The sequence below is a fragment of the uncultured Bradyrhizobium sp. genome, assembly GCF_936928535.1.
Lineage (GTDB): Bacteria > Pseudomonadota > Alphaproteobacteria > Rhizobiales > Xanthobacteraceae > Bradyrhizobium.
Window position 1 is genome coordinate 1 of sequence record NZ_CAKZHY010000022.1, and the last position, 57,671, is coordinate 57,671.

At 64.8% G+C, this 57,671-nt stretch carries 46 protein-coding genes; 24 read left to right on the forward strand and 22 right to left on the reverse strand.

Annotated elements, in window-relative coordinates; genetic code table 11:
* Positions 1 to 180: 180 nt before the first annotated feature.
* Both Q0687_RS02605 and Q0687_RS02610 read right to left on the reverse strand, forming a co-directional pair.
* A complete protein-coding gene (locus Q0687_RS02605) occupies positions 181 to 1,902 on the reverse strand; it encodes a caspase family protein (protein ID WP_298871858.1) in 1,722 nt (573 codons plus the stop codon).
* 343 nt (positions 1,903 to 2,245) lie between these two features.
* Positions 2,246 to 3,604 carry a hypothetical protein gene (locus Q0687_RS02610; RefSeq protein ID WP_298871861.1) on the reverse strand — a complete coding sequence of 453 codons (1,359 nt, stop codon included), beginning with the start codon at positions 3,602 to 3,604 and terminating at the stop codon, positions 2,246 to 2,248.
* Positions 3,605 to 3,679: 75 nt separating this feature from the next.
* Here Q0687_RS02610 and Q0687_RS02615 point away from each other — a divergent pair, with 75 nt between their 5' ends.
* Positions 3,680 to 4,876, forward strand: a complete 1,197-nt coding sequence (locus Q0687_RS02615; RefSeq protein ID WP_298871865.1) for an MFS transporter — start codon at positions 3,680 to 3,682, stop codon at positions 4,874 to 4,876.
* On the opposite strand, the gene dgcA is transcribed toward Q0687_RS02615, so the two are convergent.
* On the reverse strand, positions 4,846 to 5,841 hold the full coding sequence (gene dgcA, locus Q0687_RS02620; RefSeq protein WP_298871867.1) for an N-acetyl-D-Glu racemase DgcA: 996 nt from the start codon (positions 5,839 to 5,841) through the stop codon (positions 4,846 to 4,848). The two genes, Q0687_RS02615 and dgcA, sit on opposite strands and share 31 nt — an antisense overlap.
* Before the next feature lie 134 nt (positions 5,842 to 5,975).
* Here dgcA and Q0687_RS02625 point away from each other — a divergent pair, with 134 nt between their 5' ends.
* Genes Q0687_RS02625 through Q0687_RS02635 form a run of 3 tightly spaced genes read left to right on the forward strand, consistent with a single transcriptional unit; the run spans position 5,976 to position 8,792 of the window.
* Positions 5,976 to 7,109 carry an ABC transporter permease gene (locus Q0687_RS02625; protein WP_298871869.1) on the forward strand — a complete coding sequence of 378 codons (1,134 nt, stop codon included), beginning with the start codon at positions 5,976 to 5,978 and terminating at the stop codon, positions 7,107 to 7,109.
* Positions 7,110 to 7,111: 2 nt separating this feature from the next.
* Positions 7,112 to 7,894, forward strand: a complete 783-nt coding sequence (locus tag Q0687_RS02630; RefSeq protein WP_298871870.1) for an ABC transporter ATP-binding protein — start codon at positions 7,112 to 7,114, stop codon at positions 7,892 to 7,894.
* A gap of 16 nt (positions 7,895 to 7,910) precedes the next feature.
* On the forward strand, positions 7,911 to 8,792 hold the full coding sequence (locus Q0687_RS02635; RefSeq protein WP_298871873.1) for an MlaD family protein: 882 nt from the start codon (positions 7,911 to 7,913) through the stop codon (positions 8,790 to 8,792).
* Between the two features lie 11 nt (positions 8,793 to 8,803).
* On the opposite strand, the gene Q0687_RS02640 is transcribed toward Q0687_RS02635, so the two are convergent.
* Entirely contained in the window at positions 8,804 to 9,232 is a 429-nt protein-coding gene (locus Q0687_RS02640; protein ID WP_298871877.1) for a DUF4279 domain-containing protein, read from the reverse strand.
* A gap of 81 nt (positions 9,233 to 9,313) precedes the next feature.
* Positions 9,314 to 15,226: an apolipoprotein A1/A4/E family protein gene (locus tag Q0687_RS02645; RefSeq protein ID WP_298871879.1), complete on the reverse strand. Its 5,913-nt coding sequence runs from the start codon at positions 15,224 to 15,226 to the stop codon at positions 9,314 to 9,316.
* 393 nt (positions 15,227 to 15,619) lie between these two features.
* Here Q0687_RS02645 and Q0687_RS02650 point away from each other — a divergent pair, with 393 nt between their 5' ends.
* The gene (locus tag Q0687_RS02650; RefSeq protein WP_298871881.1) at positions 15,620 to 15,994 is read left to right on the forward strand and encodes an Hpt domain-containing protein; all 375 of its coding nucleotides are present in this window, start codon (positions 15,620 to 15,622) and stop codon (positions 15,992 to 15,994) included.
* Between the two features lie 174 nt (positions 15,995 to 16,168).
* Positions 16,169 to 16,489 (forward strand): 2Fe-2S iron-sulfur cluster-binding protein, encoded by a 321-nt coding sequence (locus Q0687_RS02655; protein ID WP_212333274.1) that lies wholly within the window; start codon positions 16,169 to 16,171, stop codon positions 16,487 to 16,489.
* A 9-nt stretch (positions 16,490 to 16,498) separates the two neighbouring features.
* Here Q0687_RS02655 and Q0687_RS02660 read toward each other — a convergent pair whose 3' ends face one another.
* Positions 16,499 to 16,969 carry a thioesterase family protein gene (locus Q0687_RS02660; protein WP_298871889.1) on the reverse strand — a complete coding sequence of 157 codons (471 nt, stop codon included), beginning with the start codon at positions 16,967 to 16,969 and terminating at the stop codon, positions 16,499 to 16,501.
* Positions 16,970 to 17,150: 181 nt separating this feature from the next.
* Here Q0687_RS02660 and Q0687_RS02665 point away from each other — a divergent pair, with 181 nt between their 5' ends.
* The 3 genes from Q0687_RS02665 (at position 17,151) to Q0687_RS02675 (ending at position 19,533) form a co-directional block, all read left to right on the forward strand.
* Positions 17,151 to 18,179 carry an NAD(P)/FAD-dependent oxidoreductase gene (locus Q0687_RS02665; protein WP_298871892.1) on the forward strand — a complete coding sequence of 343 codons (1,029 nt, stop codon included), beginning with the start codon at positions 17,151 to 17,153 and terminating at the stop codon, positions 18,177 to 18,179.
* 139 nt (positions 18,180 to 18,318) lie between these two features.
* Positions 18,319 to 18,930 (forward strand): DUF2147 domain-containing protein, encoded by a 612-nt coding sequence (locus tag Q0687_RS02670; protein ID WP_298871894.1) that lies wholly within the window; start codon positions 18,319 to 18,321, stop codon positions 18,928 to 18,930.
* A 246-nt stretch (positions 18,931 to 19,176) separates the two neighbouring features.
* The gene (locus Q0687_RS02675; protein WP_298871897.1) at positions 19,177 to 19,533 is read left to right on the forward strand and encodes a hypothetical protein; all 357 of its coding nucleotides are present in this window, start codon (positions 19,177 to 19,179) and stop codon (positions 19,531 to 19,533) included.
* A 52-nt stretch (positions 19,534 to 19,585) separates the two neighbouring features.
* On the opposite strand, the gene Q0687_RS02680 is transcribed toward Q0687_RS02675, so the two are convergent.
* The 9 genes from Q0687_RS02680 to Q0687_RS02720 form a co-directional block, all read right to left on the reverse strand.
* Positions 19,586 to 19,855, reverse strand: coding sequence for a hypothetical protein (locus Q0687_RS02680; RefSeq protein WP_298871899.1), 270 nt, complete (start codon positions 19,853 to 19,855; stop codon positions 19,586 to 19,588).
* 184 nt (positions 19,856 to 20,039) lie between these two features.
* Complete coding sequence (gene garD, locus Q0687_RS02685; RefSeq protein ID WP_298871901.1) at positions 20,040 to 21,581, reverse strand: galactarate dehydratase; 1,542 nt, start codon at positions 21,579 to 21,581, stop codon at positions 20,040 to 20,042.
* A gap of 116 nt (positions 21,582 to 21,697) precedes the next feature.
* Positions 21,698 to 23,146 carry an aldehyde dehydrogenase family protein gene (locus tag Q0687_RS02690; protein WP_298871903.1) on the reverse strand — a complete coding sequence of 483 codons (1,449 nt, stop codon included), beginning with the start codon at positions 23,144 to 23,146 and terminating at the stop codon, positions 21,698 to 21,700.
* Between the two features lie 18 nt (positions 23,147 to 23,164).
* Complete coding sequence (gene gudD, locus Q0687_RS02695) at positions 23,165 to 24,508, reverse strand: glucarate dehydratase (protein WP_298871905.1); 1,344 nt, start codon at positions 24,506 to 24,508, stop codon at positions 23,165 to 23,167.
* 26 nt (positions 24,509 to 24,534) lie between these two features.
* On the reverse strand, positions 24,535 to 25,479 hold the full coding sequence (gene kdgD / locus Q0687_RS02700) for a 5-dehydro-4-deoxyglucarate dehydratase (RefSeq protein WP_298871908.1): 945 nt from the start codon (positions 25,477 to 25,479) through the stop codon (positions 24,535 to 24,537).
* A 127-nt stretch (positions 25,480 to 25,606) separates the two neighbouring features.
* Positions 25,607 to 26,512 (reverse strand): LysR substrate-binding domain-containing protein, encoded by a 906-nt coding sequence (locus tag Q0687_RS02705; RefSeq protein ID WP_298871909.1) that lies wholly within the window; start codon positions 26,510 to 26,512, stop codon positions 25,607 to 25,609.
* Between the two features lie 124 nt (positions 26,513 to 26,636).
* The gene (locus Q0687_RS02710) at positions 26,637 to 27,977 is read right to left on the reverse strand and encodes an MFS transporter (RefSeq protein WP_298871913.1); all 1,341 of its coding nucleotides are present in this window, start codon (positions 27,975 to 27,977) and stop codon (positions 26,637 to 26,639) included.
* Positions 27,978 to 28,203: 226 nt separating this feature from the next.
* Positions 28,204 to 30,156 carry a hypothetical protein gene (locus tag Q0687_RS02715; protein ID WP_298871915.1) on the reverse strand — a complete coding sequence of 651 codons (1,953 nt, stop codon included), beginning with the start codon at positions 30,154 to 30,156 and terminating at the stop codon, positions 28,204 to 28,206.
* 117 nt (positions 30,157 to 30,273) lie between these two features.
* Positions 30,274 to 31,356, reverse strand: coding sequence for a YbhN family protein (locus Q0687_RS02720; protein ID WP_298871917.1), 1,083 nt, complete (start codon positions 31,354 to 31,356; stop codon positions 30,274 to 30,276).
* A gap of 420 nt (positions 31,357 to 31,776) precedes the next feature.
* Here Q0687_RS02720 and Q0687_RS02725 point away from each other — a divergent pair, with 420 nt between their 5' ends.
* Positions 31,777 to 32,283 carry a ferritin-like domain-containing protein gene (locus tag Q0687_RS02725; RefSeq protein ID WP_128950815.1) on the forward strand — a complete coding sequence of 169 codons (507 nt, stop codon included), beginning with the start codon at positions 31,777 to 31,779 and terminating at the stop codon, positions 32,281 to 32,283.
* A 17-nt stretch (positions 32,284 to 32,300) separates the two neighbouring features.
* Here the strand turns inward: Q0687_RS02725 and Q0687_RS02730 are convergent, their stop codons facing one another.
* Positions 32,301 to 33,572, reverse strand: a complete 1,272-nt coding sequence (locus Q0687_RS02730) for an MFS transporter (protein WP_298871926.1) — start codon at positions 33,570 to 33,572, stop codon at positions 32,301 to 32,303.
* 246 nt (positions 33,573 to 33,818) lie between these two features.
* Between Q0687_RS02730 and Q0687_RS02735 the strand changes: the two genes are divergently transcribed.
* Positions 33,819 to 35,210: an MFS transporter gene (locus tag Q0687_RS02735; protein WP_298871929.1), complete on the forward strand. Its 1,392-nt coding sequence runs from the start codon at positions 33,819 to 33,821 to the stop codon at positions 35,208 to 35,210.
* A 105-nt stretch (positions 35,211 to 35,315) separates the two neighbouring features.
* On the forward strand, positions 35,316 to 37,715 hold the full coding sequence (locus Q0687_RS02740) for an EAL domain-containing protein (protein WP_298871932.1): 2,400 nt from the start codon (positions 35,316 to 35,318) through the stop codon (positions 37,713 to 37,715).
* On the opposite strand, the gene Q0687_RS02745 is transcribed toward Q0687_RS02740, so the two are convergent.
* Positions 37,712 to 38,155, reverse strand: a complete 444-nt coding sequence (locus Q0687_RS02745) for a hypothetical protein (RefSeq protein WP_298871935.1) — start codon at positions 38,153 to 38,155, stop codon at positions 37,712 to 37,714. The two genes, Q0687_RS02740 and Q0687_RS02745, sit on opposite strands and share 4 nt — an antisense overlap.
* 61 nt (positions 38,156 to 38,216) lie before the next feature.
* On the opposite strand from Q0687_RS02745, the gene Q0687_RS02750 reads away from it, so the two are divergent.
* Positions 38,217 to 38,804, forward strand: coding sequence for a hypothetical protein (locus Q0687_RS02750; RefSeq protein ID WP_298871938.1), 588 nt, complete (start codon positions 38,217 to 38,219; stop codon positions 38,802 to 38,804).
* Positions 38,805 to 38,869: 65 nt separating this feature from the next.
* Complete coding sequence (locus Q0687_RS02755) at positions 38,870 to 39,469, forward strand: YdcF family protein (RefSeq protein ID WP_298871940.1); 600 nt, start codon at positions 38,870 to 38,872, stop codon at positions 39,467 to 39,469.
* A 4-nt stretch (positions 39,470 to 39,473) separates the two neighbouring features.
* Here the strand turns inward: Q0687_RS02755 and Q0687_RS02760 are convergent, their stop codons facing one another.
* Entirely contained in the window at positions 39,474 to 40,817 is a 1,344-nt protein-coding gene (locus Q0687_RS02760; protein ID WP_298871942.1) for a PLP-dependent aminotransferase family protein, read from the reverse strand.
* 185 nt (positions 40,818 to 41,002) lie between these two features.
* On the opposite strand from Q0687_RS02760, the gene Q0687_RS02765 reads away from it, so the two are divergent.
* On the forward strand, positions 41,003 to 41,239 hold the full coding sequence (locus Q0687_RS02765) for a DUF1127 domain-containing protein (RefSeq protein ID WP_298871945.1): 237 nt from the start codon (positions 41,003 to 41,005) through the stop codon (positions 41,237 to 41,239).
* 100 nt (positions 41,240 to 41,339) lie between these two features.
* Here Q0687_RS02765 and Q0687_RS02770 read toward each other — a convergent pair whose 3' ends face one another.
* The 3 genes from Q0687_RS02770 to Q0687_RS02780 are packed head-to-tail and all read right to left on the reverse strand — an operon-like array spanning position 41,340 to position 42,829.
* Positions 41,340 to 41,801: a hypothetical protein gene (locus Q0687_RS02770; RefSeq protein WP_298871947.1), complete on the reverse strand. Its 462-nt coding sequence runs from the start codon at positions 41,799 to 41,801 to the stop codon at positions 41,340 to 41,342.
* 15 nt (positions 41,802 to 41,816) lie between these two features.
* Positions 41,817 to 42,242: a universal stress protein gene (locus tag Q0687_RS02775; protein ID WP_298871949.1), complete on the reverse strand. Its 426-nt coding sequence runs from the start codon at positions 42,240 to 42,242 to the stop codon at positions 41,817 to 41,819.
* Between the two features lie 50 nt (positions 42,243 to 42,292).
* Positions 42,293 to 42,829 carry a histidine phosphatase family protein gene (locus Q0687_RS02780; RefSeq protein WP_298871951.1) on the reverse strand — a complete coding sequence of 179 codons (537 nt, stop codon included), beginning with the start codon at positions 42,827 to 42,829 and terminating at the stop codon, positions 42,293 to 42,295.
* A gap of 105 nt (positions 42,830 to 42,934) precedes the next feature.
* Between Q0687_RS02780 and Q0687_RS02785 the strand changes: the two genes are divergently transcribed.
* The 9 genes from Q0687_RS02785 (at position 42,935) to Q0687_RS02825 (ending at position 57,024) form a co-directional block, all read left to right on the forward strand.
* Complete coding sequence (locus Q0687_RS02785) at positions 42,935 to 44,431, forward strand: FAD-binding oxidoreductase (RefSeq protein ID WP_298871953.1); 1,497 nt, start codon at positions 42,935 to 42,937, stop codon at positions 44,429 to 44,431.
* 85 nt (positions 44,432 to 44,516) lie between these two features.
* On the forward strand, positions 44,517 to 45,029 hold the full coding sequence (gene msrB, locus Q0687_RS02790; RefSeq protein ID WP_298871957.1) for a peptide-methionine (R)-S-oxide reductase MsrB: 513 nt from the start codon (positions 44,517 to 44,519) through the stop codon (positions 45,027 to 45,029).
* A gap of 190 nt (positions 45,030 to 45,219) precedes the next feature.
* Complete coding sequence (locus Q0687_RS02795; protein WP_298871960.1) at positions 45,220 to 47,472, forward strand: flagellar hook-basal body complex protein; 2,253 nt, start codon at positions 45,220 to 45,222, stop codon at positions 47,470 to 47,472.
* Positions 47,473 to 47,505: 33 nt separating this feature from the next.
* Entirely contained in the window at positions 47,506 to 49,386 is a 1,881-nt protein-coding gene (gene flgK, locus Q0687_RS02800) for a flagellar hook-associated protein FlgK (protein WP_298871963.1), read from the forward strand.
* Between the two features lie 18 nt (positions 49,387 to 49,404).
* The gene (locus Q0687_RS02805) at positions 49,405 to 51,798 is read left to right on the forward strand and encodes a flagellar hook associated protein (protein WP_298871966.1); all 2,394 of its coding nucleotides are present in this window, start codon (positions 49,405 to 49,407) and stop codon (positions 51,796 to 51,798) included.
* A gap of 71 nt (positions 51,799 to 51,869) precedes the next feature.
* Complete coding sequence (locus Q0687_RS02810; protein ID WP_298871968.1) at positions 51,870 to 52,649, forward strand: hypothetical protein; 780 nt, start codon at positions 51,870 to 51,872, stop codon at positions 52,647 to 52,649.
* A 10-nt stretch (positions 52,650 to 52,659) separates the two neighbouring features.
* Positions 52,660 to 54,264 (forward strand): hypothetical protein, encoded by a 1,605-nt coding sequence (locus Q0687_RS02815; protein ID WP_298871972.1) that lies wholly within the window; start codon positions 52,660 to 52,662, stop codon positions 54,262 to 54,264.
* A 19-nt stretch (positions 54,265 to 54,283) separates the two neighbouring features.
* The gene (locus Q0687_RS02820) at positions 54,284 to 55,531 is read left to right on the forward strand and encodes a hypothetical protein (RefSeq protein WP_298871974.1); all 1,248 of its coding nucleotides are present in this window, start codon (positions 54,284 to 54,286) and stop codon (positions 55,529 to 55,531) included.
* Positions 55,528 to 57,024, forward strand: coding sequence for an aspartate aminotransferase family protein (locus Q0687_RS02825; RefSeq protein ID WP_298871976.1), 1,497 nt, complete (start codon positions 55,528 to 55,530; stop codon positions 57,022 to 57,024). Before Q0687_RS02820 ends, Q0687_RS02825 begins: the two co-directional genes overlap by 4 nt.
* Positions 57,025 to 57,098: 74 nt before the next feature.
* Here the strand turns inward: Q0687_RS02825 and flbT are convergent, their stop codons facing one another.
* On the reverse strand, positions 57,099 to 57,521 hold the full coding sequence (flbT, locus tag Q0687_RS02830; RefSeq protein ID WP_298871979.1) for a flagellar biosynthesis repressor FlbT: 423 nt from the start codon (positions 57,519 to 57,521) through the stop codon (positions 57,099 to 57,101).
* Between the last annotated feature and the right edge of the window lie 150 nt (positions 57,522 to 57,671).

Below are 57,671 nucleotides of genomic sequence, written 5' to 3' on the forward strand. Positions count from 1 at the left end.
ACTAGAATCAACGCCATGCGCCTTGTCCAGAAAATCTAAACCGGACAGCCGTGGGACAAGCCCGGGCATGACGACATTCTCTGAGCCTGCAATTGAGGCAAGCTATACTCTGGTTTCCTGACGCAAAGAAAGGGGCAGAGCGTTTCCGCTCTGCCCCTTTGTCGTGTGTGCTTGCCGTGATCAGTGCATGAAGCTGCGGTGGTTGTTGCCGCCGTTCATCGCCGGCGACTGGTTCATCGACTGGCGGAAGTTGTTGCTGCCGCCATTTCCCGTCGCATTGAACTGGGGACGGGTGTTCTGCTGGACGTTCTGCACTTGCACCTTGTTCACCGGATTATTGTTGAGCTTCACGACGCCGGTGTTGACGCGGATCGGCTGGTTCTGGGGCTGAACATTCGTGGTCTTCACGTCGGTGGTCTTGACGTCGACGGTCGAACCGGTCTTGCCTGAAATCACCGGCATGCTCACGATCTTGCCCGCCGGACCGGCATTGTTGTTGCCGTTATTCTGCGTGGTGGTGGTCACCGGCAGCGTCGTGATCTTGCCAATACCGCCATTGTTGGGGGTCGTGTTGGTCGGCGCGGGCAGGGTGACGATCTTGCTGACGGTGCCATCGACCGGCTTCTGCACCACCGGCAGGTTTGCGTTCATCGGCGAGCCATTGCCCTGCTGGATCAGCGGCAGGTATTTGGGTTGGCCGAGATTGCCGATCTTCAGCGTCGGGGCAATGGTCTGCGGCGCCAGGAACTTGGTGGGCTGCATCAGCGGGATGATCTTGGGCTGCGCCTCGAGCTTCAGGGCTACTTGCGCATAGGGGCTGCTGCCGTAGTGGTTGTAGAAGGCCTGGTAGCCGACCGAAGAGTTCGCGAGCACCGCTTCGTGCCAGGCTTGCGAGATCAGCAGGTTCGCCAGCAGCCAGCGGATGTGGTCGCACAGCGGGTCGTGCGGATACATCGCGACGAACTCCTGATAATATTCGGGCCTGCCCTCGGACAGCACGTAATCATAGGCCTGGCGCGCCGAGCGGCTCGGCAGGTTCGAGGCCATCTGCACGACCGGCGCATGGACCGGGGCGCGGTTGGCGGCAACGGCGGTGTCGCCGAAGAAGGTGAAGTCGGAGGTGAGCGAGGAGCTCTCCCAGGGGACTTGCGCGCCGCCGGTGGTCTGGTTCACCGCGAGCCGCACGCGCTTGAACAGCTGCTCGATCGGCACGTTGGGTTCGCGCGCGACGTTCAGAAAGGCCTGCGTATAGGGGCTGTGGCCGCCGCTGCCGTCGAGCGCCTCGGCGCCCGGCGCGGTCGAATAGCCGACGATCGAGCCGTTCGGCGCATCGACGATGGCGAGGCCACGGCCGGCATCATTCACATTGGGGAACGGGTTGTTGCGGCAGGCGTCGAGAACGACGATGCGCATCCGGCTCGGGATCGTCTCCAACGTCGACATCACGTCGACCAGGCGGACCGAGTCGTTGACGAGCTCGGTCTGGTTCGAGACCTTCGCATCGACCGGGACGAGGTAGTTCTCGCCGGCAAGCTGCACGCCGTGGCCGGCGTAATAAACCATCGCCACCGTGTTGGGTCCGCGTGCCGACACTTTGGCCGAGAAATCCTGCACCACGCGCAGCATGTCGTTCTGGCCGAGGTCGGTCGCGGAGATCACTTCGAACCCGGCCGAGTTGAGGAACTGCGCCATCGACTGGGCGTCATTGTCGGGATTGGCGAGCTGCGGCGCGTTCTGGTAGTTCGAATTGCCGATCACCAGCGCCACCCGCTGTTCCGGCCCTTGCAGCGCAGTCGGGGCGGGCGCGACGGGCGCAACTTGCGCGGAAACGGGGCCGCAGGCGAAGCCGAACAGGCTTCCCAGCAGGCCGGCGGTCATCAAGGCGGATTTCATGCGGAACATATGAGGTGCTCCCTCGGGGCTGATCTCGATGCGAGATTGGTTGCGAGGAAGCTAGATCGCGTTCGAAGCCTGGTCCGTGATCGCGATCACCATGGCGAAATGCGTGATCTGAATCACGCTGGGGAGATCCCGCGACGCAGCGGGGCGCCTTTAACGCCGTCATCCTGAGGTGCTGAAGCCCTGCGGCGCAATTGCGCCGCGGGCGGAGGCCTCGAAGGATGAGCGGCCCGGCTGCACCTCGGCCGTACATCCTTCGAGGCTCCCGGCGCGATACTAACCGCATCGCCCCGCTCGCACCTCAGGATGACGGAGCCGCCATTTTCGCCGTTTAGGGCTCCCTCTTTTACGAGAAGAACGCGATCTTCTCGGCCTGGGTCATGCGGCGGATGGGCGCCAGCGCGTCGTTGGCCGCGGCGCGGGGCCTTTGCACGATGCCGCTGGCGAGGATGGTGGCGCCGAGCGAGGCCTCGGGCAAACGCTCGGGCAAGGGGGACGGCATCGGAAGCGCGGCACTCGGCCGTACGTCGAATGATGCCGCGGCCGCCATGCTGGGCGCCGGCTGCTCCATCACTTCAGCCGCGGCTTCCGCAATGGCATCGGTGAGGCGCGCGAGCGATTCCATCGCGATCGGCGCCTCGACGATGGGCTCCTCGACTTCAGGCGCCTCGACCTCAGGCTCCGCCACATGGAGCGTCATCGGCGCCTCCATCGCGACAGGTTCCGCGGAGATCGGCTCCGGCATCGGCTCGGGAAGCGCTGCTGCCATCTCGACGGGCTCGACGATCTCGTCGAACTCCGGATCGGGCGCGGCCATCTCCATCGCGATGGCCTCGAGTATCGCTTCGTCCTCGGCCGCCGCTGCAGCATCGAGTGAGAACTCATCCGTGATCTCGGCGACGGCTACGGGATCGGCGAGGCTGTCCTCGACCGCGGCAAAGCTTTCCTCGGGCGCGATCGCGACTTCCATCGTCGCGTCCTCGGCGATGCCGCTGATGTCGGCGGTTGCCTCGGGCTCGAGCTCGGGAGCGGCCTCCTGCGGCGTCTCCGTAAAAGCCACAGGGGCTTCACTCGCCATCGCGCCGAGCGCTTCGGCGTCAGGTACCTCAGCCATCGGCGGCGCTGGCTGCTCGGGCGCGGGTGGCGCGGCCGCCTGCGGAGCAGCAGCACCGCCATCCGTCTGCTCGACCCGATCTTTGAGCAGATCGAAGGCGGCCTTGAGGTCGCCGCGCGGGTCGATGGCCGACACCTGGGCGCAGGCCACTTCGATCGAGGCGAGCTGCGAATCAATCAGGTCGCAGATTCGCCCGTCGGCGCCGATTTCGCGCCAGCGCCAGGAGATCTCCTTGATGATGCGCACGCCGCGCGGGATCGGCGCGAGGCTGGCTTCGATCGCAGCGGAATCGAACGCCTTGGCGGCGGCACTTTCGGCGTCCGCGACGGCGCGGCGGATCGCGATGAGCGCTTCGGGCAGGCGATCCTCGACGACGGGTTGTCGCTGTGCTGCAAGGGTTTCTTCGATTTTCGCAACGGCGTCGAGTACCATGGCCGTGTCGGCATTGCGGTTGCGCTTGGCGTATTCGCCGAGGAACCAGCGGCCGCGTGCGGTCTCCATGAAGGCTTCGCGGATCGCATCGTAATCCTGCTCGTTCGGCTCGGCCGCGCGGGCAGACATGGGCGAGAGGGCGAATGCTTCGTTGGCCATGACAATCTCGTCGCGCAAATCAGTGCGCGTTACTGTAACGATCACCACGATATCGACCGAATCGCAATTGGTTTGATGGCAGGCGAATCACAAATCCCCACGCAAGCGTCCTTGGTCCGCCGATTCGCGGTCCGGCTTGCGCTGTTCTACGGCACGACATACGGGGTCTTGGGCACCCATCTGCCTTTCTTCACGGTGTGGTTGAAGGCCATCGGCATCGAGCCGGGCTGGATCGGAATCATCAGCGCCGTGCCCGCCGTCACGCGCTTCACGACGCTGCCGCTCGTGACCAGCCTTGCCGAACGCCGCCACGCAGTGCGCAGCGCGATGCTGCTGACGGCGTCGGCCACCGCGCTCTGCTTCGCGCTCGTCGGCGCCCAGCAACAGCCTTTGCCGGTGCTTGTGCTCTACATCGTCACCTGTTGCTGCTGGACCCCGCTCGCACCGCTCACCGATGCCTATGCGCTGCGCGGCGTCGCCCGGTACAAATTCGATTACGGGCCCGTGCGGCTATGGGGATCGGTCGCGTTCATTCTCGGCGCGCTCGCTTGCGGGCTGTTGATCGACGTGATTGCCGCGCGCCAGCTGATCTGGATCATCGTGGCGATGGCGACGATCTCGGCCTTGACCGGGCTTTCGCTGCAGCCGCTGGAGGAGGTGCCGCGAACGTCAAGAGTGGCGGAGGGCGGCAAGCCTCTGCTGCGCGACGCGGGCTTCCTCGCCATCATGTTCTCGGCAGCGTTGATCCAGTCCAGCCACGTCGCCTATTACACCTTCGCCTCGATCAACTGGCAGAGCTATGGTCTTGGCGGATTGACGATCGCGGGGCTGTGGACGCTCGGCGTGATCGCCGAGATCGTCGTCTTCGCCCTGTCGCCGCGCTTTTCGTTGCACGCATCGACGCTGGTCGTAATCGGAGGCTTGAGTGCCGTGATGCGCTGGTCGATCACCGCGCATGATCCGCCGATCGCCCTGCTGGCGATCACCCAGCTCGGACATGGCCTGAGCTTCGGCCTGACCCAGGTTGGCGTGATGAATCTGATGGTGCATCACGTGCCGCCCCGTCTCATGGCGCGGGGACAGGGATATTATGCAGCGACCGGCGGGCTGCTCAGTTCGGCCACGTCGATCATCTCAGGCGCGATTTACGCGCGCTATGGCGAGGGGCTCTATTACGTGATGGCATCGATGGCTGCGGCCGGTGCGCTTCTGATCTGGTCGGCACGGCATCGGCTGAAGGATCAGCCCCACAGCGAAGCATCCGGCGGATAGACCAGGCTCTCGTCATAGCGCAGCCCATGATCGCGGTCGCGCGCCAGCAATAGCGGGCCGTCGAGATCGACGAAGCGCGCCTGCGGCGTCACCAGCATGGCAGGCGCCATCGACAGCGAGGTCGCGACCATGCAGCCGATCATGATCTCGAAGCCGAGCGCCTGCGCCGCATCGGCCATGGCGAGCGCCTCGGTGAGGCCGCCGGTCTTGTCGAGCTTGATGTTGACCGCGTCGTAGCGCGCGCGGAGCGGTGCCAGCGAGTTGCGGTCATGCACGCTCTCGTCCGCGCAAACCACCAGCGGCCGCTTTATCCGCGCCAGCGCATCGTCCTTGCCCGCCGGCAGCGGCTGCTCCACCAGGGTGACGCCGACGGCGTCACAGGCGGCGAGATTGTGCGCGAGGTTAGCCTCGGTCCAGGACTCGTTGGCGTCCACGATCAGCTCGGATTCGGGAGCGACCTTGCGCACGGCCGCGATGCGGGCGTCGTCGCCGTCGCCGCCGAGCTTGATCTTGAGCAGCGGCCGGTGTGCGGCCTTGGCAGTCGCCGCCGCCATGGCCTCGGGCGTGCCCAGCGAGATCGTATAGGCCGTAGTGCGTTCGCCCGGGATCGGGCGGTCCAACAGGTTCCAGGCCCGCAAGCCCGCCGCCTTGGCCTCCAGGTCGATCAGGGCGCAATCCAGCGCATTGCGGGCGGCCCCCGAAGGCATGGCGGCCTGCAGGGCTTGCCGCGTCAGCCCGCCGGCCACGGCCGCCTGCATGGCCTCGATGGCCGCAAGGGTCGCCTCGGGCGTCTCGCCATAGCGGGGATAGGGCACACATTCGCCGCGGCCGACGAGGCCGTTCTGGCTCAATTCGGCCACAACGGTCACCGCTTCCGTCTTGGCGCCCCGGCTGATGGTGAAACTGCCGGCGATCGGAAACCGCTCGATTCGGGCGGCAAGGGCAGGGGCTTGGCTGGAAGTCATTTTGAACTCTGGCGAAATCTGAACCCGCTGGTTACCTCTAGCAACTAATATTAACCAAATGGGGTTACCTTTTCTGGGTAAGGGCGCGTGCGCAACTATCTGATTTTCCCCGCCCTGGCATGGGAGCGGGCACCTTGAGCGGCGATCCGAAACTGGAACGGATTGCCAAAGGCAATGCGCTGGCCCTCTGCGCCACCGGAACCTGGACCGCCAGCTTCGCACCGGTCCTGGAGCGGATGGTCGCCGACGCCGAGAAGCTCGCCGGCAGCCCCCAAAACGTTTTCATCGACGTCTCCGAGGTCGCCAAGCTCGACACCTTTGGCGCCTGGCTGATCGAGCGGCTGCGCCGCAGCCTGACCCAGGGCACCGTCGAGGCGCAGATCGCGGGGTTGTCGGCCAATTATTCGAGCCTCGTCGACGAGGTGCGCCGGGTCCGCGCGACCCCGGTTGTCGAGACCTCCGCGGTCACCATCACGGGCATGCTGGAGCAGATCGGTCGCGCCGTGGCCGGCGTCGGCGGCACCTTTGCCGGCTTGATCGACATGTTAGGCGCGGTCCTTGCGGCGGGCGCGCATGTGCTGATCCATCCCCGCTCGTTCCGCCTGACCTCGACCGTGCATCACATGGAGCAGGTCTGCTGGCGCGCGGTGCCGATCATCGTGCTGATCACCTTCCTGATCGGCTGCATCATCGCCCAGCAAGGCATCTTCCATTTCCGCCGCTTCGGTGCCGACATCTTCGTCGTCGACATGCTCGGCGTGCTGGTGTTGCGCGAGATCGGCGTGCTGCTGGTCGCCATCATGGTCGCGGGCCGCTCGGGCAGTGCCTACACCGCCGAGCTCGGCTCGATGAAGATGCGGGAAGAAATCGACGCGCTGCGCACCATGGGCTTCGACCCGATCGAGGTGCTGGTGCTGCCGCGCATGCTGGCGCTGGTGCTGGCGCTGCCGATCCTCGCTTTCCTCGGCGCCATGGCTGCCCTCTATGGCGGCGGCCTCGTCGCCTGGCTCTATGGCGGCGTCGATCCCGAAGCTTTCCTGCTGCGTTTGCGCGATGCCATCTCGATCGATCATTTCATCGTCGGCATCGTCAAGGCGCCTGTGATGGCTGCCGTGATCGGCATTGTCGCCTGCGTCGAGGGCCTCGCGGTGCAGGGCAGCGCGGAATCGCTCGGGCAGCACACCACGGCATCCGTGGTGAAGGGCATCTTCTTCGTCATCGTCATGGACGGCGTGTTCGCCATCTTCTTCGCCTCGATCGGGATGTGACGATGGCGCAAGAAACTCCAAACGCGATTCAATATCCCATCATTCGCGTCCGCGACATCACCGTGCAGTTCGGCGCGACGCGCGTGCTCGACGGTCTCAATCTCGACGTCAAGCGCGGCGAGATCCTGGGATTTGTCGGTCCTTCGGGCGCGGGCAAATCGGTGTTGACGCGCACCATTATCGGTCTCGTGCCGAAGGTTGCGGGCTCCATCGAAGTGTTCGGCGTCGACCTCGATGCCTCCAACAATTCGCAGCGCCGCAATGTCGAGCGGCGCTGGGGCGTGCTGTTCCAACAGGGAGCGCTATTCTCCTCGCTCACCGTGCGGCAGAACATCCAGTTTCCGATGCGCGAATATCTTCGCGTCTCGCAGCGGCTGATGGACGAGATCACCATGGCCAAGCTCGCCATGGTCGGACTCAAGCCCGAGGTCGCCGAGCGTTTCCCTTCCGAACTCTCCGGCGGCATGATCAAGCGCGTGGCGCTCGCCCGCGCGCTGTCGCTCGATCCGGATCTCGTTTTCCTCGACGAACCGACCTCCGGTCTCGATCCGATCGGCGCCGGCGACTTCGACGAGCTGGTCAGGACGCTCCAGCGCACTTTGGGGCTCACCGTTTTCATGGTAACCCATGACCTCGACAGCCTTTACACCGCTTGCGACCGCATCGCCGTTTTAGGGAACGGTAAGATCATTGCGGCAGGGTCGATCGCCGACATGCAGGCCTCGCAGCATCCCTGGCTGAGGCAATATTTCCATGGCAAGCGCGCCCGCGCGGTGATGAGTTGAGTAGCCGGAGCACCTGATGGAAACGCGGGCGAATTACGTATTGATCGGATCCTTCACGCTGGCGGTGATCGCGGCTGCGATCGGCTTCGTGCTCTGGTTCCAGTCGCTGCACACCACCAAGCAGCGCAGCCCCTTCCGCGTCGTGTTCGAGGGCCCGGCAGCGGGCCTGCGCAACGGCGGCAGCGTCAACTTCAACGGTATCCGGGTCGGCGAGGTGGTCTCGGTGAAGCTCGACAATCCGCGGCGGGTTGTCGCACTCGCCATGATCGAGAACAACACGCCGCTGCGGAAGGACACCCTGGTCGGCCTCGAATTCCAGGGCCTGACCGGTGTCGCCGCGATCTCCCTCAAGGGCGGCGAGGAGGCCGCGCCGCCGCCGCCGCTCGACGAGGACGGCATTCCGACGCTGACGGCCGATCCGAACAAGCTCCAGGACGTCACCGAGGCGATCCGCGGCACGCTGCAGAACATCAACAAGATCGTCGCCGACAATCAGGAGTCGGTGAAGAACTCGCTGAAGAACCTCGAGACCTTCACCAACTCGCTCGCGCGCAACTCCGAGAAGATCGACGGCGTGATGGCCAAGGTCGACGGAGTGATGCTGAAGGCCGACAACCTCATGCTCGGTCTCAACTCGCTCGCCGGCGGCAAGGACGGCGGCGAGCTGTTCCTGACGGTGAAGTCGATCCGCGAACTCGCCGAGGACTTCGACAAGCGCTCGGGCGCGTTGATGACCGACGGTCGCCGCACGCTGGGCGACATCAGCCGCGCCGTGAACAATTTCGACCGCAATCCGACCCGCGTGCTGTTCGGCGCCAGCAACAGCGCGCCGGCAGCTGCGCCGCCGCCGGCCGAACCGCCGAAACCGGCGCCGGCGAACGAGCGCAAGCGGCAGTAGGCGTGTAGCTGTCAGCCCGACTTGTCCGACCCGTCCGGAACATAAACGTTGAAATCGATTGCGATCCTCAAGTCGGCTGCTTGACCCAGGACGTGGTGCTCAAGTGCATCGCCAGTGTGCTTGTCGCAGAACCACCCGAGAAACAGGCTGATACGACCGCCTGTCGAGACCAGCTTCCGCAATATTCGACGGTGCGGCCGCAGCAGCGCGAGTGCGGACTCTATTCGTTTCGCAGGCGGCGAGCGTGTACTTGGTCCGAGTTCAATCGAACAGTATGAGTCGGACCGAACTCCATCGAGGCGCCTTCCCTTGGGCGTGCGGCGCTCGTCGCCTGCTCTCCAGATCACCGAAGGTGTGAGCTCCAACCTTCTGCATACTTCAGCCAAGTCGATTTCGGGATGCTTGATGTGCAAGCTCAGCTTGGTCAGTTGGTCCTTCATCTTCGCTTCCACATCCAGTGTAAAACAAAACGGAGCCCGTGAGGGCTCCGTTTGTTATTCGCAATTCGCAAGCTCTGCAGCTTACCCCAGCCGGCCCGCCGCGTGCGCCAGCAGCGTGTAGACCAGACCCGTCTCCGAGGTGAGGTGGCTGCGCAGCTCCTGCGGGCCGCGGCCCTCGCGGGCGACTTCGTCGAGCAGGCGTTCGAACTCGCTGATGTAGCGGTCGACCGTGCCCTTGAAGTTGCGGTCGGCGCGATATTTGCGGGCGACCTCGTCAAAAGCCTTCTGACCGGCGGGCGTGTACAGGCGCTTGGTGAAGGCCTTGTTCTCGCCGCGCTGGTAGCGGTCCCACATCTCGGAGGCGAGGTTGCGGTCCATCAGCCGGCCGATGTCGAGCGACAGCGATTCCAGCGGATTGCTGCTCGCCTGCGGGGCCTGCGGCTGCGGCGCGGGTGCAGCCTGGCGGCCACGCGGGGCCTCACGCCCGGTCGGAGCAGCCGGAGCGGCGTCCGTGCGGTTCAAGAGATCCGACAGCCAGCCGTCGCGGCCCTGGTCATTGCCGCCGCCGGGCGCGACCGGCGGAGCCTCGGTGCGCCGCGAGGCGGCGGGCATGCCGAGGTCCGGCGGCGGCAGCGTCGAGGCGCTGCCGGTGTCGCGCATGCGGGTCTCGGTGGCACGACCGGCAGTTGCCATCATCGGCTCTTCTTGGCGCTGCACGGCGACGGAGGCGCGGCCCGCAGTGGTGACGTCGAGGCCGCGGCCGTGCTGGGCGACGATGCGGTTGAGCTCGGCGAGTGCCTCGATCTGGTCGACGATCACCTTGCGCATCTGCGCAGTGCTCTCGGCGGCCTCTTGCGGCATCTCGAGCACGCCGCGGCGCAGCTCGTTGCGGGTGGCTTCGAGCTCGTTGTGCATCTCGAACGCCATCTGCTTCATGCTGGCGACGAGGTTGCCGAACTTCTCGGTCGACTGCTTGAACATCGCATCCGCCTCGTCGGTGGTCTGGCGGTAGATGTCGTGCATGGCCTCGATGGTCTGGCGGTGCTCCTCTTCGGACGCCGACCGCACCGCCTCGAACTGGCGGGTGATCGCGGCCGAGCCGGCGCCGGCGGTCTCGGCGACCACGCGAGCGATGTCGCGAGCACGCTCTTCGGCCGCAGCGAGCGACTCATCGAGCAGCCCGGTGAAGCGCGACAGGCGCTGGTCGAGATCGGCGGTGCGCAGGTCGATGGTGGTGACGAGCGATTCCAGCGCCGCCTTGCGTTCGGCAAGCGAGGCGGTGGTGTTCTTGTTGCTCTGCTCGACGACCTGTGCGGCCTCGACCAGCGCCTTGCCGTGCGCGTCGAACTGGGCCGACAGCTCGCCGAGGTCCTGCAGGGCCCGCGTCGTCTTCGAGTTGAAGACGTTGAGCTGGTCTTCCAGGTTCTGCGTCGCCGCGCCGTTGCGCGAGGTGACGTCGTTCATCGCCGAGACGAAATCGGCAACGCGCGTCACCAGCGCCCGCTCCAGCGAGTTGAGGTTGTCGTGCGCACCGGTCAGCACCTCCTGGAGGAGGATGTTGCCTTCGCGCAGACGCTCGAACAGGGCGACCGTGTCGGTGCGCAGGATCTTGCTGGTCTCCTGCATCTCGGTGACGGCCGCGATCGAGACCTGGCGCGACTGGTCGATCGCCGCGCGCGAGGCCGATTCGAGGTCCTTGAGCGACTTGCCGACCGCACTGGTCGCAATCTCGCTCGCCGCGTTGATGGTCCGGGCGACCTCGTTGCCGTTGCCCATCATGGTCTGCGAGAAGGCCTGGCCGCGCGTCTCGATCGACTTCAGCGCATCGGTGGTGACGCGGTCGATGTCGAGCGTGAGCTGGCTGGTCTTCGAGCCGATCGCGTCCACGAGCGAGCCGCGCTTGGCATCGATCATGTTCGAGAGGCGGTCGGCCTGCTGCTGTACATAGGTGACGATCTCGTCGGTCTTGCCGGTCATGGCCTGGCCGAAGCTCGAGCTGGCGGCGAGCACCGAGCGCTCGACGTCGGCCGAGCTCGACTTGACTCGCGAGCTCGCCTCGTTGGAGGCGGAGATCAGCGCGTTCTGGGCGTTGAGCGCGCTGGTCTGGATGTCGTTGGTCGCGTTCGACGTGGCCATGCTCAGCGCGCGCTCGATCTCGGTCGAGATCGTGCGGATCTGGCTTGCGGCGTCCGCCGAGGTCGAGGTCAGCGAGGTCTGGGCCTCACGCGCGCTGTTGAGGATGGTCGAGGCGGTGTCGGCGCCGACCGCGGTCAGCGTGCGCTCGATATCCGTGGTCAGCGACTTGATCTGGCTCGCCGCATCGGTCGAGGCCGAGATCAACGTGCCCTGGGCTTCGCGCACGCCGCTGGTGAGCGCCTCGATGGTGGCGCCGCCGGCGGTCGCCAGCGCGCGCTGCATCTCGGCGGCGAGCGAACGGACCTGGCCGGTCTGTTCGGCCGAGACCGAGAGCAGGGTGCTCTGGGCATCGCGGGCGCTGGCCGTGATCGTTTCGGCCGTGCTCTGGCCGACCTGCGACAGCGAACGGTGCACTTCGGCCGCGAGCGACTTGACCTGGCTCGCCGCCTCCGAGGAGGCGTTGACCAGTGTGCTCTGGGCCTCGCGGGCGCCGGCCAGGATGCTCTCTGCCGTCGAAGTGCCAGCCATCGAGAGCGAGCGCTGCACATCGGCCGTAAGAGCCTTGACCTGGTTTGCCGCATCCGAAGATCCGGCGACGAGCGTGCTCTGGGCCTCGCGCGCGCCGGTCATGATGGTCTCGGCCGTCGCGGTGCCGGCCATCGAGAGCGAGCGCTGCACGTCGGAAGACAGTGCCTTGATCTGGTTGGCGGTCTCCGACGAGGCCGCGATCAACGTGCTCTGCGCATCGCGGGCGCCGGCGGTGATCGATTCCACCGTCGAGGTACCCGCCAGCGACAGCGAGCGCTGCACGTCGGCGGTGAGCGTCTTGACGTGGTTGGCCGCATCCGAGGACGCGGTGACGAGCGTGGTCTGCACTTCGCGGGCGCCGGCTAGGATCGAGGCCGCGGTGGCCGAGCCGGCCGCGGACAGCGTGCGCTCGACGTCGGCTGCGAGGCCCTTGATCTGGTTGGAGGCATCGCCGGAGGCCGCAACCAGCGACGACTGAGCTTCGCGGGCGCTGGTCAGGATGGAGTTCGCAGCTCCCGTGCCGACCGCAGTCAGTGCGCGCTCGACCTCCGCCGAGGTCATCTTGAGCTGTGCGTTGACGTCGGAGGAGACCGTCATCAACGACTGCTGCGCGGTGCGTGCGCCGGTCTGGATCGTCTCACTGGTGTTGACCACGAGGTTGGTGAGCGAGCGCTCGGCGTCCTCGACATGCGAGCGGATCGCGGTCGAGATCATCTCGGCGCGGGACATCATGTCTTCGCTGGCCTGGCGGCCGCTGCTCTCGATACGGCCGGCGACGGCCTCGACACGCGAACCGAGCAGGTCCTCGAACTGTGCGACGCGGACGTCGATGTCGCTCGCGACCGAACCGACCTTGGTCTCGATCGCCTGCTGGATGTCCTGGAAGCGCGCCGTGACCGTATCGGTCAGGTGCATGCTGCGGCCATCGATGAGGTCGGCAACGCTGGTGATGCGGCGGTCGACCGCCTCGATCGCCTGCGCAGTGCCGTCCGTTAGCGTCGAGGTCAGCAAGCTTAGGCGGGTGTCGATCGACTGCACCGCCTGCGAAGCGCCGTCGGTTAAGGCGCTCGTCAGGTAGCTGAGGCGGCCGTCGACGGCCTCCAGCGCCTGCGATGCGCCGCTGTTGAACGTCGTGGTGAGATGCGTCAGCCGCGTGTCGATCGCCTGGATGGTCTGCCAGGCGCCGTCGGTCAGCGTCGTCGTAAGGTGAGTGAGGCGGCCGTCGATGGATTCGAGCGCCTGAGCCGCACCACCAGTGAGGGTGGTTGTGAGCTGGGTGAGACGGCCATCGATAGATTCGAGCGCCTGCGCCGCGCCGCCGGTGAGCGTCGTCGTGAGGTGGGTAAGGCGCGAGTCGATCGACTGGATCGCCTGCGTTGCGCCATCCGTCAGCGTCGTGGACAGCGTGTTGAGGCGTCCGTCGATGGTCTCGGTGACGGACTTTGCACGGGCGTCGAACGACTGCTCGAGCGCACCGACGCGGCCGCCGAGCTGCTCGTCGAAGGTCTTGATGTGGCTTTCGATCGTGCCATCGAGGCTCGCGATCTTGCCGTTCAGCGAGGCGTCGAAGTTCGACACGCGCTCGCCGATCGTGGTCTGGAACTGCACCAGGCGCTGGTCGAGGATGGCCGTGATCTCGCCGCCGTTGGAGGTGAAGCGGGTGTCGAAATTCTCGACATAGGTCTTCAGCGACTCATGGATGTCCTGCGTGCGCTGGCCCATGCGCTCGACGATTTCGCCGCCGAAGGTCTTCACGGTGCGGTCGAACTCGGAGATGTGGCGCGTGATCAGGGCACCCAGCGTGCCGGAATCGCGGGCGAATTTCTCGACCAGCTCGGAGCCCTGGTTCTTCACCAGCTCGTCGAACGCGCTCATCTGCAAGGAGAGAGAATCGTGCGCGGTCTCGGTCTGGCTGACGACCTTGGCGACAAGGGTGTTGACGGTGGCGTCGAGCGCCTCGCTGGCCTTGTCGCCGGAGGTCATGATCTGGCCGGCGAGGCGGTTGCCGGCGTCGTCGATCTTGGCGGAGAGGTCGTTGGAGCGCAGCTCGAGCTCGAGCAGCAGCGAGTCCGACGAGTTCTTCAAGGAGTCGTGCACCTGCTCGGTACGCTCGGAGATGCCGTCGACGATCGCGGCGGAACGCTGCTCGAACTCGCCGGTGATACGGTCGATGCGCTCGTTCAGCATCTCGTGGACGCGGTCGGCGAGGTCGACGAACTCGTCGTGGACATGGCCGGTCTTGAAGTTGAGGCTGGTGGTCAGCCGCTCGCTGGCGTCGAGCACCGCGCGAGTGGTCTCGGCACTGGCCTCCTCGAGGCGGTCGAGCAGGTCGCCGCCGCGCTCGCCGAGCGCCAGGATCATGTTGTCGCCGGCATGGCTGAGCGCGCCGGTGATGTGGGCGCCGCGCTCTTCCAGCGCGCCGGTGATGGATTTTGCCACCTCGTCGACGCGCGAAGCGATCGCGTCCGAGATCAGCGCGATGTCGTGACGGAGGTCGATCTGCACGCCGGAAATGGCGCTGCGGACCTGCTCGGCCTGGCCGACCAGGTTGTCGCGCTGATGCGCGATGTCCTGGAGCAGGGCGCGGATGCGCACCTCGTTGTCGGAATAGGCGCGCTCGAGTGCGGCGACCTCGTTGGCGACCAGCGTCTCGAGCTCGCCGGCACGCGCGATGGCGCGCTCGATGCCGTCACCCATCGCCGCGACCTCGCGGCGGATGGCCTGGCCGACGGTGACCATGGAATCGGAGGCCGAGCCTTCCGGCTCGGAGAAGCGGATCGCGACCTGCGCCATCGCCTGCGCGACCTGGCTCATCTGCTGGCCGCGCCAGACCAGGCTGGCGAGGAAGTAGAACAGCATGATCGGCGCGAAGAACATCGTGACGAGGCCGGCGATCGCCAGCACGCCGCCGCTCTCGCCGATGGCAGCGCGGATCGAAGGCAGGAAGCCGACCGTCAGCGCGGCGCAGGCCGCAAGCCAGATGACGGTGAAGATGGTCGCGCCAGTGTAGATGTTACGGGCAGGGCGGCCCGTCTGCAGCGACTGGAGCAGCTGGCCGATGGTCTCGCGGTCGTCATTGGCGGCGCGGCGCGAGGAGCGCGGTTCCTCGATGGAATCAAACACGGCGCGCTCGTTGGCGGCAGGCCGCGGCTCGAAGGCCGGCTCGTCGAACACGGGAGGCGCGGGCGGTGCGACCGGCGGCGCCGTTTCGTTGCGCATCGATGCGTTGCGGCTGGTATCGGCAGCCGTATCGCTGATGTTGAGGGCTTCCTGGATCGCAGAAAGCGCAACTTCTGTGGGGTCTTTGACCTTTTTGGGAGTATTGGCCATGTTCAGTCCGAGCCCTCGTTACTTTTACGCGTCCCCCCGCGAGCCCTGCGCGCTGCGCAAGCCCACAGTCCGGATCATGCCGCTTGCGCGGATCTCCGAGCCATCCCCACCCGGACGGCTTGTCCGCCAATTTCCGAAACATCCTATTGGCAGAGCGTCGCGAATGAAATGCCCGCGATTAAGACATTCTTAATCATCGTTAACAGGAATGGGCCGTAACACCTTAGGCCTAAATGGATTTCTCCACCGGACTCGCCCGATTGCGGCAACTTTTCGTCAAGAAACGGGCGGATTTGCGTAAAACCACCCAAACACTTCGTTAACCATTTCCATGCTTCGGTGGGGCGGAACCGCCGGACCGGCGGACCATCGCGCGATGCCGGGGCCTGCGCCATGACGCCTGAACTGCAACGGATGGACTGGATGCCCTCGCCCCCGCTTGCGCCCATCGACAGCCCGCTCGATCTCGACCACCTCTCGCGCATGACGCTCGGCGATGTCGAACTGGAGCAGGAAGTGCTGGCGATGTTCGCCGAGCAGGCGGTCCGCCTGATCGCGGCCATGACCGCTCTGCCGACGGAAACCGGGGCGCTCGCGCACAAGCTCAAGGGTTCAGCACGTGGGATCGGCGCGTTTGCGGTCGCGGATGCCGCTGCCAGCCTCGAGACGGCGGTCCGGATCGGCCACAACCAGCCGCGCGCCCTTGCCGCGCTGAAAGAGGCGGTCGCCGAGGTTCGCGCGGCCATTGCGACCATCCTCAAGCACTGACCCGTCCTGCTTCGGCCTGGCTGCCGTCCGTCCTAGTGTTTTGTTTTGGCGCGTTTTTATTCCGCGTGCCGGGTCACCACTTCGCTTGAAAACGCTATGGCGCGGCCCGAAGCGACCCGTTATAGGACAACGCGGACCCTCCTTATTCCCCAGATCGCGGCAGCACGAGAACACATGGCCAAAATTCACTTTGTCGACCATAAGGGCGAAACTCGCACGGTGGAAGTTGAGAACGGCGCAACCGTGATGGAAGCCGCCATCCGCAACAGCATTCCGGGCATCGAGGCCGAGTGCGGCGGCGCCTGCGCCTGCGCGACGTGTCATGTCTATGTTGATGAAGCCTGGCGCGAGAAGGTCGGCAGCCCGACGCCGATGGAAGAAGACATGCTCGACTTCGGCTTCGACGTGCGCCCGAACTCGCGTCTGTCGTGCCAGATCAAGGTCTCCGACGAGCTCGACGGCCTCGTGGTGTCGACGCCGGAACGTCAGGCCTGATCCTTCTTGTTATTGTGCGCCCGGCAGCGCGACCTCGATGCCGCGCTTGTGCCAGGGCTTGAATTTCGCGATTACCTCTGCGGTCAGCGGCGCCGGCCGCCGCGTCGCCTCGTCGAGCAGGACGCCGACTGACGTCGCCGACGCGATGCACTTTTCATCCGAGAACACGACCTGCTCGAAGGTCACTGACGTGCGCCCGAGCTTCACGACGCCGAGGCCGAGTTCGATCGTACCCGGCCAGCGCAGCTCGGCGCGGAAATGCATGTCGAGCCGCACCATGATCCAGGCGAAGCCCGGCGGGGTCAGCCCGTACTGGGGAAGCTTCATCAGCGTGACGCGGCCGGTCTCGAAATAGGTGGCATAGACCGCGTTGTTGACGTGCTGGTTGGGGTCGAGATCGCCGAAGCGGACGTTGTCGCTGAGGCGGAAAGGAAAGTCCTCCAGGCGCGGCGTCGTATCGAGGCGGCTTGGTGCGTTCACCTGTTGATCTCCGTCAAATCCAACCTCGTTACAGCCCAGTTATTTTGCTCCGGCAAGTGGCGTGCCTGCGGGGCGCTCCCGCTTTTATGCCTTCCCTGATCCATCCCCGTTGGCTAGACAGGCAGGGTCACCTCTGCCCGAAGGGCGCCGTCCAACCGATAACGACCGATAAAGAGACGACATGAGCGACGTGATCAAAACCGACGTGCTGATTATTGGCGCTGGCCCTTGTGGTCTGTTCGCCGCCTTCGAGCTTGGCCTTCTCGACATGAAGGCGCATTTCGTCGACATCCTCGACAAGGTCGGCGGCCAGTGCGCCGAGCTTTATCCGGAAAAACCGATCTACGATATTCCAGGCATTCCGCAGGTGTCGGGGCAGGGCCTCACCGAAGCGCTGATGGAGCAGATCAAGCCGTTCCATCCGACCTTCCATCTCGGCGAGATGGTCGAGACCGTGGAGAAGATCGGCGATCCCGCGTTCCGCTGCACCACCGATACCGGCAAGGTGTTCGAATGCAAGGTGGTGGTGATCGCGGCCGGCGGAGGCTCGTTCCAGCCCAAGCGTCCGCCGGTCCCGGGGATCGAAGCCTATGAAGGCACCTCGGTGCATTACGCTGTGCGGAAGATGGAAAATTTCCGCGACAAGAACGTGCTGATCGTCGGCGGCGGCGATTCCGCGCTCGACTGGACGCTCAACCTGCATCCGCTCGCCAAGCGCATCACGCTGCTGCATCGTCGCGACGATTTTCGCGCCGCGCCCCACAGCGTCGAGCAGATGCGTGCGCTGGTTGCCGACGGCAAGATGGATCTGCGGCTCGGCCAGGTCACAGCCCTGTCAGGTGCTGACGGCCAGCTGAGCGGCGCCACGGTCAAGGGCAACGACAACAATGTCAGCGACATCGCCTGCGACACCATGCTGCCGTTCTTCGGCCTGACCATGAAGCTCGGCCCGGTCGCGAACTGGGGCATTGCGCTCGAGAACAACCTGGTGCCGGTCGAGACCTCGGCGTTCGAGACCAACGTGCCCGGCATCTTCGCGATCGGCGACATCAACACCTATCCCGGCAAGATCAAGCTGATCCTGTGCGGCTTCCACGAGGGCGCACTGATGTCGCAAAAAGCCCACCGCTACGTGTATCCGGATAAGCGGCTCGTGTTTCAGTACACGACCTCGTCCTCCAGCCTGCAAAAGAAGCTCGGAGTCAACTGACCACGGCGCGAACAGGGCGGCGGCATCCCATGTTTCTGGTGCTGGAATCGTTCGCGAAATCGCCGTAGTCTGCGGCCAATCCGGTCTTGGTTAGCAAGGTCTTGGCTAGCAAGGTGTTGGGCTCAGCAAGGTGATGATAATGCGGAATCCTTTTTCGAGCTTTCGGCTGCTCTCGCTCCTGACGCTCGCTGTCGCCCTGTCGATTGGCGCAGCGAAGCCGGCTGCGGCGCAGGCGACGGCTCAGCAGCCGACCGCAGCGGGTCTCTGGCAGAAGGTCGAAGACGGCAAGCCGGTGGGCTGGTTTCTCTTCATCGATCACAACGGCATCTTCGAAGGCGTCATCGCCAAGACCTTCCCCCGTCCCGGTGACAATCCGAACGAGGTCTGCGCGAAGTGCACCGACGATCGCAAGAATCAGCCGGTGCTCGGGCTCTCTTTCATCCGCGACATGAAGCGCGACGGACTGAAATACGAGGGCGGCAATGTCGTCAATCCGCGCGACGGCAACATCTGGAAAGCCAAGATGACGGTCAGCCCGGACGGACAAACGCTGACCATGCGCGGCTTCCTCGGCATTTCGCTGTTCGGTAAGGATGAAACCTGGCAGCGTCTGCCGGACACCAGCATCGCTGAGGTCGATCCCGCAATCGTCGCCAAATATCTGCCCGCGCAAGCGGCCGCGACCAAGCTGCCGCCTCCATCTGCCAAGAAGGGCGGCGCGCCGATGATGGCGCCGGCGGCGAAGAAGTAGGTTGCCGCGCCGCTGTTGCGGCCGCAGCCTCACACATCACTGCCATTTCTGAAGGCGAGCGCATTGGTCGAAAGGCCAATGCCGGCGACGCCTGCGCCAGTAGTTCCCCGGAATGCGCCCTGGCGCCGGATTTGCATAGCTGTCGACAAAGCCGCTGGGGGAACGAGTCGTCGTTTTCACGCCTGTTCGAAGGCGCGGTCGGCGTTGTCTGTCCCTCGTGGCGTTGTTCGATCCGCGAGAGACGATATGGGACTTGCAAGACCGTATGCGGCGATGATGCCGGGACTGCTGTTGCTGCTGGCGACATCGGCTCTGGCACGCGACGACGGACGCTATGCCAATTCGCCGCTCAAGCCCTGGTTCGAGAGCCTGCGCAGCGAGTATGGGCAATGCTGCACGGATGCCGACGGCTATGTCGTCGCCGATGTCGACTGGGAGTCCGAGCAGGGACACTATCGCGTGCATCTCGACGACGAGTGGGTCGTCGTGCCCGACGGCGCCGTGATCACCGAGCCGAACAAGATCGGCCGCACCATGGTGTGGAAGCACTATATCGACGGCCATCCGCGCGTGCGATGCTTCATGCCGGGCAGCATGACGTAAAAATGCTCACGGCGACCGCAACTGGTGCGGCCGCCGCGATGAACGCGAGGGCTTAGTGCGCTTCGCTGTCGGAGGTCGTGCTGGCGAACCGCTTCACGCGTGGTGACAACACCGACATCTGTGCGGGCGAGGCCGGCATGCCGGCGACGACCATCGTGGGCGCGGTCGATTGCTCCTCGACACCGGCGCCGCCCAGCACCTGCACTTGCGTCGCCGAAATCGGAAACGACTTCACTTCGTAGGAGGGAAGCTCGCCGGCAAATACGCTGGCTGTGCTCGCAATCATCGCACCGGCAACTGTAATCATCGAGAGAATACGCATTTCAAAATCTCCGTTGCAAATATCAATCGGAGGTTTGGTCGCGGCACAGCCGCAAGAGGTTCGCTTGTGTGCGAACCTTCGTCTTCCGCCGCGGCAGATATTTGGTTGCGTGGCGCAACCGCGATGAAGCGAAGGCGAAGCTTTTCGCGGCTTTGCTTCAGGCCGGTTTCATTTGCGCCGGCGCTCAGGTCACCGGTGCCGGATTGAACAGCGTGAGATCGTTGTGGATGCCCCAACGATCCGACCAGGGCTTGGTGCGGCCGGAGGCGACATCGAGGATCAGGCGGAACAGGTCCCAGCCGGTTTCCTCGATGGTCTTGGCGCCGGTGGCGATGCCGCCGGCATCGAAATCGATCAAGTCCTTCCAACGACGGGCGAGCTCGGTGCGGGTCGCGACCTTGATCACGGGCGCGGCGGCGAGGCCATAAGGCGTGCCGCGGCCGGTGGTGAACACCTGCAAGGTCATGCCTGAGGCGAGCTGGAGCGTGCCGCAGATGAAGTCGGACGCCGGCGTTGCCGCGAACAGCATGCCCTTCTGCGTCGCCTTCTGGCCGGGCGAGAGCACGCCGGTGATGGCTGACGAGCCTGACTTGACGATCGAGCCGAGCGATTTCTCGACGATGTTGGCGAGGCCGCCCTTCTTGTTGCCTGGCGTGGTGTTGGCGCTGCGATCGGCGCCGCCGCGGGCCAGATAAGAATCGTACCAGGCCATCTCGCGTACCAGCGCGCGGCCGACATCCTCGTTGATGGCGCGGCGGGTCAGCAGCTGGATCGCATCGCGCACCTCGGTGACTTCCGAGAACATCACCGTGGCGCCGGCGCGCACCAGAAGGTCGGCGGCAAAGCCGACGGCAGGGTTGGCGGTGACGCCGGAGAAGGCGTCGCTGCCGCCGCATTGCAAGCCGATGACGAGGTCGGACGCCGGACAGGTCTCGCGCGTGCGGGTGTTGAGCACCTTCAACCGCGCCTCGGCCTGGGTCATGATGGCATCGACGATTGCGCCAAAGCCGTCGAAGGCTTCGTCCTGCATGCGAACGATGGCGTCGCTGACGCCTTCGGGCACCAGCCGCTCGGGCGCGAGCTTTTCGCAGCCGAGGCCGACGACGAGGATCTCGCCACCGAAATTGGGATTGAGCGCGAGGTTTTGCAGTGTGCGGATCGGCACGACCGCATCGGGCGCGGTGATGGCGACGCCGCAGCCATAGGCATGGGTCAGCGGCACGACGTCATCGACATTAGGGTATTTCGGCAGCAGCTCGGCGCGGATGCGCTTCACTGCATACTCCATCGTGCCCTTGACGCATTGCACGGAGGAGGAGATGCCGAGGATGTTCTTGGTGCCGACCGAGCCATCAGGATTGCGGAAGCCCTCGAAGGTGAAACCTTCGAGCGGCGGCAGCGGCGCCGGCACGGCGGTCGAAATCTCGAGCTTGTCGAGGGCAGGGGCCTCCGGCATGCGGATGCGGGCTTCATCGACCCATTCGCCCGCCTGGATCGGCGAAAGCGCCGTGCCGATCACCTCGCCATAGCGGATGATCGGCTCGTCTTGTGCGATGTCGATCAAGGCGGTCTTGTGCCCTTGCGGGACGAAGGCGCGCAGCGTCAGTCCGCAGGCAAAGCGCGAGCCGGCGGGAAGCCCGAAATCATTGACCACGATCGCGACATTGTCGCGCGCGTTGAGCTTGATGTAGCGCGGCTGTTCTTTCGCTGCGACGTCCTGGTCCATCACGGACTCCGGGATTTGTAGGGTGGGTTAGCGCAGCGTAACCCACCATTGTCTCTGTCCGCGGAAGCAGAAGAGGTGGGTTACGCTGCGCTAACCCACCCTACGATATCGGCCTATCAACCCGGATACGTGTAAGCCGTCTTCACCGTCGTGTAGAACTCGCGTGCATAGGAGCCCTGCTCCCGGGCGCCGTAGCTCGAGCCCTTCCGGCCGCCGAACGGCACATGGTAGTCGACGCCGGCGGTCGGCAGATTGACCATCACCATGCCGGACTCGCTGTTGCGCTTGTAGTGCGAGGCGTATTTCAGGCTCGATGTGCAGATGCCGGAAGCGAGGCCGAACTCGGTGTCGTTGGAGATCGCGAGCGCTTCCTCGTAGTTCCTGGCGCGGATCACGGCGGCGACCGGCCCGAAGATTTCCTCACGCGCGATGCGCATGTTGTTGTTGGCTTCGGTGAACAGCGCCGGCTGGAGATAGTGGCCGGGGTTCTCGCGCTTGAGCAGCTCGCCGCCGAAGGCGAGCTTGGCACCCTCGTCCTGGCCGATCTTGATGTAGCGCAGGTCCTGGTCGAGCTGGCTCTGGTCGACCACCGGGCCGATATGCACGCCCGCCTTGAGCGCGTCGTCGACCGACAGGCTGTTCAGGCGCTCGGCCACCGCGGCGACGAAGCGATCATGAATGCCTTCGGTCACGATCAGACGGGACGAAGCGGTGCAGCGCTGGCCGGTCGAGAAATAGGCGCCGTTGACGGCGACTTCCACTGCGGTCTTCAGGTCGGCGTCGTCGAGCACGACCAGCGGATTCTTGCCGCCCATCTCGAGCTGGAATTTCTTCATGGGGTTCGAGAGCACGCAGGCCTGCGCGATCTTGCGGCCTGTCTGCACCGAGCCGGTGAAGGAGATCGCGGCGACATCGGGATGATCGAGCAGGGTCTGGCCGACCACCGAGCCGGAGCCGACCACGAGGTTGAACACGCCGGCGGGAATGCCCGAGCGGGTGATGATCTCGGCGAGCGCATGTCCCGAGCCCGGCACCAGCTCGGCCGGCTTGAACACGACGGTGTTGCCGTAGCAGAGCGCGGGCGCGATCTTCCAGGCAGGGATCGCGATCGGGAAATTCCAGGGCGTGATCATGCCGACGACGCCGACCGGCTCGCGGGTCAGCTCGACGTCGATACCGGGACGAACCGAGGCGCCCTTCTCGCCGATCAGGCGCAGCGCCTCGCCGGCGAAGAATGCAAAGATCTGGCCGGCGCGGGCGACCTCGCCGATGCCCTCGGGCAGCGTCTTGCCTTCCTCGCGCGCGAGCAGACGGCCGAGCTCTTCCTTGCGGGCGAGGATCTCGGTCGAGATCTTGTTCAGCGCATCGTAGCGCACCTGCGGCGTCGACTGCGACCAGGCCGGGAAGGCGGCCTTCGCGGCGGCAATCGCCTTCTCGGTCTGCGCCTTGTCGGCCTTGGCGTATTCCCCGACGAGATCATTGGTGTTGGAGGGGTTGATATTCCTGGTGACGCCGGAGCCATCGACCCATTCACCGCCGATGAAGTTTTTCAGGATCGCAGTCATCGTTTCCTCCAGAGTGTTTTAGCGAACGAGGCAGGGACGCTTGTCGTCAAATGTCCAGCCGGGGATCAAATCCTGCATGGCAATAGCGTCATCGCGGGCACCGAGTCCATGCTTCTTGTAGAGCTCATGCGCGGCCTCGATCGCGGCACGGTCGATTTCGATGCCGAGGCCCGGACGACTCGGAACCGCGATCTTGCCGCCGCGGATCAGCAGCGGCTCCTTGGTCAGCGCCTGGCCATCCTGCCAGATCCAGTGGGTGTCGATCGCGGTGACCTTGCCGGGGGCGGCCGCGCCGACATGGGTGAACATCGCGAGCGAGATGTCAAAGTGGTTGTTGGAGTGCGAGCCCCAGGTCAGGCCGTTGTCACGGCAGGTCTGGGCAACGCGCACGGAGCCTTGCATGGTCCAGAAATGGGGATCGGCGAGCGGAATGTCCACCGCGCCGAGGCGCAGCGCGTGGCTCAACTGCCGCCAGTCGGTGGCGATCATGTTGGTCGCGGTCGGCAGGCCCGTGGCGCGGCGGAATTCGGCCATGATTTCGCGGCCGGAGAAGCCCGCTTCGGCGCCGCAGGGATCTTCGGCATAGGCGAGAATGCCGTGCATGTTCTTGCAGAGGCCGATGGCCTCATCGAGCGACCAGGCGCCGTTCGGGTCGAGCGTGACACGCGCGTTGGGGAACCGTTTGGCGATCGCAGTGACGGCCTCGATCTCCTGCTCGCCGCGGAGCACGCCGCCCTTCAGCTTGAAGTCGGCGAAACCGTAATGGTCTTGGGTGGCCTCCGCCAGGCGCACCACGGCTTCCGGCGTCATGGCTTGCTGGTGGCGGAGGTTGAACCATTCCACTTTGCCGGTCTCGCCCTTGACGTAGTCGAGCTTGCTCTTGCTGATGTCGCCGACGAAGAAGAGGTAGCCGAGCGTCTCGACGCTCTTGCGCTGCTGGCCTTCGCCGAGCAGGGCTGCGACCGCCAGATTGAGATGCTGGCCCAGCAGGTCAAGCAGGGCGGATTCAATGGCGGTGACCGCGTGGATCATCACGCGCAGGTCGAATGTCTGCTTGCCGCGGCCGCCGGCGTCGCGGTCCGCGAAGGTCGAGCGGACGTCGGCGAGGATGTTGTTCATCGCGCCGACGGTCTTGCCGATCACGAGATCGCGCGCGTCCTGGAGCGTCTGCCAGATCTTCTGCCCGCCCGGCACCTCGCCGACGCCGGTGTGGCCGGCATTGTCAGTAAGGATGACGATGTTGCGGGTGAAGAACGGTGCATGCGCGCCGCTCAGATTGAGGAGCATGCTGTCGCGGCCCGCAACCGGGATCACCTGCATCGTTGTGACGATCGGTGCGCCGGAGATCTCAGTCTGGGCCATCGCACGCTCCTCCCTGTTGTTGTTTGTTATTCTGCAGCCTGTTGTGACGATCCTGCGGCGGGCAGTTTCTTCACCAGCGCGGTCAGTTCCGCGATCTCCTGCTCGGTCAAGTCGGTCAGCGGCGGACGGACCGGGCCGGAATCCCGGCCGATCACCTTCATGCCGGCCTTGATGATCGAGACCGCATAGCCCTTCTTGCGGTTGCGGATCGCGATCAGCGGCAGGATGAAATCCTTCAGCCCGGCATGGATGGTGGCGTGGTCGCGCTTGCGCACTGCCGCGTAGAAGTTGGTGGCGAACTCCGGCACGAAGTTGAATACGGCGGAGGAGTAAGTCGTCACGCCCATGTCGAGATAGGGCAGCGCGAAGGTTTCCGCAGTCGGCAGGCCGCCGACATAGGTGAGGCGGTCGCCGAGCTTGGTATGGACGCGGGTCATGAGCTCGATGTCGCCGATACCGTCCTTGTAGCCGACGAGGTTCGGGCAGCGCTCGGCGAGGCGGGCGAGCGTGTCGGGCTGGAGAATGGCGTTGTCTCTGTTGTAGACGATGACGCCGATCTTCACGGCGGCGCAGACCGCCTCGACATGGGCTGCAAGGCCTTCCTGCTCGGAATGGGTGAGGTAGGGCGGCAGCAGCAGCAGGCCGTCCGCGCCCGCCTTTTCCGCGCCAATTGCGATCTCGCGGGCGATGGCGGTGCCATAGCCGGTGCCGGCGAGCACGGGCACGCGGCCCTTGGTCTCGTCGACGGCGACCCTGACCACTTCAGGGACCTCGGTCGGGGTCAGCGAGAAGAACTCGCCGGTGCCGCCGGCGGCGAACAGGCCTGCGACGTCATAACCGCACAGCCAATCCATGTTGGAGCGATAGGTCGCCTCGTCGAAGGAATAGTCCGCCTTGAAAGGCGTGACGGGGAAGGACAGGAGGCCCGATCCGATCTTCTGGGCCATCTCCTGCGGGGTCATCTTGCTCATGGGCGCGGCTCCCTGCTCGCGTGTGTGTCGGGGACGCTCACTGCGGCACGCGTCCATGGCCGGTGTTTAGGAGACCGTTCGATGCGCGTCCAAGCCAAAGCCTATATCGACCGATGCGGATTGAGCATCAATCTTCGACGACCTCCGCGGAGGACAATTCACTGGCGATTTTGACCAGCGCCGACAGCAGCGGATTCTCGTCGTCGCGGCGCCAGACCATGAAGAGCTCGACCGGGACGCGGTTGCGCAGCTTCAGCGGCCGCAGCCGGACGTCGGAGATCTTCAAGCCGGCGGCTGCGGCGGGCACGATGGCAAGGCCAAGGCCGGCGCGGACCATGGCGAGGATCGAGTGGATCTGACTCAAGTGCTGGACATAGCGCGGCAGGATGTCGGCGCGGGTGAACAGGGCCACCAGGAGATCGTGGAAGTAGCGGCTCTCATAGGGCGAATACATCACGAAGGGCTGGTCGTCGAAATCCTTGATGGTGATGTTCTCGGCATTGGCGAGCGGATGCTTCTTCGGGATCGCGGCGAGCAGGGGCTCGGCGACGACGCGGCGGCTGGCAAGCTCCGGCCGCGCGATCGGCGGCCGCAGCAGGCCGGCATCGATCTGGCCCGAGGTCAGGGCCTCGAACTGGTCGCCGGAGACCATCTCCTTCAGCGAGAAGTCGACCTCCGGAAGCTTGGCACGGCAGGCCGCGACCAGCTCAGGCAGGAAGCCGTAGGCGGCGGCGGCGGTGAAGCCGATCTTGACCGAGCCGGTCTTGCCGAGCGCGATGCGGCGAGCCACCTGCGAGGCGCTTTCCGCAAGCTTCAGGATGCGGCGCGCCTCGGGCAGGAAGCTGCGGCCCGCCGGTGTCAGGCGCACCGACCGGCTGGTGCGCTCCAACAGCGGCGCATCGATGATGTGCTCCAGCACCTGGATCTGCCGGGACAGCGGCGGCTGGGTCATGTTCAGCCGCACGGCGGCGCGGCCGAAATGCAGTTCCTCCGCCACCGTGACGAAACAGCGGAGCTGGTTGAGGTCGAACATCGATACATGCCTTAGATGGATAAGGCGTTTCTCCGGCACTTCTAGCATCGATCACCTCCAAAACAAAGACGGCGGCTTTTGAGGGCCGCCGTTGAGTTGCCTGGTCAAGCTCCCATGGGAGCCCTCAGGAGGAACGTTTGAGCACCACCCGCTCAATCTTGCCGACGATGACGAGATAGGCGAACGCCGCCACCAGCGCGTTGAGGCCCACGAACACCAGCGCGCCATTGAACGAGCCGGTGGCCGCGAGGATGTAGCCGATCACGATCGGGGTGGTGATCGAGGAGAGATTGCCGAACGTGTTGAACAGGCCGCCGGAGACGCCGCCGGCTTCCTTCGGCGAGGTGTCGGAGACGACGGCCCAGCCGAGCGCGCCGATGCCCTTGCCGAAGAAGGCGAGCGCCATGAAGCCGACCACCAGCGCCTGGCCATCGACATAGTTGCAGGCGATGATCGACATCGACAGCAGCATGCCGCCGACGATCGGGATCTTGCGAGCCATGGTCAGCGAGCCGGTCCTGCGCAGGATGGCGTCCGAGATGATGCCGCCAAGCACGCCGCCGATGAAGCCGCACAAGGCGGGCAGCGTCGCGACGAAGCCGGCCTGCAGGATCGAGAGGCCGCGCTCCTTGACGAGATAGACCGGAAACCAGGTCAGGAAGAAATAGGTCAGCGTGTTGATGCAGTACTGGCCGAGATAGACGCCGAGCATCATACGGTTGGAAAGCAGCTGGCGGATGTGATCCCACCCGGAGCCGGCCTCGGGCGCGCGCTTCGCTTGGGGCGCATCGAGATCGACCAGCGCGCCGCCGTCCTTGATGTAGTCGAACTCGACCTCGTTGATCGAAGGGTGCTCCTTCGGCCCGTAGACGGTCTTCACCCAGACGAGGCCCATGGTGATGCCGAGCCCGCCCATGACGAAGAACACGTAGCGCCAGCCGTAGTCATGGGCGATCCAGCCCATCAGCGGCGCGAAGAGCACGGTGGCGAAATATTGCCCCGAATTGAAGAAGGCAGATGCGGTGCCGCGCTCATTGCCGGGAAACCAGGCCGCAACGATGCGGGCGTTGGCGGGGAAGGACGGTGCTTCGGCGACGCCGACCAGGAGGCGAAGCGCGAACAGCACGGAGACGGCAACGCCGCCGCTAAGGAAACCGACCCAGCCCTGCAGGACCGTGAACAGGGACCACACCATGATGCTGAAGGCATAGACGAGGCGCGAGCCGTAACGGTCGAGCAGCCAGCCGCCCGGCACTTGGGCTACCACGTAGGACCAGCCGAAAGCCGAGAAGATCCAGCCCATGGCGACCGGATCGAGATGGAGTTCCTTGGAGAGGGCGGGGCCTGCGATCGACAGCGTGGCGCGGTCGGCGTAATTCACCGTGGTGACCAGGAACAGCATGGTCACGATAAACAGCCTGACGCGAGATCTCTTCACGTCCGTTGCGGACAGCACTGCGCTCATCAGGCGCCTCCTTAGAAACTCGAATTGTTTCCTCGCTGCGACTCCTAGAGGCGCGCGCGGGAAAGTGTCCAACTTGAAGGGGGTATCGATTGATGCCGATTTTGAATTGATGGAACGGGCCCCGTCATTGCGAGCGCAGCGAAGCGATCCAGAATTTCTCCGCGCAGGAACTCTGGATTGCTTCGCTGCGCTCGCAATGAGGGGGAGGCGAGAGCTCGTTCTGCCGTTACTGCTGTGCGCCCGGCAGCAGCGGAGCCAGGAGGCCGGGGGTAACGCTCGGCGGCACGGCATCCAGCCCCAGCACTGCGCTGGCAGCGGGGAGGGTCGCATCCGCCATCGCGGCGTGCCCTTCGGCGCTCGGATGTACGGCGCCGCCATAGACCGCCGAGAGCACGCCCCAGGTCGCGTCGTGGATGTCGTTTGGCTGGCTCGCCGCCGGCAACCCTTGAGGATAGGTCATCGCCGCGAAATAGCTGTCATTGGCGTCGCGGATCCAGCGCGCGCGCGGCAGGTAGGCGCGGTACTCCGAGGCGCCGCGGCCGCACAGCATCGGCTGGCTCGCCGCGCTGACGATATCGGGATTGAAGCTCTGCCCGTTCTCGGCAAAGCAGGTACGGTCGAATTCGGGATCGCTTCCGGCATGAGCGCAGAAGCCGTGATCGGCGAAAGCGGCCTGGTGGCTATCGACGAAGGTCATGCGGTCGGCCTCGGGATCGCGGCACAGCGCACCCTGCGTGCAGGTGGCCAGCCCCTTCAACTGCGGCAGAAACTCGGTGTCGACGAAGGTCGAGACGCGGGCGAGGCGCTGCGGATCGGCGCTGAAAGCGGGATGGATGTCGAACCCGCCGCGGCCGCCGCGACAGGGCACGCCGCCGTCGGCGAGTGCCGGATTGGCGTAGGAGACATAGACCACGTGCGAGAGGTCGCCGCCGACCAGCGGCTTCAGCGCCTCGCGCAGCTTGACGAAATTCTGCGGCAGCTCGCGCTGGAGCGCATCACGGGAATCGTCGACGCTCGCCATCACGCCGGAGCGGCGGAACAGTGCGCGTTCGGTCGCCGTGTCGACGATGACGTCGGCGACAAGGCCGGAGAAGTAGACGTCGTTGGCGCCGATCGAGAGCAGCACGAGATCGAGATTGCGATCGGGTTGACGCTTCTTCGCCGCGGTGAGCGCCTCGCGCAATTCGGCGACCTGCGCATTCACGCTGGTGTTGCAGACGCCGGACTTGCCGGGCGGGCACTCGCGGGCGCGCTGGGAGCCGAGCAGCCCGTCGCTGATGCTGGCGCCGGTGCAGGCAAGCGGCAGATAGGTGACGGCGATATGGGTGTAGCGCACCGCGAGGGCGAGCGCGGTGCGGGCCTGATAGCTGTAGAGCGAGCGGTGGCACGGCGAGTTGAACCAGAGCGCGCCGTAGCGTTGCCAGTTGGCGAGTGTATCCGGCGCCTCGCAGGCGCGGCCGCCCTTGAAGCCGGCGCGGCTCGGCCGGTAATATTGTCCGCCGCCCGTGCCGAGATAGGAGCGGAAGCAGAAGCCCTCGTCCGACAGCGCCAGCGCCCGGTCCGGATTGCCCTCGCCGGAGGCGATGCTGTCGCCAAGGCCGGCGATGAAGATGTCACGGACCTGGATCTCGGTCTGAAGACGCTGGCTCGGATCGGAGCCGGAAGACACGTCCACGGTTGCGACCGTCTGCTTGCCGTAGCGCACCCGCAGATTGACCGGTTCGGCGCAGTCGAAGGTGGAGGCTTGCGGTCCATCACCGTCATCGAACGACCAGGCGCAGGTGGCGCCGACCGGCACCGCGCCGGTCAGGCGCACGGTGATGGGGTGGTCGACCGGGGTGAGGTAGTTCTCTTTGACGTTGTCGCGCGTGCAGGGCTGATTGACCCGGCCCTGCAGGTCGATGCAGAGCCGGTTGACCATGTTGCGGGCCCATCCGCGGCCTTCGCTTTGGAGCTCCAGCGACTGTTCGGCGGCGAGGACGCTGCGGTTACGGGCACTCTCGACATGCAGCAGGAAGTCGCGCTCCTCGCGGAACAGGCGGAAGCGGTTGCGGACCTCCCAATTGATCTGCATGCCGCCGGCATCCTGCGCGAGGACGCGCTGAAGCGGCATAACGGAGAGGAGCCCGGCCAAAAGCAGGGTGCCCGCAAGGAAACGGCGAAGGGAAACTGAGATCATGGCCCGCGTCTTCAACGGCAAAGTTGAGGCGGAAATAAGAGAGCATAGCTCTCCGGCCTGCAACCGTGTGTCTGCCGTGCCGCTTTCGCGGGCCTCCGGCGCGGCGATTTGCCGATTTTAGCGTTTGCTGGCCTGGCGTACCAACCGTTCGCGCTCCATCGGCGTCACCTCCCTGGGCAGGTTGGCCTGAGCGCAAGCTTCCGCGAGCCGTCGCCGTTCCTGCCAGGGCCGCACCACGTTCATCCAGAGTTCTCGGGTGCCCATAATGGAAATGGCGAGACCAAACGGGATGACGAAATAGAGGATGCGGAAGACCAGGAGGGTCGCGAGCAGTTGCTCGCGGCCAAATTCGGGCAGCGCCACCAGCATGGCCGCGTCGAACACGCCGATCGAGCCGGGGGCGTGGCTGGCGAAACCCAGCAGCGTCGCCAGGATGAACACCACCGCCAGCGACAGGAAGTCGATCGGCGGATCGGCCGGAATCAGCAGATACATCGCGAAGGCACAGAAGCCGAGGTCGACCACGCCGATCAGGATCTGCACCAGCGTCAGCGGCGCCGACGGCAGCACCACCTTCCAGCCCTTCTGGCCGAGCTCGCGGCGCTTCTCGCCCATGCAGAGCCAGACCAGGTAGGCGGCGATCGAGGCGAGGCCGCCGAACGCGATCAGCCGGTTGATCGACGACGGCAGCTGATCCATGTAGGACGCCGCATCCGGGTGGATGGCCATGCCGATCGACAGCACGAAGATGTTACCGAGCCAGAAGGTCAGGCCGGAGAGGAAACAGATCTTGGCGACATCGATCGCGTTCAGCCCATAGTCCGAGTAGATCCGGAAGCGGATCGCGCCGCCCGTGAACACCGTGGCGCCGATGTTGTGGCCGATCGAATAGGACGTGAAGCTCGAGAGTGCTGCGATGCGATAGGGCACGTGCTTCTTGCCGATCGTTCGCAATGCAAAAAAGTCGTAGAAGGTCAGCGTACAGAACGCGAAGAACACGCACATCGCTGCCAGGCCGATATGCCCGCGCGGAATATCCGACAATGCGGTCAGGATGACGCCGGTATCGATGCCCTTCAGGGTCCGCACCAGCGTGGTCACCGCGAATGCGATGATCATCACGCTCGCGGCAATCCCAAGCCGTCGCCAGCCGATCCATCTCTTGAAGCCGCGCTTTAGCGCGGGCAGCAGTCCGTGCATTCATCCTCCCGGCTGGGGGCAAGACCGACCGGGCCAGACATTGGCCAGTCGGCTACGATCACTGCCCGAAATGGGCGTCGATCGCTAGGCATGATGTAGCTCATTTAAGGCAAAAACACCGACTTGTGCAGCCCTTGACAACGACAGGTTCTGCGCCGGACCGGCCGTTTTGTCATACGTGGTTCACATGGCTGGCGCGTTAAGCATATGAGTCGAGGGCCAGGCTTCGACCTGTATTTGCAAATGGTCCCAAATCCTGCGCTCGCAAGCATTGTTCCGGCGCAAACGACACGAGACTTTTTTGGAACGACGGCTCCGCGCACCGGTTAGCGCTTGATCAGCAATCGAACACGGCGAAACCAGCGGCTTTTTGTCAAAGCCGGTGCCGTCGTGTTCCCGAAACTTTTCGAGGTTGGAACGATGGGACTGTTCACCAAAGACATCAAGACCATGAACGACCTGTTTGTGCATCAGCTGCAGGACATCTATTACGCCGAGCAGCAGCTCACCAAGGCGTTGCCGAAAATGGCGGATAAGGCCACCGATCCGCAGCTGAAGCAGGGCTTTTTGACGCACCTTGAGGAAACCAGGCAGCACGTCACGCGGCTTGAGGAAGTGTTCAAGATGCACGGCGTCGCGGTGAAGGCAGTCGATTGCCCGGCCATCGACGGCATCATCGAAGAGGCCGACGAAACCGCGGGCGAGGTCGCGGACAAGGCGGTGCTCGACGCCGCCCTGATCAATGCGGCGCAAGCTGCCGAACATTACGAGATCGTCCGCTATGGCAGTCTGATCGCCTGGGCCAAGCAGCTGGGCCGCAGCGACTGCGCCGCCGTCCTTGCCAAGACGCTCGAGGAAGAGAAGGCAACCGACAAGAAGCTGACGACGCTGGCCGAGAGCAAGGTGAACTTGCGGGCGGCGAGCTAAGAGCAAGATACTTGCTGTCAGGAGACGCCGTGCATCCCGCGCGGCGTCTCTTTATTTCGGCCCATCTGGCTCGCCCGGTATTTCAGGCCGAACAAAAGGGCGACCACCGCGAAGACCGCAATGGTCGCCGCGAAGACTAGGCTCGCCACGGTTGAGCTGGTCAGGGTCGACAGGACGCCAATTCCGATCACCGGAAGCGCGTTGCCGAGGAAGCAGCAGATGAAATAGGCCGAGACAACTTCGGCGCGACGATCATCCGGTGCGATCTGGTTCACCACCTGAAGGCTGCCGCGATAGCCGAGGCCCGCCGCAACCCCGCAGATGGCGGTCGCAGCGATCATGACGCCGAGCGATCCAACGAATTGTGCTGTTACGAGCAGGGCAAGGCTCGGCAACATCAGGCCGAGTGACCAGAGCATGGCGGCGCGGCTCGATAGCGAACGCGTCAAGGCAATAACGAGCGCAACGGCCGCCGCGAGCTCGAGGAAGATCGCGCCGGCGATCGCGTGGCTGGTGACGTGCAGCTCGCCGGCAAGCACGCTCGGCGCAAGCGCGGCGAAAAAAGCGACGAGGGCCATGCCTGCGAAGCCCGTAACCGCAGGTGCCACGAAGCGCGACCGGATCGAGGACGGAACGCCGGCGCGCGGCCGCACAGACAGTTGCGCGAAGGCAGCCAAGGGACGATCGATTGTCTCGCGCGCGAAGGCGAGCGCGGCCGCGACCATGAGCAGCACCACAAGATAAACAACGAACGGCGTCCGTAGCGGAAACGCGACATATTCGGCAAGCAGACCGGCGATCAGCGCGCCGAGGCCAAGACCGATGAAGTTTGCGATCGTTGCGATCACAGTGGCGCGGGAGCGGTTCTGTTCGGCAATCAGCTCCGCCAGCCAGGCGGTGCCGGTTCCGGCGCCGATCCCGATCGCAAGACCGCTCAGCACGCGCGCGACGTAGAGCGAGGCTATTCCGTGTGCGAACAGGAAAACGAATGCGCCGACGATCGCGATGCCGATGGCAATGATGGCGGTGCGCCGTCGTCCAACCTGATCGGACATCCGGCCGAAGATCATGAGGGCGGTCAGGTTTCCGACGACGTAGACGGCATAGATCAGAGTCAACGTGATCTGCGAGAAGCCCAGCTGTTGCTTGTAGATGACGTAGAGCGGGGTTGCGACCGTGCTGCCGGCGAACAGCGCGCCGATCAGGCAGCCCACAGCAATGATGGTTGCGGTCTTGCCGAACTCCGACTTCGCGATGGAGGGAACCGAGGTGTTGCCAACTCTTGCCATGACTCTGCTACCTTGACGAGAAGATGAGTGAACCCGAAGTGAACCGACGCTGTTCCCATGCCTGCGCGCAAGTAAGGCTTGCATGCCGAACAGAGCGGGTGGGGCGCGCTGATAACAGTCACATCATACGGTTGATTTGTGCGATGACGCTTCGATCCAGACCGAAGCGTCGCAACGCAACGAAGGCCTAACGGTGGCGTTCACCTGCAAACATGAGGTGAACCAATGCCCGCAGGATTTCTTCAGATGCGTTCCCTTCCGAAAGCGCGGAACACGCGCAGCGCGCAAGCTGCGTCTGCGCCGACGCTGGCCGCGATGAGTCTCGGCTATGGCGTGGTGCAGCTCGACGTCACCATCGTCAACACGGCGCTCGACGCCATGGGCAAGTCGCTCGGCGGCGGTGTCGCGGAGCTGCAATGGGTGGTCAGCGCCTATACCATCGCCTTCGCAGCCTTCATCCTGACATCAGGCGCACTCGGCGATCGCATCGGCGCCAAGCGCATCTTCATGGCGGGGTTCGCGATCTTCACTGCGGCCTCGCTGGCCTGTGCGCTGTCTCCCAATGCGATCACGCTGATCGGCGCGCGCCTGGTGCAGGGACTGGCGGCGGCGATCCTGGTGCCGAATTCGCTGGCGCTGCTCAATCATGCCTATCCGGACGATCGTGCGCGTGGCCGTGCCGTTGCGGTCTGGGCGGCAGGTGCGAGTCTGGCGCTGACGGCCGGTCCCTTCGTGGGCGGTGCACTGATCACGGTGGTCGGCTGGCGCGCGATCTTCCTCGTCAATCTGCCGATCGGCCTCGCAGGCCTGTGGCTGAGCTGGCGCTATGCAACAGAGACCACGCGGGCGCGCTCACGCGAGATCGATCTACCCGGTCAGCTCGCCGCGATCGGGGCGCTGGGCGCGCTCGCCGGCGCGATCATCGAAGCTGGCGCGCTTGGGTGGGACCATCCGGCGGTGATCGCGGCGTTCGTGACATCGGCCGTCCTCGCGGCGTTGTTCGTCTGGCGCGAGGGCCGCACCGCGCAGCCGATGCTGCCGCTGTCCCTGTTCAGTCACCGGCTGTTTACCCTGACCACGATCGTCGGCCTCCTCGTCAACGTCGCAATCTATGGCCTGATCTTCGTGCTGAGCCTTTACTTCCAGCGGATCAACGGTCTGTCGGCGTGGTGGACCGGGCTCGCCTTCGTGCCGATGATGGGAGCGGTGCTGCCGGTCAATCTGCTGGCGCCGCGCCTTTCCGAGCGCATCGGCCCATGTCCGACCATCGTGGCCGGCGCCTGTATCTCTGCGTTCGGCTGTCTCGGCCTGGTCTGGATCGAGGCCGGGACGAGCTATTGGGCGATCTTTGCGCAGATGATCGCGATCAGCAGCGGGCTTGGTCTACTGGTACCGCCGCTGACCTCAACCCTGCTCGGCAGTGTCGAGAAGGCGCGTTCGGGAATCGCTGCGGGTGTCCTCAACGCGACACGGCAAACCGGCAGCGTCCTCGGTGTCGCGCTATTCGGCTCGCTGGTGGCGTCCGATCGTGCGTTCATGACTGGCCTTCACCAATCGCTCATCATATCGGCGGCGGTGCTGCTGCTGGCCGCGGGCGTGATCGGCCTTGGGGTCATCGCGCGGCCGCAAGAAATGTGAGCGGCCGCACACATTCTCTGTTCACCATTCCGGCAACCGGCGCATAGCCGGTTACCGGCTGTCCATCTCCGCCAGCTCTAGTGCCCGATGGAATAGGGGCCGGCAATGTATCAAGTTCTGTTTTGTCTTACGGACCAGCATGATTGGCGTCTGGTCGCACTCGGCGGCGCCGTGTGTCTGCTGGCAAGCGCGGCGGCGATCAGTCTTTTCCATCGGGCGCGTGCGGCGAATGGCGGTGCTCGCCTCGTATGGATTACGCTCGATGCCATCGTGGCCGGCTGCGGCATCTGGGCAACCCATTTCATCGCGATGCAGGCCTACGGGCCCGGTGCCGGCGGCGCCTACAACATCCCCGTGACGATCCTATCGCTGATCTTTGCGATTGCGGTCACCTTCATCGGTCTCAGTATCTCGGTTTCGACGAGGCACGGAGCGCTGCTCGCGCTTGGCGGCGCTGTCGTTGGCGGCGGCGTGGCAGCAATGCATTACACCGGCATGATGGCGTTCGAGATCCCTGCCCATATCGGTTGGAGCGCCGGAACGGTGGCGGTGTCGATCTTGCTCGGCATCGTGTTCGGATCTTGCGCCCTGTTCACGGCTGGGCGAGGCGACAGCCTGACAAAAGCGCTTGCCGCAACGACCCTGCTGACGGTTGCCATCGTCTCGCATCACTTCACTGCGATGGGCGCGCTGCAATTGACGCCGGATCCGACGCTTGCGATCAGCGGTCTTTCGATCCCGCCGGCGTCATTGTCCATCCTCACCGCCAGCGCAGCCGTTGCCATCATCGCTATCGCGCTCGCGGCCGCCGTACTCGACCGTCGCGCCAAGGGCGAGATCGGGCGCCAGCAGATGGTACTCGACACCGCGCTCGAGAACATGTCGCAGGGACTGTGCATGTTCGATGCCGAAGGCAAGATCATCCTGTTCAACGAACGTTACGCTGCGATGCTCCGCCGCTCAGACATGCAGCTGACCGGCCGCGTCCTGCTCGATATTCTCCGCGAGGAGGCGGCGAAGGGACAGTGGAACGGCGATGCCGAACAATTCTTCGCGCGCCTCGTCGAGGATGCGAGGGAAGGACGTACGACGACGGATGTCGTTCGCCGGTTCGACCGCTCGATTCGCGTCGTCAACCAGCCGATGCAGGGCGGCGGCTGGGTCGCCACCTTCGAGGACATCACCGAATGGCTGGAGGCGCAGGCCAAGATCTCGCATATGGCGCGTCATGACGCGCTGACCAATCTGCCAAACCGCGTGCTGTTCCACGAACAGCTCGAGCAGGGACTTCGCCGGGCGGCTGCGAACGACCAGCTCGCGGTGTTCTGTCTCGATCTCGATCACTTCAAGGACATCAACGATTCGCTCGGCCATCCCATCGGCGATGCGCTGCTCAAGCAAGTCGGCGAAAGGCTGAAGGCGACGGTCGGCGAGCACGACACCGTGGCCCGTCTCGGCGGCGACGAGTTCGCCGTGGTCCAGATCGGCCGCTCGGAAGAGGCTGCCGCGCGTGCGCTCGCCGGACGCATCGTCGAGGTGATCTCTGCGCCTTACGAGATCGAGGACCATCAGATCGTGATCGGCGTCTCGATCGGCATCTCGTTGTCGCCGCAGGATGACAGCAATCCGGACGAGCTGCTGAAGAACGCCGACCTGGCGCTGTACCGCGCCAAGGCCGACGGTCGCGGCACCTATCGCTTCTTCGAAACCGGCATGGATGCGCGCGCGCAGGCTCGCCGCCTGCTGGAAATGGACATGCGCGCGGCGCTGCAGCGCGACGAGTTCCAGCCGTATTATCAGCCGATCCGCGACGTCGCCAGCGATCGCGTTGTCGCCTTCGAGGCGCTCTTGCGCTGGAATCATCCGGAGCGCGGCCTGATCTCTCCCATCAACTTCATTCCGCTCGCGGAGGAGAACGGCCTCATCGTCCAGCTCGGCGAGCTCGTATTGCAAAGGGCCTGCGCGGATGCGGCGACTTGGCCGGATGATATCGGCGTCGCCGTCAATCTGTCGCCGGTACAGTTCAAGAATCCGAACCTGATTGCATCCGTGACGGAGGCGCTGAGGATTTCGGGGCTCGCGGCGCGTCGCCTCGAGCTCGAGATCACCGAATCCGTGCTGCTGCAGAATAGCGAGGCGACGTTGACCACGCTGCAGGATCTGCGCGCCATGGGCGTGCGGATCTCGCTCGACGATTTCGGCACCGGCTATTCCTCGCTGAGCTATCTGCGCAGCTTCCCCTTCGACAAGATCAAGATCGACCGCTCCTTCGTGTCGGAGCTTGCCACGCGCGAGGATTCCGTGGCGATCATCCGCGCCGTCACGGGCCTCGGCCGCAGCCTCGGCATCGTCACCACGGCGGAAGGGGTCGAGAACGACGCGCAGCTCGAGTTGCTCAGGCGTGAGGGGTGCACCCAGGCGCAGGGCTATCTGTTCAGCCAGCCGCGGCCCGCCAGCGAGGTTGTGATGATGCTGGACCGGCCGCGGCTGCGGGCTTCGGCTTAATTGGGTTTGCCGCCGCGCAGTGCGAAATGCGCGCCGCAAAACGCCATGACGGCGCCGAGACACAGCGCCGCGAGACCTCCGAGTACGCCGGAAATGGTCGGAATCGGGCTCGGCGCCGAGGCCGCTTGCCCGGCGCCCGCGAGCAGGAGCACGCCGACCACGATCAGGAACTGGCGCATCCTCTGCGGAATCTGGCCGGAGACGGCGCTCTGCATTAGCGTCGCCGTGAAATAGCCGCCGGAGAATCCGACTGAGGCAATCAGCCACCAGGCGATGGCCGCGCCTGTCGGCATGAACTCGTGCGTGTCGGAACGCCAGAGGCCGCCGAGGTCGAGTCCGTAGCGCGTACCCAGCATGTGCACCGCGAGCGCGAGCAGCACGCCTGCGATCGCGGCGGCCCCGAGAATCAGGCGGCGCGGAAAATAGATCGTCTCAGCCATGCGTCTTTTGTAGGGTGGGGAAGGGCGATCGCGCAAGCATATCGCAGACGGGATCGAGTCAATGCAGGCTGTGGACGGGCAGGGCGGATCGGTCATCAGCTATGCCTACAAGGCGTCGCTGATCGGCTCGGCGCATCGCTTCGAGCTGACAGACGAAGGATTGTCGTGGCACATCGCCGGCCGCTCCGGCCTGTGGCGCTATGACGAGATCAGTGCAATCAGGCTGTCGTTCCGCCCGGTCTCGATGCAGCAGCACCGCTTTCGCGCCGATGTCAGCCACGTCAAGGGCGGGCGCATCGCGATCCTGTCGACGAGTTGGCAGACCGCCGCACTGATGGCACCGCAGGACAATGGCTTCCGCGACTTCATCGTCGCGCTGCACGCACGGATGGCGAAGGCCGGCAGCCGGGCTGAGCTGACCGCCGGCCTCGGCGCCAGGACCTATGCCGCAGTGCTGGCGTTCCTGGCGCTGCTGGCCGTGGCGATGGCCGGGCTGCTGATCCGTGCCCTGTTGATCGGCGAGTTCGCCGGCGTGCTGTTCATCCTTGGTTTTGCCGCGCTGTTCGTCTGGCAGGTTGGCGGGTTCGTCCGGCGCAACCAGCCGCGACGGTACAGTTTTGACCAACTGCCGGCTGGCTTGCTGCCATAGTGCTTGCAATCGGCCGCAATCAAAATTGACTTCGCAGCCGCGCGTCCGTCCCGCATCGTGCCGCGATGACATCAATGGATCGCAGCACGCGCCTGCCGACAACGGATGAGATCGCCAGGATCAATCGCACCCATCTGATTGACACGCCGCTCCGGCCGGCCGATTTGCTGTTCCTGTTCGGCACCCGTGAGGACGTTGCGCTGCGCGTCGACACGGCCGCGCGGCTCTGGCGCGAGGGCTTTTACCGCTGGGCGATTGTCAGCGGCGGTGTCACACCAGGCTCGGAGCAATCCGAGTGCACGATCATCAAGACGGCGATGGTCGCGGCGGGCATCGCTGCTGACCGGATCCTGGAGGAGCACCGCGCAATGAACACTGGCGAGAACGTCATCTTCTCGCTGCCTGTTATCGATGCGGCGCTGGGATTGCGCAACATCCGCAGCGTGATCTGTCTCGGCAACACCTGGACCGCGCGGCGTTATCCGATGACATTGCACCGACATTGGCCCGAGGTCGCAAAGCTGTTGCTCACCGTCGACGGCTTTGCGACGCCGCGCGCGCTTTGGCACACCGATGCCGAGTTTCGCCGTCGTGTCCTGCACGAATGGGACAAGATCGAGCCGTACAAGGCGAAGGGCTTTATCGCCGACTGGCCGGAGCCCTAAACGGTTACTCCGTCGAATCGAAATCCTCCTCCTTGGTGCCGAGCAGCGAGACGATCGTGCGCAGGCCGGAATCGAGCTGCTCGAACGAGGGCGGCGCGAGCGCGAGCCGCACCGCGTTCGGGGCGTGGCCATGCGCGACCGCGAAGGTCGAGGACGGCGTCAGCGCGATGCCACGCCGGGCGGCTGCGGCGACGAAGGTCTGCGAGCGCCAATGCGGCGGCAGCGTCAGCCAGAGATGATAGGAGCGTGGATCGGCCGCGATCTGGTAGCCGGCGAGCAACCGCGCCGCGGTCTGCTGGCGCCGCGCGGCGTCGATGCGCTTCAGCCGCGTCAGTTCGGCGACGGTGCCGTCGTCCATCAACCGCTGACCGGATGCGAGAGCGTGGCCCGAGGCGATCCAGCCGCCGGTGCGCACCGCGCTCATCAAGCTTTCCCGCAAGTGAGCGGGCGAGACGAGGATGCCGAGCGCCAGACCCGGCGCAACCTTCTTGGAGAGGCTGTCGAGCACGATGCAGCGCTCCGGCCCGAGTGCTGCAAGCGGCGTGTCGTCGGCAAGGAAACCGTAGACGGTGTCCTCGATGATGGTGAGATCGAGCTTCTCGGCGACGCGGATGATGTCGGCGCGTCGCGTCGCGTTCATGGTGACGCCGAGCGGATTCTGGATGATGGGCTGCAGATAGAGCGCCGACAGATGCGCTTCGCGATGCGCCTTCTGGATCGCGTCGGGCCGCGCGCCGAATTCGTCCATCGGGATCGGCACCAGCGTGATGCCGAGCCGCGCGGCGATGCTCTTGACGTAAGGATAGGTGAGCGCCTCGACGCCGCAGCGACCACCGGTCGGCACCAGCGCCGAGAGCGCGGCCGCGAGCGATTGCTTGCCGTTGGCGGTGAACACGATCTGCTCGGCCTGCGGCGCGAAATCCTTGCGCGCGAGATAGGTGGCGGCAGCAACGCGCGCACTCTTGGTGCCCGTGCTGGTCGATGAGCGCAGCACGGCCTCCAGCGCATCGACGCGCTCGAGCCCGGCGAGGCTCTTGGCGATCATCGCCCATTGCTGCGGCAATAACGGATAATTGACCTCGAAATCGATCCGCGCATCGCGCGGCTCGGTGATGGTATCGACCTTGCGCCTGATGTCGCCGGAGATGAAGGTGCCGCGGCCGACTTCGCCGACGACGAGCCCGCGGCGGAGCAACTCCGTATAAACCCGGCTCGCAGTCGAGACTGCAATGCCGCGGTCGTACGCAAAATTTCGCTGCGGCGGTAACCGGTCGCCGGCTCTTAACGTGCCCTTGGCGATATCTGCGGCAATGGCATCCGCAAGCTTCACGTATTCGAACTTGGACATTATTGCACCGAGAGCAATGTTTTTCTTGCTCCGAGCAGTGTACTGGAGCATTTAAGTTCCATCAAGGTCCGCGATTGAGCCGAGGAAAGCGAGAGCAATCCGATGGCAAATGAGGAGCAGGCGCTTCCAGCGTTTGCGCCAACGGCATCCGCTTCGCCGCGCAGGACCAAAGGCCGGAGAAGAAAATGACCACGATCTCGCAAACTTCAGGGCGGAGTTTACGCCCATCCTCGTCGAGCGGATTTTTTGCCACGCTCGTCAACGCCGCCTACGCGCTGTTCGATCGCCTGGAGCACCGCTCCGCCGTCAAGACGCTGAACGAGCTCGACGACCGCGCCCTGCGCGACATCGGCATCAACCGCAGCCAAATCGAAGACGCCGTCTACGGGCAGTTCAAGGCTGAGCTGACGCGGTATCTGTGAGACGATAGTCTCCGCTTGAAGACGTGGATGCCCGGGCCTTCGCCCCGCCGAAGGGGCTTCGGCCCCGCAGGCGGGTCAAGCCCGGGCACGAAGATGGTGATCAAGCCAATGCGACTTGGCCCCACGAGCCGCCCAAAGCTCGATCGTCTTCGGATTGATCGGGCTTGCGCCGAGGCCGCGTCGGAGCGCCGTGTTGGCGCCGATGCCGGACGCTCATGCGCTGCACATGCGCAACTATGCTGCCCGCGAGCATGGCGATACGCGCCGCCGCCTGTTTGACGACGAACATGACCGTCGTGATGCGACTGAGCACACCGAGCAGGAACAGCACCGAGAAGATGTCGATATAGGCGAGGAAATCGCCGATCAGCATCAGCTCAGGCGGGATCGGGATGCTGTGATAGTAGGCGAGGACGAGGATCACGACGGGGATGAAGGCGATGACCTTCCGCACCGTCAGCCTGTCCAGCAGTGCCGCGAGTTGCACGACCAGCGCTTCCCACAGGGCATCGCCGATTGCGAGCGGGACCTCGTAGGTCCATCTCCGCCAGAATTGCTTCACGACATTGCCCCTGTTTCAGTGCCTCACCACCAGCACCGAACATTTCGCATAACGCACCACGTGTCCCGCGTTCGAGCCCAGGAAATACGTGCGCATCGCCGGCCGGTGCGAGGTCATGACAATCAAATCGGCCTTCATCTGCGCGGCTTCCTCGAGGATCTCGTGATAGATGCCGCCCTGACGCACCACGCTGGAGATGTGGGCGGGGTCGATGCCGGATTCGCGGGCGACGATGGCGAGCGCCTCTTCAGAAGTCTGGCGCTGCTGTTCGTCGAAGTCGGCCGGGACATATTCGGCCAGCATCACCGGCGTCATCGGCAGCACGTTGAGCAGCCGGACCGATCCGCTCCAGTTCTGCGACAGCGTTGTCGCGGTCGCGATCGCCGGCTTTGCCAGGTCAGTATCGGCGAGGTCGATGGGCACGAGAATGGACTTGAACATCTGCGCCTCCAAATCTTCCAGTCAGCACGTTGTCCGAGTACGTCGCGAGATCATCCCAGTCGAAGCAACCTGGGGCTGATGAACACCACCAGTTTGCCGCGGCGGTAGGCCACGTCCCCCCAATCCTTGACATCAAAGTCGAGGACCGCAAGCCCCGCCGTGGGCAGATTGTCGGCGAGTGCCTTGGCGCTGGCCGGATCGCCGCTGCCCGTCAGCATCAGGGCCGCCTCGTGCATGCCGGGATTGTGCCCGACCAACAGGAGCTGCCTGGGATCGGCTGGAATGGTTGCAGTGCGAACGGTTTCGAGAATCTGCGCGGGGTCCGCGCCATAGAGTTCCGGCAGGATCTCAACCTGCGGCGCGGCGACGCGGTCTTTCATTGCTTCCCAGGCGATGTCCCAGGTCTGCCTGGCGCGAACGGCGTGCGACACCAGCACGATCTCGGGGACCGGCGGATGGGTGGCCATCCAGTCGCCCATCTCGGCGGCATCCCGCTGGCCGCGATGGTCGAGCCGGCGGTCCTGGTCGCGGCCGCTTGGCGCGTCGGTCTCGGTCTTGGCGTGACGCAGCAACATCAAACGGCGCATGGCATTCTCGAATCGTTCCACGTCCAGGGTAATCTACAGGCGCCGGTTGAGGACAAGTGACAAAACCGCTGCACAGTTTTCCGGATCATGCTCTAAGAAAACGACATGAGCGAGACTTTCACAAGCGTATCCCAGGAAGAAGCCGGCTTTCGCGAGCGCGCTCGGCTGTCGTTCGATCTCGACGCCGATATTTGCGTGATCGGGGCTGGGCTTGCCGGCCTTTCCATTGCACTCGAGGCGGCGCGGCTGGGGGCCAGCGTCGCGGTGCTCGAGGGCCGTCACATCGGCTGGAACGCCTCCGGCAACCAGCTCGGTACCGTGATGCCGGGCTTCGCGCTGCCGCTCACCGAGCTGATCGAGCGCATCGGCTTCGAGGATGCCAGCGAATTGTGGGCGCTCTCGAAGGAGGGCGCGGAGCTCGTACGGGCCAACGCCGCCGAAGAGAACATGCCTGATATCGGCCTCAGCGACGGTGTGCTCGAGGTCTCTAATGTCGATGCCGGCGACCGGCTGATCAGCCGGCTGCAGATGCTGAACGAGGATTTCGACACCGAGGTCGAGGGCTGGCAGGTCGACCGCGTCCGCGCGGTGCTCAAGACCGATCGTTACTTCCACGGCGTCTACTACCCCAAAGCCTTCCAGGTCGACGGTCGCAAATATGTGCATGGCCTCGCGGCGCTGGCGCGGCGCGCCGGTGCGCGCATCTTCGAGGACACGCCTGTCGTCAGCATCGACCATTCCGGCATCCGCAAGCGCATCGTCACGCCCTCGGCGCGGCTGCGCGCCTCGCATATTGTGCTTGCCGGCAACATTCATCTCGGCGCGCCGCTGCGGCGCCTGTCGGAGACGCTGCTGCCGGTCTGGCGCTATGCCGGCATCACGACGCCGCTCGGCGAGCGCGTTCACGAGATCATCGGCTTCAAGGGATCGGTGAAGGATTCCGACGGCGTCGACCATTTCCGCATCGTCGATGGCGACCGCCTGATGTGGGAGAGCCCCGAGACCACCTGGGCCGCGCGACCGCAGCGCTTCGCGGGTAGCGTCAAACGTCGCATCCGCTCGATCTTCCCTGAGCTCGGCAATGTCGAGATATCGGAGACATTCGGCGGCGCCACCGGCCAGACCGTGCACGGCATGCCGCAGATCGGCCAGCTGCGCAAAGGTCTGTGGGTAGCAAGCGGGTTCGGCCGCCAGGGCATGAACACGTCGGCCATGGCCGGGCAACTGATTGCACGCAGCATTCTGTGGGGCGAGGAGCGCTGGAAACTGTTCTCGCCATTCGAGCTGGTCTGGGCGGGCGGCACCACGGGACGGGTCGCCGGCCAATTGGTCGGGATGTGGGGCAGGGCGAGTTCCGCAGCCGCGGGGACCCTTGCCCGCTACCGCGAGCGGGCGCGCGTGAAGGACAGGGAACGCGAGGCGCGCCTTGCCGAGGCCAACCGGGCTGCCGGCACCGGTCCGCGTCGTCTGCCCTCAGGAGTTCGGCCGCGGGTGGCCCCGCAGCCGCAGCCGGCTGCAACGGAGGAGGTGGAACCCGTCTCCCAAGAGAACCGCCAAGAGAACCACCAAGAGAACCCCCAAGAGCAGGGCGTCTCGCAATAAGGGCGCGAAAAATTCCGCCTGGACGTGTAACATTGGCCGATCAAGCCCGTATCTCAGGGCGTAGAGCTCCCGCACGGAGAATGAGATGTTTGACCGCCGCATCCTGCTAACGACTGTCGCCGGCCTGTTTGGCCTTTCGGCCTTCCGCTGGCTGAGGGCAACGCCCGCCCGGGCTGGAGAGAAAGCCGCGCAAAAATTCGAGATCGAGAAGACTGACGCCGAGTGGCGTGCGCAGCTGACGCCGCAGCAATATGAGATCCTGCGCAAGGAAGGCACCGAGCGCCCTGGCTCCAGCCCGCTGCTGAACGAGCATCGCAAGGGCACCTTCGCCTGCGCCGGCTGCGACCTGCCGCTGTTTGCGTCCGAGACCAAGTTCGAAAGCGGCACTGGGTGGCCGAGCTTCTATCAGCCGATCGAGGGCAACGTCGGCAAGACCGAGGACCGCACCTTCGGCATGGTGCGCACCGAGGTGCACTGCCGGCGCTGCGGTGGCCATCTCGGCCACGTCTTCGACGACGGTCCGAAGCCGACCGGATTGCGCTATTGCATCGACGGTTTCGGGCTGGTCTTCCACCCCGCGGCGCCCTCGGCGACGTAAGCATTATAAGAAGTGTTTCCCCGGCAATTGTTGCCGGTCCGGCAATTATGCCCCGGTCGTCCGACCGGGGCATATCTGTTTAAGCGATTGATTTTACAGTGATACCCGCATTGGCATAGGCCTTGCGACTGTCTCCCCGACTGCGGCCATGGGTCGACCCGCCGCCGAGATCGGATTTGGAGACAAAGTTATGGGTATCTTCGATGCAATGAACACCTCGGTGGGTGGCCTGCAGGCGCAGTCCTACGCGCTGCAGAACATCTCGGGCAACATCGCGAACTCATCCACCACCGGTTACAAGGGCATCGGCACCTCTTTCGTCGATCTCATTCCGGATGCTTCGGTGCCGAGCAAGCAGGTCGCCGGCGGCGTCACGGCCAGCGCGAAGGCGACCATCACCACGCAGGGCACGATCTCGGCCTCGAGCGTCGCCACCAACATGGCGATCACCGGCGACGGCTTCTTCTCGATCCAGAAGGCGACCGGCGTCGTCGACAACGTGCCGGTGTTCAGCGGCGTCACGTATTACACAAGGCGTGGCGACTTCCAGCTCAACGCCAATGGCAACCTCGTCAACGGCGCCGGCTATTATCTGATGGGAACCACGGTCGATCCGAAGACCGGCAACCCGACCGGCAACGTCGCCACCGTCCTGAAATTCCAGAACAACTTCATCCCGGCACAGGCGACCACCTCGATCCAGTACGCCGCCAACCTGCCGAGCGTGCCGAACACGGCGGCGAGTTCGACCGCGGTGAGCAGTACGCTGCTGGCGGCAGGAGGCCTGAACCCGTCTGATTTCATTTCCAATCCTCTGCCGGTTGGCACGCCGCCGGCACCCTACACCAGCGCGGCGGTGTCCGGCGCCGCCGCCACTGGCAACCTTCGCTCGCCCTATTCGTCGGCAACCGGTACGGGCACGGTTGCGCTCCAGAACAACTCGTCGGCCGTGGCTTCCACGGGAACGTCGCTGGATGCCGCCCTCGGTACGCATCTCGCCTCCAGCATTCTCACGGCGCTGAGCGGCCAGACCCTTACGATCAACGGCCACACGATCACGTTCGACACAAGCACCGCCGTCACTCCCAGTGGCAGCAACACCACGATCGGCCTCGGCTCCGGTACGTCGGCCAAAGTGTCTGACATTCTGACCGCGATCCAGAACGCCGGCGGCGCCGGCGTCACGGCAACGTTGAACGCCAGCGGCAACATCGTGATCTCCAGCGGCGCCACCACCGACGTGGCGGTCAACAGCGGCACGGCAGCCACCGCACTTGGCATCAGCAGCGTGACGCGCGGCGGCAACGTGCTGTCCTCGCCGGCGATCTCGGGGTCGACGCTGCTGAGCGGTACCGCGACAGCCGGCGGCGCCCAGGTGCTCTCGTCGGGCTTTTCCAACGGCGACACCATCACGGTCGACGGCCAGACGTTGACCTTCATGACCTCGGGCGCCTCTGGCCCGAACCAGATCAACATTACCGACAACATCACAACCCTGCTCGGCAAGATCGACGCGCTCTCCGGCGCCTCGGGTTCTTCGGTCAGCACCGGCGGCGTGATCACGCTGAACACCGGCACGGTGTCCAACCTGTCGGTGTCGAGCTCCAACAGCGCGGCCTTCGCCGCGCTCGGCTTCACCTCGACCATCACCAAGAACCGCGACGGCGGCGGCACCCAAGGCAACGGAGTCGTGATCGGCGACGACATCGCCACCTTCACCAAGGAAACGATCAGTGGCGGCGCAGTGACCGCCTACAACGCTGCCGGCACGCCGGTGAACCTGCAACTGCGCTGGGCCAAGACCGACAGCGCCTCGTTGGGCAACGGCCATGCCGATACCTGGAACCTGTTCTACCAGACCGAACCGAGCGCTACCGGTTCGACACCCGGCTGGGTCAATACCGGCCAGGCCTTCACCTTCGCCGCCGACGGCTCGCTGACCTCGCCTAGCGGGTCGGGCATTACCATCAACAACGTCAGCGTCAGCGGCCAATCGCTCGGCTCCGTCGCCTTCAACATCTCCTCGGGCGGGTTGACGCAATACGCCTCGACCAGCGGCGCGGTGACCATCAACACCATCACTCAGAACGGCTACGCCGCGGGCCAACTCCGCTCGGTCGCCGTCAACAACAGCGGGCTCGTGGTCGGCACCTTCTCCAACGGCCAGAACCTCGACCTCGCACAGGTGTCGTTGTCGCATTTCAATGGCACAAACTATTTGAAGGCGCTGGACGGCGGCGCCTACGCGTCGACGGACCAATCGGGGCCCGCGATCGACGGTGCCTCGGGCTCCATCAGCGGTTCATCGCTGGAAGGCTCGAACACCGACATCGCCGACGAGTTCACCAAGCTGATCGTGACCCAGCAGGCCTATTCGGCCAACACCAAGGTGATCACGACGGCGAATTCGATGGTCCAGGATCTCCTGAACGTGTTGCGCTGATTGCGCGTAACGTAACCAAAGGCGGCAAGTAAGATGGGTTTGAGTTCAGCCCTTGCCAGTGCGATGAGCGGTCTGCGTGCCAACCAGGCTGCGCTCTCGATCGTCTCGTCCAACGTTGCAAACTCGCAGACGCCGGGTTACGTCGTCCAGACGCCGAACCAGATCGAAGTCACCACCGGTGACTTCGGCTCGACGGCGAAGACGACAGGCGTCAGCCGCGACATCGACAGCTATGTGCAGAACCAGCTGCGCACCGAGACCGGCGGCAGCGGCTATGCCGACCAGATGGCCAACATTCTGAAGCAGCTTCAGAGTGTCTACGGCACGCCCGGCAACAGCGGCACGCTCGAAACCGCGCTGAACAATTTCACCTCGTCGCTGCAGGCGCTATCGACCAACGCAGGCTCCTCGTCGGCGCAGCGTGTCGCGCTCGGCGCCGCGCAGGCGCTGGCGACGCAGCTCAACGTCACGACCAAGGGGATCCAATCGCTGCGTTCGAACGTCGAGCAGGATCTCGGCACCTCTTCGCAAGCTGCCAACGCGGCGTTGAACCAGATCGCCGACATCAATACCAAGCTCCAGGGCCTGGCGTCGACCGATCCGTCCGCGGCAAACCTGATGGATCAGCGCGACCAGGCCATCAACAGCCTGTCGAAATATGTCGACGTCCGCGTCACCACCGACGGGTCGAACCAGGCCAATATCTACACCACGACAGGCATCCAGCTGGTCGGCGCGGGGCTTGCCTCGCAATTCTCGTTCGCGTCTGCCGGAGCGCTGGGGGCGACGTCGCTCTACAACATTGATCCGACCAAATCCACGGTTGGCGCGCTCACCATCAAACTGCCGAACGGCTCGTCCATCGACGTTGCCGGCAACAACGTCGTCTCCTCCGGTCAGATCGCGGCCGATTTGAAGCTGCGCGACCAGACGCTCGTGCAGGCGCAGAACCAGGTCGACCAACTCGCCGCGACGATGTCGAGCGCGATGTCGGACAAGACAACGGCGGGCACCCCCGTCTCCGGTCCGCCCGCCGGCTTCGACATCGATCTCGCCGGCGCGCAAGCAGGCAACACCGTCAACATCACCTATACCGACTCCACCAACACCCAGCGCCAGGTCACGCTGGTGAATGTGACTGATCCGACGGCGCTGCCGTTGCAGAACGCCACCAACGCCAACCCGATGCAGATCGGCATCAATTTCTCTGGCGGCATGGGCGCGATCGCTTCGGCGCTCAACAGTGCGCTGCCGGGCTCGCATTTGTCGTTTTCACCGGCTCCCTCGCCGGCGACCGCGACGACGCTGCGGGTCACCGACGACAACAGCGGCCTTGCCAAGGTCAATTCGGCCTCGAGCACCAAGACGGTCTCCTCGCTGACCTCGGGCGGCCCGCAATTGCCGCTGTTCACCGACGGCGGCCAGGCGCTCTATACCGGCGCTATCACGGGGACCGGCTCCCAGATGACCGGCCTTGCCGGCCGCATCGCCGTGAACACGCAGCTCACCGCCGACCCGACCAGGCTGTCGATCTACAGCACCTCGCCGGTGACGCCCACGGGCGACACGACGCGCTCGGACTATCTCTATTCGCAGCTCACCACTTCTGTGTATTCCTATTCGCCGCAGACCGGCCTCGGTTCGGCGAGCCAGCCGTTCACCGGCAGCGTCTCGAACTTCCTCCAGCAGTTCCTGAGCGTGCAGGCCAACACCTCGACCCAGGCGACCGCGCTCCAGCAGGGCCAGAGCGTCGTGGTGTCGACACTCCAGGCCAAGTTCAACTCGACCTCCAGCGTCAATCTGGACTCGGAGATGTCGAACCTGATCCAGCTTCAGAATGCCTATGCCGCCAACGCCCACGTCATGTCGGTGGTGCAGAGCATGATGAATACGTTGATCCAGGCTCAAGGGTAATCAGTAGGGCTCTGAAACATGTCGATCAGCAGTATCAATTACGGTTCGTCAGTCCTCGGCGCGCAGATCCGTAACATCAACCAGCAGCTCACCGACCTGTCGACGCAGCTCTCGACCGGCAAGCTGTCGCAGAACTATTCCGGCATGGGCACCAACGAGGGCTTCGCGATCGCCTCGCGCGCGCAGCTTTCGAACATCGCGGCCTATACCGACACGATCACCAACGTCAACGTCAACATCAATCTCGCCAACACCGCGCTGCAATCGTTGACGACGATCCGCAACACGGTGCAGACCGGCTCCGCCGGCACCTCGCAGGATCTCAACGTCAACGGCCAGACGGTGGCGCAAAACACCGCCGCCGCCCAGTTCGGCTCGATGGTCGGCGTCCTCAACACGCAGTCGGGCAACCGCTACCTGTTCTCCGGCACCGCCTACAACACGCAATCGGTCGCCAATGCTGGCGACATCATCAACGGCACCACGACGCAGGCCGGCTTGAAGCAGGTCATGGCGGAACGCCAGGCCGCCGACCTCGGCACCAACGGCATGGGACGGCTGGTGCAGTCGACGCTGCCGTCGGGCGCGATACAAGTGCAGGAGGATTCGCCGACATCGCCGTTCGGGCTCAAGATTGCGGCGGTCTCCTCGACGCTGACGGGCGCGACCATCACCGGCCCAAGCGGATCGCCGGTGGCGTTCTCGGTGAATCTGAACGGCACCAACCCGAAGAACGGCGACAAGCTCAGCGTGCAGTTCACGCTGCCTGACGGTTCGACCGAGCAGATCGACCTGACCGCGTCTACTGCGACACCCACGCCGGTCGGCAGCTTTGCGATCGACCCGGGTAATCCCAATGTCATTCCGCCGGTTCCTTCCAACCCGGCCATCACGTCCGCGAACCTCAACACCGCGTTGAACACCGCGATCACGAAGCTCGCCAACACCTCGCTGGTGGCGGCATCGGCCGTCGCGGCCGGCGACAATTTCTTCAACACGGCGGGATCGGCCACCGCGAATGCGGCGGCCACCGGCAATCTGAGCTCCTATACCTCGACGACCGGGACGGGCTCGGTCGCGTTGCAGGACAGCGCATTGGCGGCTGCGTCGACGACCACGTCGCTCGATCCTTCGGCGACACCCCATCTCAACGGAACCACTCTCAACGCGCTCGCCAACGCTCCGACCGGTACCACCCTGACCATCACCGGCGCGAACGGCGCCCACACGATCACCTTCGACCCTACCGTCACCACTGTCACGACGGCCAGCGGCAATACCACGATCGGATTGGCTTCGGGCAGCTCTGCGAAGGTGTCTGATATCTTGAATGCGATCGCGACGGCTGCCGGCGTCCCTCCATCCAATGTAACTCTGAACGCCAGCGGCAATATCCAGATCGCGACCGGCACCGGCACGGACGTGACGGTCACCGGCGGTGCGGCGGCCACGGCACTCGGTGTCAGCAGCGTGCCGCGCGGCAGCGCGCCGTCGACGCCTCCGATCACCGGTTCAACTGTGCTGAGCGGCACCGCGACCACGGGCGGCCCGGAAGTCCTCTCAACGGCGTTCCAGGCGGGGTCGGCAGGTCCGCCTGCCGTGAGCCCCGATACGATCACGGTGAACGGTCAGACGCTGACTTTTGTCGCCTCGGGCGCCGCCGGCCCAAACCAGATCAACATTACCGACAACGTCTCAACTCTGCTTAGCAAGATCGATCAGCTCACCGGCACCACGAAGCCGTCGTCCATCCATGGCGGCGTGATCACGATCAACACGGACGATCCCGGGAGCCTCAACATCACGAGCTCGAACAGCGCGGCGTTCGCGGCGCTCGGCTTCACGACGTCCCCGGTCACGGCAGCAAAGGCTCCGCTGCGCGTCGGCTCATCGCCAGCGGGTTCGGCGACGACGCTGGTGAACGGCACGGCCAACACCGTGAAATGGTACACCGGCAACGACGGGCCGGGCTCGGCGCGCTCCACCGCAGTGGCGCGGGTGGATGACTCTGTCACGGTGCAATATGGCGCGCAGGCCGACGAGACCGCGATCCGCCAGCAGCTGCAGGCGATCGCTGTGTTCGGTACGTACTCGACCTCGCCGACCGGTCAGTATGCGGGCGCGCAGGTCGCCGCGCTGAGCCTGCGCACCACGCAGGCGCTAACGCCGCAGGCCGGGCAGCAGAAGATCGAGGACATCCAGACCGACATCGCGATGGCCCAGAACACGATGAAGGATGCGTCCACGCGCCAGACCCAGGCCAAGGCGCAGCTTCAGACCATCGTCGACCAGGCGGAGTCGGCCTCGCCCGACCAGGTCGCGAGTGAGATCCTGTCGCTGCAGAATGCGCTCCAGGCGTCGTACCAGACTACCGCCAACCTCGCGCAGCTCTCGCTGGTCAAGTACCTGTAACGGCGCATTAAGGTCCCGTTAACCATGCCTCTTTACCTCTTGGAGAGGATTTGAGCGGGGCGGAGCCGTTGATGTCGGACAAGATGCAATTGGTGGTGGCGACGCCCTGCTTTGGCGGGCAGGTGTCGAGCATTTACGCGAGTTCGATCTTCGCGCTGCAGCGCGCCGTGCACGGCATGTCCAATCTCGGGCTCAAGGTGCTGCTGCGGGACGGTGATGCGCTGATCACGCGCGCACGTGCCAATCTGGTCGCAATGTTCCTGGACGACCCTCATGCCACGCATTTCCTGTTTATCGACGCCGACATCGGCTTCAAGCCCGAGCAGGTGTTCCGGCTAATCGAATGCGGCGCCGACGTCGTCGCCGGCTGCTATCCGATCAAGCGGGTCAACTGGGACAAGGCGAGGAGGGCGATCCAGGCCGGGCGAACCGACTTGACCGCAGCCTCGCTCGACTACGTGCTCGAGATCGAGGACCCAGATCGCGTCGTCGTGGTCAACGGTTTTACCCGCGTGCGCTATGCGGGCACCGGCTTCCTGATGATCCGCCGCCAGGCGCTGGAGGCGATGTGCCGCCATCCTGATTACGCCAATCTGCAATTCTTCCGCGAGCATTCGCACGACACCTTGGCTGCGAGCCAGAACCGGTTCGCGCTGTTCGAATGCATGATCGACCCGGCGACTGGCACGTACCTCTCCGAGGACTTCGCCTTCTGCAAGCGCTGGACCGATATCGGCGGCGAGATCTGGGCCGATATCCAGAGCTCGCTCGATCATGTCGGTCCCTCGGTGTTCCACGGCGACATCGCCTCGCAATTTGCGCCGGCCCCCGCGGCGGCCGACGCGGCGTGAGTCCCCCGGGATGAGCATCGGCGCATCCCGTCCGTTAGACATCGAGCGCGCATCCGAGGGCGGCTCGCGCTATCGTCTGCGCGATCTGTTCACGCCGCTGGACACGCTGCTCGTCTCCGGCGGTGATGAGCGGTTGGCGCTCGATGCGAAAGAGCGCGTCAACGCCTATGGCTGCGGACCCTCGCCGGACCCCGAGATCTGGAATTTCGCCTCGTCGACCGCCTCGGCGATCTCGCAAGCGGCCTATGACCGTGCCGCGCGGGCGCGCGAGGACCTGGTCCACAAATCGCTGTTCGACGAGGTCGAGATTGCGTTCGACCGGCGTTGCGAGGACATGCGCGACGAACTGCGCGGTCACCTCCAGCTTCCACCGGGCGTCGACGTGGTGTTCTCGCCCTCGGGCACGGATTCCCAGCTCCACGCTCTGTTCCTTGCCCACGCGGTGCTCGGTGCGCCGCCGGTGACGATCGTGGTCGGCGCCGACCAGACCGGCAGCGGCACTGTTCATACCGCGCGCGGTCACCATTTCAGCACGACGACGACGGCGAGCGGCGTTGCTGTGCGCAAGGATGCTGCGATTGCGGGCCTTGCCGGCGACACGATCGGGGTGCCGTTGCTGGACGCGGCCTCCGGCGCGATGTGCACCGACGCGGATGCCGAAATCATCCGCGCCATCGAGGTCAGCCTCGCGCGAGGCCGGCGCGTTCTGTTGCAGATCATGGATTCATCAAAGCTCGACTGGCGTGCACCGAGCGCCGCCTGTCTCGACGAGATCGGGCGGCGCTGGCCGCGCCAGATTCAGGTCGTCGTCGATGCCTGCCAGGCGCGGCTCGGCCGCCGGCGGCTGCGTAGCTATCTCGACCGCGGCTACATGGTGCTGATGACAGGGTCGAAGTTCTTCGGTGGTCCCGCCTTCAGCGGAGCGCTGCTGGTGCCGAAGGGGCTGTCGCGCGCGCTCGACCGGATCGAACGGATCGCGCCTGATTTCTTTGGCTACGCGGGCCGCTGCGACTGGCCGATGGCGTGGACGGCGCTGCGCTCGCGCTTCGAACGCAGACCAAATTTCGGCCAATGGCTGCGCTGGGAAGCGGCGCTGGCCGAGATCGAAAGCTACTATGCCGTGCCCGGCGCGTTCCGCGCGAAGGCGATGGCCGAACTTGCCATCGGCATCGACAGCATGATCACGCTGTCGCCGTCGTTGCGCGCCGTACCGGCACCGGTCGACACCGTTGATGCCAATAATGAAGAATTTATGCAGCGTTCGATCTTTCCGTTTACGCTGACGCGCCATAATAAGCCGGTGTCGATCTCAGATACCAGCGCCGTTCATCGCGCGCTCGCGCGCGACATGAACGATGATGTCGGCGGCAGCGCGGCGGACCGGGAGGTTACCGCGCAACGCTGCCTGGTCGGCCAGCCGGTGCGGCTCGCGCAACCGGACGGCGCGCCCCAGGCCGTATTACGGCTGTGTGTCGGCGCGCGGCTCGTCACCGACGCCTGGTCGGCCGATAGCGCGCAGGCCCAACGCAATGTGCAGCACATTCTCGATCGCATCGCCCACGTCCTGGTGAAGATCGAGCTGCTGCTCGACCATACTGCCGCTGTGCCGGCGTAGTCCCTGTCAGAGGTGTGAGATGTTGCATCCGCTTGCCGCGCCGAACTATGCCGATCGTATCGGCTTTGCGCATTTGACCCGCCAGGCCTTCGAGGGAGTCGATCTGCACCCGTTGCGCGAGCATCTGCTGGCGCGGCTCGCGGAAGGAACGGCGCAGGCCGGCGAGGGGCTGGATTTGTCCCTGATTGCCCAGCTCATGGGCGAGAAGGAAGCCGGGCTCGTGATCCAGTCCGAGGTGCTCTCGTTCCATCAGCTGTTTCGTACTCCCACCGCTGCGCCGAAGCCGGGCTTGCGCGTGCTTGCGCTGGCAGCCGACATTGACATGGGCGGCAACACGCCGATCGAATTCCTGCTCGAAGGCTCCGACATCGAGCTCCTCACGCTCTACGTGACCAAGTCAACCGGCCTGCCGGAAACACTGCCTGAACATGACGTTGCCATCGTGGTCGCATCCGACTCCGAGGAATGCCGCGAAGCGCTTGCGCTGATCGAAAAGGCCGCGCCGCACTGGCCGCGACCGCTGCTCAATCGCCCCGAGCTGATCGGCAATCTCGATCGCGACAAGCTGTATCGGCTGCTGGCCGACATTCCCGGTCTCGACATTCCCGTGACGGCCCATGCGACGCGTGCGCAATTGATTGATCTTTCTGATGGTCGGATCGCTTGCGCGGCGATCACGGATGAGCTGCACTTCCCGATGATCGTGCGGCCGCGCGGCACGCACGCCGGCGTCGGGCTCGCGAAGATCGATGATGCCGCCGCGCTTGCGACGTATCTCGCCGAGCGGCAGGAGCAAGACTTCTTCGTGGCGCGTTTCGTCAACTACGCAAGTCCCGACGGTCTCTATCGCAAGATCCGGCTCACCATGGTCGATGGCAAACCCTATGCCTGCCACATGGCGATCGCCGATCGCTGGGACATCTGGTACCTCAACGCCTACATGGCGTTCAGCGAAGAGAAGCGCGCTGAAGAAGCCATCTTCATGCAGGACTTCGACCGTGCTTTTGCCGGGCGCCACAGACACGCGCTCGATGAAATGAGCCGCCGCGTCGGGCTCGATTATTTCATCGTCGATTGTGCCGAGAACCAGAACGGCGAGCTCCTGGTGTTCGAAGCCGACAACACCGCCGTCGTGCACAACATGGATTCGCCGGCCGTGTTTCCATACAAGCCGCCGCAGATGCGCAAGATCTTCGCTGCTTTCACCGCGATGCTGTCGCGGCACGCCAAGGGGGCTGCGGAGGCCGGCGCGGGGTTTGCCGCATGAACGAGATCATCCGCAAGACGCAAGCCGGCGTCACGAACGGATCGCTCGATCCGCAAGAGTGGAGCGCGTTTCGCGACCTCGCCCATCTTATGCTCGACGAGGCGATCGACGGCATCGCCAACGTCCGCGCGCGGCCGGTCTGGCAGCCGATCCCCGACGAAGTCCGTGCGGCCGTGCGAAGCGATGAGCCGCGCGAGGCCACCGATCTCGCCGAAGTCTATCGCGAGTTCTCCGAACACGTGGCCCCTTACGCGACGGGTAACGTTCATCCCGGCTTCATGGGCTGGGTGCATGGCGGCGGCACCGCCGTCGGCATGGTCGCGGAGATGCTCGCGGCGGGCCTCAACGCCAATCTCGGCGGGCGCGACCACATGCCGATCGAGATCGAGCGCCAGATCGTCGAGTGGATGCGCGGCTTGTTCGGCTTTCCGCAAGGTGCGAGCGGCATCTTCGTCACCGGCACGTCGATGGCCAATCTGATGGCCGTGTTGGTGGCGCGCACGAATGCGCTCGGCGCGCTGGCGCGGCAGCACGGCATCGGCGGTGACGGCGCGCTGCTGACGGCTTACGCGTCGAAGGCCGCGCATGGTTGCATCTCTCGCGCGATGGACATTGCCGGGTTCGGCACCGATGCGCTGCGCCAGATCGATATCGACGCCGACCATCGCATCGATGTCGCTGCGCTGCGTGCGCGGATCGCCTGTGATCGCGAAGTCGGCTTCATGCCGTTCCTGGTCACGGCGTCGGCCGGCACCGTCGACATCGGCGCGATCGACGATCTCAAGGCGATCGCAGAGCTGTGCCGCGAGGAAGGCATCTGGTTTCACGTCGACGGCGCCTTCGGGGCGCTCGCGATCCTGTCGCCTGAGCTCGCGCCATTGCTCGATGGCATTGCATTTGCGGATTCGATCGCACTCGATTTCCACAAATGGGGGCAGGTGCCTTATGACGCCGGCTTGCTGCTGGTGCGCGATGGCGAACGTCACAGGCAGGCCTTTGCGCAACCGGCAGCCTATCTGAGCCGGGAGGCGAGGGGGCTCGCGGCCGGCGCCGTCTGGCCTTGCGATCTCGGTCCGGATCTGTCGCGCGGCTTTCGTGCGCTGAAGACGTGGTTCACTCTGAAGACGTTCGGCACCATCAGGCTGGGTGAGGTGATCGCGCGAAGCTGCGCGCTCGCAAGATATCTGGAGACGCGCGTGCTGGCCGAGCCCCGGCTCGAGCTGCTGGCGCCGGTCAATCTCAATATCGTCTGCTTCCGCTACCGTGCCGACGATGCGGTCAATCGCGAAGTGGTCGCCGATATCCAGGAGTCCGGCATCGCTGCGCCGTCGAGCACGATTCTGGACGGCAAGTTCGCGATCCGTGCCGCGATCGTCAATCATCGCACGGAAGAGAGTGATATCGACGCGCTGGTGGCGGCCGTGATCAAGTTCGGCATGCAGCGCACCGGCGGAGTGATCGAGGTCGAGGCACCGCCGCTCGCGACGCAGTGATCGTGATCGGCTGAAACGACAACGGCCCCGGAGATGATCCTGGGCCGTTGTCGTTGAAGGCGGGAGTGCGCCGATCAGGCCGCGGTGGCGTCCGTCTTGGGATGCGTGGCCTCGAACTGCTCACGCAGCTTGTCCTCGTAGGCGATCAGCTTGCGGGCGTCCTTCAGGGCCCGGTAGAGATCGCCGCTCATGATGTTGTTGTTGATGCTCTCGATGATCGGCCAGGCGCTGGGCACGGCGGTGATGATGTCGCGCACCAGGTTGAAGTAGGTGCCGTGCTGGCTCTGCGGATCCGGCGAGATGTACATCAGCTGGACCGCCAGATAGACGAGCTTGGCAGGCGTATCCGCCGTCTCGGGCGTGAGGATGTCACGCTCGCGCAGGATCGGCACGTTGTCGCCGTCGATCAGAAGGCGGGCGCGCTGGTCGGTGTTGGTGATGACGCAGTTCCCGACAATGATGCGTTCGTGCGGCCTGAGCTCGACCTTGAGGGCCATTTGCCTGTTCTCCATCAACGCTTTCGTAACCGAAGCGCGTGTTGTGGCGGTTCAGGGTGCAATACTCCCTCAACATTAGTTAACGAGTTCTGAATCCGGGCCGTCGCCACGGAAAAGCTCAATCATATCAACGCTGAAATCGCTGGGCGG

Excerpts from the sequence above, each read along its gene's own strand:
- Q0687_RS02605 (WP_298871858.1), bottom strand. The coding sequence starts at position 1,902 with ATGTTCCGCATGAAATCCGCCTTGATGACCGCCGGCCTGCTGGGAAGC.
- Q0687_RS02610 (WP_298871861.1), bottom strand. The coding sequence starts at position 3,604 with ATGGCCAACGAAGCATTCGCCCTCTCGCCCATGTCTGCCCGCGCGGCC.
- Q0687_RS02615 (WP_298871865.1), top strand. The coding sequence starts at position 3,680 with ATGGCAGGCGAATCACAAATCCCCACGCAAGCGTCCTTGGTCCGCCGA.
- dgcA (WP_298871867.1), bottom strand. The coding sequence starts at position 5,841 with ATGACTTCCAGCCAAGCCCCTGCCCTTGCCGCCCGAATCGAGCGGTTT.
- Q0687_RS02630 (WP_298871870.1), top strand. The coding sequence starts at position 7,112 with ATGGCGCAAGAAACTCCAAACGCGATTCAATATCCCATCATTCGCGTC.
- Q0687_RS02635 (WP_298871873.1), top strand. The coding sequence starts at position 7,911 with ATGGAAACGCGGGCGAATTACGTATTGATCGGATCCTTCACGCTGGCG.
- Q0687_RS02640 (WP_298871877.1), bottom strand. The coding sequence starts at position 9,232 with ATGAAGGACCAACTGACCAAGCTGAGCTTGCACATCAAGCATCCCGAA.
- Q0687_RS02645 (WP_298871879.1), bottom strand. The coding sequence starts at position 15,226 with ATGGCCAATACTCCCAAAAAGGTCAAAGACCCCACAGAAGTTGCGCTT.
- Q0687_RS02650 (WP_298871881.1), top strand. The coding sequence starts at position 15,620 with ATGACGCCTGAACTGCAACGGATGGACTGGATGCCCTCGCCCCCGCTT.
- Q0687_RS02655 (WP_212333274.1), top strand. The coding sequence starts at position 16,169 with ATGGCCAAAATTCACTTTGTCGACCATAAGGGCGAAACTCGCACGGTG.
- Q0687_RS02665 (WP_298871892.1), top strand. The coding sequence starts at position 17,151 with ATGAGCGACGTGATCAAAACCGACGTGCTGATTATTGGCGCTGGCCCT.
- Q0687_RS02670 (WP_298871894.1), top strand. The coding sequence starts at position 18,319 with ATGCGGAATCCTTTTTCGAGCTTTCGGCTGCTCTCGCTCCTGACGCTC.
- Q0687_RS02675 (WP_298871897.1), top strand. The coding sequence starts at position 19,177 with ATGGGACTTGCAAGACCGTATGCGGCGATGATGCCGGGACTGCTGTTG.
- Q0687_RS02680 (WP_298871899.1), bottom strand. The coding sequence starts at position 19,855 with ATGCGTATTCTCTCGATGATTACAGTTGCCGGTGCGATGATTGCGAGC.
- garD (WP_298871901.1), bottom strand. The coding sequence starts at position 21,581 with ATGGACCAGGACGTCGCAGCGAAAGAACAGCCGCGCTACATCAAGCTC.
- Q0687_RS02690 (WP_298871903.1), bottom strand. The coding sequence starts at position 23,146 with ATGACTGCGATCCTGAAAAACTTCATCGGCGGTGAATGGGTCGATGGC.
- gudD (WP_298871905.1), bottom strand. The coding sequence starts at position 24,508 with ATGGCCCAGACTGAGATCTCCGGCGCACCGATCGTCACAACGATGCAG.
- kdgD (WP_298871908.1), bottom strand. The coding sequence starts at position 25,479 with ATGAGCAAGATGACCCCGCAGGAGATGGCCCAGAAGATCGGATCGGGC.
- Q0687_RS02705 (WP_298871909.1), bottom strand. The coding sequence starts at position 26,512 with ATGTTCGACCTCAACCAGCTCCGCTGTTTCGTCACGGTGGCGGAGGAA.
- Q0687_RS02710 (WP_298871913.1), bottom strand. The coding sequence starts at position 27,977 with ATGAGCGCAGTGCTGTCCGCAACGGACGTGAAGAGATCTCGCGTCAGG.
- Q0687_RS02715 (WP_298871915.1), bottom strand. The coding sequence starts at position 30,156 with ATGATCTCAGTTTCCCTTCGCCGTTTCCTTGCGGGCACCCTGCTTTTG.
- Q0687_RS02720 (WP_298871917.1), bottom strand. The coding sequence starts at position 31,356 with ATGCACGGACTGCTGCCCGCGCTAAAGCGCGGCTTCAAGAGATGGATC.
- Q0687_RS02725 (WP_128950815.1), top strand. The coding sequence starts at position 31,777 with ATGGGACTGTTCACCAAAGACATCAAGACCATGAACGACCTGTTTGTG.
- Q0687_RS02730 (WP_298871926.1), bottom strand. The coding sequence starts at position 33,572 with ATGGCAAGAGTTGGCAACACCTCGGTTCCCTCCATCGCGAAGTCGGAG.
- Q0687_RS02735 (WP_298871929.1), top strand. The coding sequence starts at position 33,819 with ATGCGTTCCCTTCCGAAAGCGCGGAACACGCGCAGCGCGCAAGCTGCG.
- Q0687_RS02740 (WP_298871932.1), top strand. The coding sequence starts at position 35,316 with ATGTATCAAGTTCTGTTTTGTCTTACGGACCAGCATGATTGGCGTCTG.
- Q0687_RS02745 (WP_298871935.1), bottom strand. The coding sequence starts at position 38,155 with ATGGCTGAGACGATCTATTTTCCGCGCCGCCTGATTCTCGGGGCCGCC.
- Q0687_RS02750 (WP_298871938.1), top strand. The coding sequence starts at position 38,217 with ATGCAGGCTGTGGACGGGCAGGGCGGATCGGTCATCAGCTATGCCTAC.
- Q0687_RS02755 (WP_298871940.1), top strand. The coding sequence starts at position 38,870 with ATGACATCAATGGATCGCAGCACGCGCCTGCCGACAACGGATGAGATC.
- Q0687_RS02760 (WP_298871942.1), bottom strand. The coding sequence starts at position 40,817 with ATGTCCAAGTTCGAATACGTGAAGCTTGCGGATGCCATTGCCGCAGAT.
- Q0687_RS02765 (WP_298871945.1), top strand. The coding sequence starts at position 41,003 with ATGACCACGATCTCGCAAACTTCAGGGCGGAGTTTACGCCCATCCTCG.
- Q0687_RS02775 (WP_298871949.1), bottom strand. The coding sequence starts at position 42,242 with ATGTTCAAGTCCATTCTCGTGCCCATCGACCTCGCCGATACTGACCTG.
- Q0687_RS02780 (WP_298871951.1), bottom strand. The coding sequence starts at position 42,829 with ATGCGCCGTTTGATGTTGCTGCGTCACGCCAAGACCGAGACCGACGCG.
- Q0687_RS02785 (WP_298871953.1), top strand. The coding sequence starts at position 42,935 with ATGAGCGAGACTTTCACAAGCGTATCCCAGGAAGAAGCCGGCTTTCGC.
- msrB (WP_298871957.1), top strand. The coding sequence starts at position 44,517 with ATGTTTGACCGCCGCATCCTGCTAACGACTGTCGCCGGCCTGTTTGGC.
- Q0687_RS02795 (WP_298871960.1), top strand. The coding sequence starts at position 45,220 with ATGGGTATCTTCGATGCAATGAACACCTCGGTGGGTGGCCTGCAGGCG.
- flgK (WP_298871963.1), top strand. The coding sequence starts at position 47,506 with ATGGGTTTGAGTTCAGCCCTTGCCAGTGCGATGAGCGGTCTGCGTGCC.
- Q0687_RS02805 (WP_298871966.1), top strand. The coding sequence starts at position 49,405 with ATGTCGATCAGCAGTATCAATTACGGTTCGTCAGTCCTCGGCGCGCAG.
- Q0687_RS02810 (WP_298871968.1), top strand. The coding sequence starts at position 51,870 with ATGTCGGACAAGATGCAATTGGTGGTGGCGACGCCCTGCTTTGGCGGG.
- Q0687_RS02815 (WP_298871972.1), top strand. The coding sequence starts at position 52,660 with ATGAGCATCGGCGCATCCCGTCCGTTAGACATCGAGCGCGCATCCGAG.
- Q0687_RS02820 (WP_298871974.1), top strand. The coding sequence starts at position 54,284 with ATGTTGCATCCGCTTGCCGCGCCGAACTATGCCGATCGTATCGGCTTT.
- Q0687_RS02825 (WP_298871976.1), top strand. The coding sequence starts at position 55,528 with ATGAACGAGATCATCCGCAAGACGCAAGCCGGCGTCACGAACGGATCG.
- flbT (WP_298871979.1), bottom strand. The coding sequence starts at position 57,521 with ATGGCCCTCAAGGTCGAGCTCAGGCCGCACGAACGCATCATTGTCGGG.